This window comes from Geobacter sp., from assembly GCF_027327745.1.
GTDB lineage: Bacteria > Desulfobacterota > Desulfuromonadia > Geobacterales > Geobacteraceae > Geobacter.
The window spans coordinates 1-48,045 of record NZ_DAHVYG010000080.1 but is presented as its reverse complement, the minus strand read 5'-3'; the positions used below and the strand labels follow the sequence as shown (position 1 = coordinate 48,045).

At 57.9% G+C, this 48,045-nt stretch carries 39 protein-coding genes and 4 riboswitches; of the genes, 10 read left to right on the top strand and 29 right to left on the bottom strand.

Annotation, left to right across the window (positions count from 1 at the left end; all coding sequences use genetic code 11):
• The first annotated feature begins 850 nt into the window (after positions 1 to 850).
• Entirely contained in the window at positions 851 to 1,369 is a 519-nt protein-coding gene (locus M6689_RS15145; protein ID WP_298273311.1) for a terminase small subunit, read from the top strand.
• 454 nt (positions 1,370 to 1,823) lie between these two features.
• Here M6689_RS15145 and M6689_RS15140 read toward each other — a convergent pair whose 3' ends face one another.
• The 11 genes from M6689_RS15140 to M6689_RS15090 all read right to left on the bottom strand — a co-directional run bounded on the left by M6689_RS15140 (position 1,824) and on the right by M6689_RS15090 (position 15,021).
• The gene (locus M6689_RS15140) at positions 1,824 to 2,333 is read right to left on the bottom strand and encodes a hypothetical protein (protein ID WP_298273310.1); all 510 of its coding nucleotides are present in this window, start codon (positions 2,331 to 2,333) and stop codon (positions 1,824 to 1,826) included.
• A gap of 526 nt (positions 2,334 to 2,859) precedes the next feature.
• Positions 2,860 to 3,606: a 23S rRNA (guanosine(2251)-2'-O)-methyltransferase RlmB gene (gene rlmB, locus M6689_RS15135; protein ID WP_298273309.1), complete on the bottom strand. Its 747-nt coding sequence runs from the start codon at positions 3,604 to 3,606 to the stop codon at positions 2,860 to 2,862.
• A gap of 19 nt (positions 3,607 to 3,625) precedes the next feature.
• Positions 3,626 to 4,345: an orotidine-5'-phosphate decarboxylase gene (gene pyrF / locus M6689_RS15130; protein WP_298273314.1), complete on the bottom strand. Its 720-nt coding sequence runs from the start codon at positions 4,343 to 4,345 to the stop codon at positions 3,626 to 3,628.
• A 24-nt stretch (positions 4,346 to 4,369) separates the two neighbouring features.
• Positions 4,370 to 6,082 carry a proline--tRNA ligase gene (locus M6689_RS15125; protein WP_298273308.1) on the bottom strand — a complete coding sequence of 571 codons (1,713 nt, stop codon included), beginning with the start codon at positions 6,080 to 6,082 and terminating at the stop codon, positions 4,370 to 4,372.
• Between the two features lie 76 nt (positions 6,083 to 6,158).
• A complete protein-coding gene (gene ispG, locus M6689_RS15120; RefSeq protein WP_298273307.1) occupies positions 6,159 to 7,220 on the bottom strand; it encodes a flavodoxin-dependent (E)-4-hydroxy-3-methylbut-2-enyl-diphosphate synthase in 1,062 nt (353 codons plus the stop codon).
• Positions 7,221 to 7,317: 97 nt separating this feature from the next.
• Positions 7,318 to 8,904 carry a lipopolysaccharide assembly protein LapB gene (locus M6689_RS15115; protein ID WP_298273306.1) on the bottom strand — a complete coding sequence of 529 codons (1,587 nt, stop codon included), beginning with the start codon at positions 8,902 to 8,904 and terminating at the stop codon, positions 7,318 to 7,320.
• Positions 8,901 to 9,668, bottom strand: coding sequence for a polysaccharide deacetylase family protein (locus M6689_RS15110; protein WP_298273305.1), 768 nt, complete (start codon positions 9,666 to 9,668; stop codon positions 8,901 to 8,903). Before M6689_RS15110 ends, M6689_RS15115 begins: the two co-directional genes overlap by 4 nt.
• 3 nt (positions 9,669 to 9,671) lie before the next feature.
• The gene (locus tag M6689_RS15105) at positions 9,672 to 12,101 is read right to left on the bottom strand and encodes a tetratricopeptide repeat protein (protein WP_298273304.1); all 2,430 of its coding nucleotides are present in this window, start codon (positions 12,099 to 12,101) and stop codon (positions 9,672 to 9,674) included.
• Complete coding sequence (locus M6689_RS15100) at positions 12,098 to 12,298, bottom strand: hypothetical protein (RefSeq protein WP_298273303.1); 201 nt, start codon at positions 12,296 to 12,298, stop codon at positions 12,098 to 12,100. Before M6689_RS15100 ends, M6689_RS15105 begins: the two co-directional genes overlap by 4 nt.
• Positions 12,273 to 13,691: a glycosyltransferase gene (locus M6689_RS15095; RefSeq protein ID WP_298273302.1), complete on the bottom strand. Its 1,419-nt coding sequence runs from the start codon at positions 13,689 to 13,691 to the stop codon at positions 12,273 to 12,275. The genes M6689_RS15100 and M6689_RS15095 overlap by 26 nt, the downstream gene beginning before the upstream one ends.
• Positions 13,681 to 15,021: a HEAT repeat domain-containing protein gene (locus tag M6689_RS15090; protein ID WP_298273301.1), complete on the bottom strand. Its 1,341-nt coding sequence runs from the start codon at positions 15,019 to 15,021 to the stop codon at positions 13,681 to 13,683. Before M6689_RS15090 ends, M6689_RS15095 begins: the two co-directional genes overlap by 11 nt.
• Between M6689_RS15090 and rlmD the strand changes: the two genes are divergently transcribed.
• On the top strand, positions 14,942 to 16,435 hold the full coding sequence (rlmD, locus tag M6689_RS15085; protein ID WP_366949753.1) for a 23S rRNA (uracil(1939)-C(5))-methyltransferase RlmD: 1,494 nt from the start codon (positions 14,942 to 14,944) through the stop codon (positions 16,433 to 16,435). The two genes, M6689_RS15090 and rlmD, sit on opposite strands and share 80 nt — an antisense overlap.
• A gap of 36 nt (positions 16,436 to 16,471) precedes the next feature.
• Here the strand turns inward: rlmD and M6689_RS15080 are convergent, their stop codons facing one another.
• From M6689_RS15080 to M6689_RS15070, 3 genes are all read right to left on the bottom strand, one after another.
• Positions 16,472 to 17,338: an NAD(P)-dependent oxidoreductase gene (locus tag M6689_RS15080; RefSeq protein ID WP_298273300.1), complete on the bottom strand. Its 867-nt coding sequence runs from the start codon at positions 17,336 to 17,338 to the stop codon at positions 16,472 to 16,474.
• A gap of 101 nt (positions 17,339 to 17,439) precedes the next feature.
• Positions 17,440 to 18,096 carry an endonuclease III gene (gene nth, locus M6689_RS15075; RefSeq protein WP_298273299.1) on the bottom strand — a complete coding sequence of 219 codons (657 nt, stop codon included), beginning with the start codon at positions 18,094 to 18,096 and terminating at the stop codon, positions 17,440 to 17,442.
• Positions 18,096 to 18,323, bottom strand: coding sequence for a hypothetical protein (locus M6689_RS15070; RefSeq protein WP_298273298.1), 228 nt, complete (start codon positions 18,321 to 18,323; stop codon positions 18,096 to 18,098). Before M6689_RS15070 ends, nth begins: the two co-directional genes overlap by 1 nt.
• A 193-nt stretch (positions 18,324 to 18,516) precedes the next feature.
• On the opposite strand from M6689_RS15070, the gene M6689_RS15065 reads away from it, so the two are divergent.
• Together M6689_RS15065 and M6689_RS15060 are read left to right on the top strand one after the other, a co-directional pair.
• Positions 18,517 to 19,398: a PHP domain-containing protein gene (locus tag M6689_RS15065; RefSeq protein WP_298273297.1), complete on the top strand. Its 882-nt coding sequence runs from the start codon at positions 18,517 to 18,519 to the stop codon at positions 19,396 to 19,398.
• Between the two features lie 10 nt (positions 19,399 to 19,408).
• Positions 19,409 to 19,633 (top strand): hypothetical protein, encoded by a 225-nt coding sequence (locus M6689_RS15060; RefSeq protein ID WP_298273295.1) that lies wholly within the window; start codon positions 19,409 to 19,411, stop codon positions 19,631 to 19,633.
• Positions 19,634 to 19,700: 67 nt separating this feature from the next.
• On the opposite strand, the gene M6689_RS15055 is transcribed toward M6689_RS15060, so the two are convergent.
• Positions 19,701 to 20,522 carry a cytidylate kinase family protein gene (locus M6689_RS15055; RefSeq protein ID WP_298273293.1) on the bottom strand — a complete coding sequence of 274 codons (822 nt, stop codon included), beginning with the start codon at positions 20,520 to 20,522 and terminating at the stop codon, positions 19,701 to 19,703.
• A 108-nt stretch (positions 20,523 to 20,630) separates the two neighbouring features.
• Between M6689_RS15055 and M6689_RS15050 the strand changes: the two genes are divergently transcribed.
• Positions 20,631 to 21,227 carry an isoprenylcysteine carboxylmethyltransferase family protein gene (locus tag M6689_RS15050; protein WP_298273292.1) on the top strand — a complete coding sequence of 199 codons (597 nt, stop codon included), beginning with the start codon at positions 20,631 to 20,633 and terminating at the stop codon, positions 21,225 to 21,227.
• 49 nt (positions 21,228 to 21,276) lie between these two features.
• On the opposite strand, the gene M6689_RS15045 is transcribed toward M6689_RS15050, so the two are convergent.
• From M6689_RS15045 to nadC, 8 genes are all read right to left on the bottom strand, one after another.
• On the bottom strand, positions 21,277 to 21,954 hold the full coding sequence (locus M6689_RS15045; protein WP_298273313.1) for an MgtC/SapB family protein: 678 nt from the start codon (positions 21,952 to 21,954) through the stop codon (positions 21,277 to 21,279).
• 40 nt (positions 21,955 to 21,994) lie between these two features.
• Entirely contained in the window at positions 21,995 to 22,831 is an 837-nt protein-coding gene (locus M6689_RS15040) for an ADP-ribosylation factor-like protein (RefSeq protein ID WP_298273291.1), read from the bottom strand.
• An 11-nt stretch (positions 22,832 to 22,842) separates the two neighbouring features.
• A complete protein-coding gene (locus tag M6689_RS15035; protein WP_298273312.1) occupies positions 22,843 to 23,652 on the bottom strand; it encodes a hypothetical protein in 810 nt (269 codons plus the stop codon).
• Between the two features lie 90 nt (positions 23,653 to 23,742).
• Entirely contained in the window at positions 23,743 to 24,849 is a 1,107-nt protein-coding gene (locus M6689_RS15030) for an SPOR domain-containing protein (RefSeq protein WP_298273290.1), read from the bottom strand.
• Between the two features lie 62 nt (positions 24,850 to 24,911).
• Entirely contained in the window at positions 24,912 to 27,008 is a 2,097-nt protein-coding gene (gene fusA / locus M6689_RS15025; RefSeq protein WP_298273289.1) for an elongation factor G, read from the bottom strand.
• Between the two features lie 52 nt (positions 27,009 to 27,060).
• On the bottom strand, positions 27,061 to 27,831 hold the full coding sequence (locus M6689_RS15020; protein ID WP_298273287.1) for a type III pantothenate kinase: 771 nt from the start codon (positions 27,829 to 27,831) through the stop codon (positions 27,061 to 27,063).
• 8 nt (positions 27,832 to 27,839) lie between these two features.
• The gene (locus M6689_RS15015; protein WP_298273285.1) at positions 27,840 to 28,856 is read right to left on the bottom strand and encodes a biotin--[acetyl-CoA-carboxylase] ligase; all 1,017 of its coding nucleotides are present in this window, start codon (positions 28,854 to 28,856) and stop codon (positions 27,840 to 27,842) included.
• Positions 28,853 to 29,683: a carboxylating nicotinate-nucleotide diphosphorylase gene (gene nadC, locus M6689_RS15010; RefSeq protein ID WP_298273283.1), complete on the bottom strand. Its 831-nt coding sequence runs from the start codon at positions 29,681 to 29,683 to the stop codon at positions 28,853 to 28,855. The genes M6689_RS15015 and nadC overlap by 4 nt, the downstream gene beginning before the upstream one ends.
• A gap of 207 nt (positions 29,684 to 29,890) precedes the next feature.
• Between nadC and M6689_RS15005 the strand changes: the two genes are divergently transcribed.
• From M6689_RS15005 to M6689_RS14995, 3 genes are all read left to right on the top strand, one after another.
• Entirely contained in the window at positions 29,891 to 31,159 is a 1,269-nt protein-coding gene (locus M6689_RS15005; RefSeq protein ID WP_298273281.1) for a diguanylate cyclase, read from the top strand.
• Positions 31,156 to 31,686: a tetratricopeptide repeat protein gene (locus tag M6689_RS15000; protein WP_298273279.1), complete on the top strand. Its 531-nt coding sequence runs from the start codon at positions 31,156 to 31,158 to the stop codon at positions 31,684 to 31,686. The genes M6689_RS15005 and M6689_RS15000 overlap by 4 nt, the downstream gene beginning before the upstream one ends.
• Before the next feature lie 264 nt (positions 31,687 to 31,950).
• Positions 31,951 to 34,248, top strand: a complete 2,298-nt coding sequence (locus M6689_RS14995) for an HD domain-containing phosphohydrolase (RefSeq protein ID WP_298273277.1) — start codon at positions 31,951 to 31,953, stop codon at positions 34,246 to 34,248.
• Here the strand turns inward: M6689_RS14995 and prsR are convergent.
• From prsR to M6689_RS14970, 5 genes are all read right to left on the bottom strand, one after another.
• The gene (prsR, locus tag M6689_RS14990) at positions 34,196 to 35,566 is read right to left on the bottom strand and encodes a PEP-CTERM-box response regulator transcription factor (RefSeq protein WP_298273275.1); all 1,371 of its coding nucleotides are present in this window, start codon (positions 35,564 to 35,566) and stop codon (positions 34,196 to 34,198) included. The genes M6689_RS14995 and prsR overlap by 53 nt on opposite strands.
• An 18-nt stretch (positions 35,567 to 35,584) precedes the next feature.
• A complete protein-coding gene (gene prsK / locus M6689_RS14985) occupies positions 35,585 to 37,642 on the bottom strand; it encodes an XrtA/PEP-CTERM system histidine kinase PrsK (protein ID WP_298273274.1) in 2,058 nt (685 codons plus the stop codon).
• 28 nt (positions 37,643 to 37,670) lie between these two features.
• The gene (locus M6689_RS14980; RefSeq protein ID WP_298273272.1) at positions 37,671 to 38,957 is read right to left on the bottom strand and encodes a nucleotide sugar dehydrogenase; all 1,287 of its coding nucleotides are present in this window, start codon (positions 38,955 to 38,957) and stop codon (positions 37,671 to 37,673) included.
• Positions 38,958 to 39,146: 189 nt separating this feature from the next.
• Positions 39,147 to 40,262 (bottom strand): Ig-like domain-containing protein, encoded by a 1,116-nt coding sequence (locus M6689_RS14975; protein WP_298273270.1) that lies wholly within the window; start codon positions 40,260 to 40,262, stop codon positions 39,147 to 39,149.
• Between the two features lie 125 nt (positions 40,263 to 40,387).
• A riboswitch (cyclic di-GMP riboswitch) is annotated at positions 40,388 to 40,473 on the bottom strand.
• A gap of 127 nt (positions 40,474 to 40,600) precedes the next feature.
• A riboswitch (cyclic di-GMP riboswitch) is annotated at positions 40,601 to 40,677 on the bottom strand.
• Between the two features lie 95 nt (positions 40,678 to 40,772).
• A complete protein-coding gene (locus M6689_RS14970) occupies positions 40,773 to 43,934 on the bottom strand; it encodes an Ig-like domain-containing protein (RefSeq protein ID WP_298273268.1) in 3,162 nt (1,053 codons plus the stop codon).
• Positions 43,935 to 44,057: 123 nt separating this feature from the next.
• Positions 44,058 to 44,144, bottom strand: a riboswitch (cyclic di-GMP riboswitch).
• A 132-nt stretch (positions 44,145 to 44,276) separates the two neighbouring features.
• Positions 44,277 to 44,353, bottom strand: a riboswitch (cyclic di-GMP riboswitch).
• A gap of 271 nt (positions 44,354 to 44,624) precedes the next feature.
• Here M6689_RS14970 and M6689_RS14965 point away from each other — a divergent pair.
• Together M6689_RS14965 and M6689_RS14960 are read left to right on the top strand one after the other, a co-directional pair.
• Complete coding sequence (locus M6689_RS14965; RefSeq protein ID WP_298273267.1) at positions 44,625 to 45,776, top strand: glycosyltransferase; 1,152 nt, start codon at positions 44,625 to 44,627, stop codon at positions 45,774 to 45,776.
• Positions 45,777 to 45,789: 13 nt separating this feature from the next.
• The gene (locus tag M6689_RS14960) at positions 45,790 to 46,920 is read left to right on the top strand and encodes a glycosyltransferase family 2 protein (RefSeq protein WP_298273265.1); all 1,131 of its coding nucleotides are present in this window, start codon (positions 45,790 to 45,792) and stop codon (positions 46,918 to 46,920) included.
• A gap of 57 nt (positions 46,921 to 46,977) precedes the next feature.
• On the opposite strand, the gene M6689_RS14955 is transcribed toward M6689_RS14960, so the two are convergent.
• The gene (locus M6689_RS14955; RefSeq protein WP_298273264.1) at positions 46,978 to 47,574 is read right to left on the bottom strand and encodes a PEP-CTERM sorting domain-containing protein; all 597 of its coding nucleotides are present in this window, start codon (positions 47,572 to 47,574) and stop codon (positions 46,978 to 46,980) included.
• Positions 47,575 to 48,045 lie beyond the last annotated feature (471 nt).

Below are 48,045 nucleotides of genomic sequence, written 5' to 3'. Positions count from 1 at the left end.
ATGGGTCTCCTTGCCATAGGACCTCCTGGGAATCAAGATCCCGGCAGGATACGCTATGACGGTTGTGGCCCACCAAAGACAACAGCAGGGGGTGCTCAATTACGTTGGTTCCGCCCCTGCCCAAACTGCTCAATTCCGATGATTCCGGTGCTCAATTCCGTTGGTATCGCACCATCGGTAACTGCTCAATTACCATGGTTCTCGACAAAGTACCCGGCAGGGCGAAAGCTGGGGGAAAGGACGACCGTATGGTTAGAGTCTGACATCAAGCGGCTGATTAAACAAGTCGCGGCAGGAGGTGCCCTATGACCAGAAACACAAAACCCCCCCGGGGGCAACGGCGGGGCTTTGTGGGAGGAAAGGACGGAAAATTTGTCAACTGTCTACTCAAGGCATGCAAGGACCACGTACCGGCCGCCACTTCAGGGCAGCGGACTGCGTATCACGTGCTGTCAGCACAGCCTAACTTCCCGGAATCATTGCGTGCGGGCAATGAGTGAAATCACCATTCACAGCAGATTGCCCGCACCGCCACTGCGGGCATGCGGGCAATGCCGCAGGGGGGTTAGCTCCATCTACCATCTATCGCCACTTGCGGGAGCTCCGAAAAAGGGGACAGGTTGAGCTGCGGACAGTAAAGGCTGCCGACCGTGTAACAGACATGCCGAAAATGTCGCGCAAACGGCACCCCTGGCGCGATTCCCGAACGCGACACAAGGGCAACTATCAACCCGGCCCATCGACCGCTCACAGGGCAAATTTGGAGGCGGAAAGTTAACCACCTTGAACAGGGGTCGCGGTAAATGGCCGTAGACACCCCCCGCACGACTCTACGGAAAGGAGGCAGACATTGAAGAAAGATCGACGACGCTGTGTTGTTGGAAATGATCGAGCAAGGCACCCGCAGAAGGCTGCCGCGGCTCATTTCGGCGTGTCCGAAGCGGCCATATCGAAGCGGCTGCGACGGCTGCGCCAGATTGCAGCACGGCCTGCCGTCCTGGACCGGTTGACGGAGAAAGAACAGAAATTCGTTGTCGCCATTGTCGAGGGCCGAACGCAGACCGATGCGGCTGAAGCCGCTTTTGACGTGACCACCCGGGACAGTGCCAAGGCGATAGGCAACAGGCTGATGAAAGATGCGGACATCAAGGAGGCGATCACCGCCGTCATGGAGTCAGAAGGGCTCAGCCGCCGGCATCTCGTAAAGAAGCTGAAGGTGCACGTTGACGGGGCAGATCCACAAGTTTCACTGAAAGCCGTAGATATGGGACTGAAGCTTCACGACGCTTACCCGGCGGCAAAGACCATGAACCTGAATGTCAACCTGGACGTGTGCCCGGTCGACCTCTCGCGATACGCGAGACATTAAAGGCGGAAGCCTGGAAAGGAGGAAGGATTATGGGACTGATGAGGTTTTTGATGATGCGAGACATGGGGAATGCGAGGGACGATATGGCGGACTTTGCCAAAACCCTGAGTGACCCTGAGTTTCAGACGCCTAAAGCTCAAACACACCTGGCGGAAAGGGCGAGCGGTTGGGCATCTGACCCATTTAACCCGTTCGCCAAAATCGGCTTGAACAACATGGCACAAGGGGCACTGAACGGAGAATTTATAGCAGGGCCTCCCGCGCCTTCCGGACTGACGGGACCGGAACCAGGAACGCGAAAACCCTGGACATGTACACCCGGATGCCGGACTTCATGAAGCGGCTTTCTTCGTGGAATACCTTTCCCTGGGGCGGCTCAAACGGCTTCTAGGCCCTCGCCGAACCAAACAGTAAGGCCGACACCCGTCTGGAGGATGCCGGCCTTTTCTTTGCCCTACGCCCTCAGAAAGACGCAATTCCTTAACTCTTCCCCGGTGACGACATGATCCTCTGCGTTCCAGATCGTCGGCTCAACCTTGGTGAGATCGTTTCCTTCGACCAGGACGACCATGTCCCCGTGCTCGGTCAAAATAGAGGACAGCCGCGTGGTGAGTCCCGACAGCATAGCAGGATTAGCGGGTTTTCCTTCCTGGATGACCGGAATCCACGGGGGGCACACCAAGGATGAGTTTCCCCGAAGGGCAGAATCAAGCCCAGTAACCTTGATGCTAACCGTGTCGACGATTTCCTGAATGTCGACCATCAGCCACGCCAAGAAGTTGAAATCCTCTTTCGTGAATCCCCGGTACCCGTCGACAAACATATCACCGCCAGCATGGGGATATTTTTTGTGTAACGTCTCCGTCCCCGCACCCACCATCTCCTCAACCCGCTCCACATAACTCTTAAGTTTGTCCATCTGTAGGGCCAGATCGTCCAGTAAATCCAGATAGTCCTTGCTCATGTGTAACCCTCCTCATTGAATTTGATGAAGGGGTTATCGCATGGGGAAAATTTAAACACTAGCTTCTAAGAATTTTTTCACTTACTATAATCCACGCAATACAAATAGGTTAATCAGTCAAACTGATTGATTACTCAGTCAGTCTGATTGATTGTTCTCCGCTCTTGACCTGCTTTTCCTCAAGCATCTGCAGGACAACAGAAAACGCCCCTTCTTCGAGGTCGAGAAGAGGAGACGGCGCGGGAGATGGCCGACAAGTTGACTACGTCCGTAAATATGTCGCGGCCCAGAGAGGGGGTAGCGGCGTCTCTGGCCTTGCCGTCTCATGCCACCCCCCCTTCAGTTCCTGACCTTTCCTTCCTCCCTTTGGAAGAAGTAGCGTCGATATTCTGGGGGTAGATTTGGGGGTATGCGTGAAACCACCTGAACATATACCCTTGCAATGCCGGACTGTTACATGAACCGTTTGACACCGACCCTCTCAAAACAAGGGGCTTTCCTCATAACCGGCGGAAAGCCCCTTTGCTTATTTACGCGATGCCAGGCGTTGCCGTACCGCTTCGAACAGGACAACCCCCCCCGCTACCGATGCGTTGAGGGAACTTACCCCTCCCCGCAGGGGTATGGAGATCAGAAAATCGCATTTCTTGGCGGTCAAGTGTCGAATCCCCTCCCCTTCCCCGCCGATTACGATCGCGACATTGCCGCACAGATCCTGGTCATACAGTGAAGAAGCGGCACGGTCCGATGTCCCGTAGATCCAAAATCCCGCATCCTTCAGCTCATCGAGCGTCTGGGCCAGATTCGTGACCTGGGCGACGGGGATGGTTTCGGCCGCTCCTGCAGCACTCTTCTCGACGGTGGAGTTGACCCTTGCGGCACGGTCCCTGGTAATAATGACGCCATGGGCGCCGGCGCATGCGGCACTTCGTATCAGGGCTCCCAGATTGTGCGGATCCTGCACCCCATCGAGCACCACGAGGAGCCCCATCTCCCCCGAAGAGCGCCAGACCGCCAGCAGGTCCGAGAGTTCCGCATACGGGAAACCTTCCAACCGTAGTGCGACCCCCTGATGATGGTCGGTGCCACAGAGACGGGAGATATCCCGCTTGTCGCGATTACGCACCGGCACCTCCCGTTCCGCAGCGAGCGAGAGCAGTTTCTCTAACCGGCGGTCTTGAACGTCTCGGGAGACAAAAAGCTCGAAGGCCCTCCGCTTGCCGCGCAGGGCCTCCATCACGGGATTGATCCCGTAGAGTAGTTCTTCTTTCACGAAAAATAGCCTCCCTCGTTCAACCGGCAATGATTTCGTCGAGAATCATCTCCGCCGCGGCTGCCGGGTCCTTGGCATCGCCGATGGGCCTGCCGATGACAAGGTAGTCACCTCCTGCCTTCACCGCCTCGGACGGGGTCATCACCCGCTTCTGGTCATTGAGGGCGGCAAAACTCGGCCTGACGCCGGGGGTGACAATGAGAAAATCCTTGCCACATGCCTCCCTGATCAGGGGAATCTCCCGGGGGGATGCCACGACACCGTCAATACCCGCCTTTTGGGCAAGCGTTGCGAGTCTGACGACCATTTCCGGAACCGGATGCTCGATTCCCACCTGGCGCAGCGTCTCCTCGGTGGAAGAGGTGAGAATCGTAACCGCCAGCACCTTAGCCCTCTCCCCACCGTGGAACTCCCTGTCAAGGGCTTCAACCGTGCGGGCCATCATCTCGTAACCGCCGAGGGCGTGCAGATTGAACAGCTTGACCCCGAGACGCGCCGCTTCCAGAGAAGCCATCGCCACGGTATTCGGAATATCGTGAAATTTCAGGTCCAGGAAGACATCGCCGCCAAACTTCTGGATCATCCGTACCGTTGCGGGCCCGCAAGCGGTAAACATCTGCTTCCCCACCTTGAACATCCCGACGCGTCCGGCGAGGGTCTCAGCCCAGTACTGGACGTGGGAAAACTCCCCCGTATCGAGGGCAAAGATGATCTTGCTCCGAGCTTCTTCCCTGGTCATCATCTCTGGTACTCCTTGAAGGGGTTACTGGTTGAGCGCTGCTGCGACAAGAGATTTCACCTGCTCCACCGCCTCGTCCAGAGGCAGGAGAGACACTTCGCCACTCTTCCGTATCTTGAGCTCCACCTTCCCTTCAGCAAGGTTCTTGCTGCCGACCACGAGTCGAAGCGGAATGCCGATGAGGTCGGCATCCTTGAACTTGCTCCCGGGGCGCTCGTCGCGGTCGTCGAAGAGAACTTCCACCCCGGCATCCGTCAGGGTGCGGTACAGCCCTTCGGCGGCCGTCATCACCGAGGCATCCTTGGCGTTGACGGCGGAAACGATGCAGTGGAACGGCGCAATCGGAATCGGAAAGACGATGCCGTCGGCATCATGGTTCTGCTCGATGCAGGCGGCAACGGTTCTTCCGATGCCGATGCCGTAGCATCCCATGAAGATGGTCTGTTCCTTCCCCTCGGCATCCAGATATGTGGCACGCAGTGCCTCCGAGTATTTGGTGCCGAGCTTGAAGACATGCCCCACTTCGATGCCGCGCCAGAGCTCCAGATGTCCCGCCGGACAGCGGGGACACGGATCGCCATGCACGACGTTGCGGATGTCGGCAAACCTCTCCGGAGCGAAGTCACGATCGAAGTTGACGTTCTTGTAATGGAGATCCCGGGCATTGGCGCCGGTGACGAAATTCCGCATTCCCTGGGTCGCCAGGTCGGCGACGATGCGGACCTTCAGCCCCACCGGCCCCGCGAATCCCACCGGAGCCCCGGTGACCTTTTCGACAATCTCCTCGCTCGCCATCTCGAGCGCTTCGCAGCCGAGAACCTTTGCCAGCTTGATTTCGTTGAGGTCGTGATCCCCTCTGACGAGTACCGCCAGCGGTTCGCCATCGGCCACCACGAGAAGCGTCTTGATGAGCGATGAGGCCGGAATGCCGAGAAACGCCGTCACCTCTTCCACGCTCCGCTTCTGGGGAGTCTCGACCCGCTCCAGAGAACGGGGTTCGGCGTGCTCGGGGGCCACCGGACGGGCCTCGGCCTTTTCGACGTTGGCAGCGTACTCGCAGGTGGAACAGGAAACGATGGCGTCCTCGCCCGAGTCGGCAAGGACCATGAACTCGTGGGAAAACGCCCCGCCGATGCTCCCGGTGTCGGCCTCCACGGCCCGGAAATTGAGCCCGCACCGCTGGAAGATGCGGCGGTAGGCCTGGTACATCCTGTCATAGGACGAATCGGCGGCAGAGCTGTCCACGTCGAAGGAGTAAGCGTCCTTCATGATGAACTCGCGACCGCGCATGAGGCCGAAGCGGGGGCGGATCTCGTCGCGGAACTTGGTCTGGATCTGGTAGAGGTTCAGCGGCATCTGCCGGTAGCTCTTCACCTCGCGGCGGACGATGTCAGTCACCACCTCCTCATGGGTAGGACCGAGACAGAACTCGGCATCCTTGCGGTCCTTGAAGCGGAGCAGTTCCTTCCCGTACTTCTCCCACCGCTTCGACTCCTGCCAGAGCTCCGCCGGCTGGACGCTCGGCATCAGGATCTCGATGGCCCCTGCCCGGTTCATCTCTTCGCGGACAATCGCCTCGACCTTCCGGATGGAACGAAGCCCGAGGGGGAGGTAGTTGTAGATGCCGGCTGCGAGCTTACGGATCATCCCGGCGCGGAGCATGAGCTGGTGGGAAATCACCTCGGCATCGGAAGGGGTTTCTTTGACGGTTGGGACAAAATACTGGGAATAACGCATTGACGGTCCTCTATGGATATAATGCAGGGGCAAACCTCGTGTTTTCCCTGGCACGGGCGATCACAAGGGATCGCCCCTACGATTTCTCCTTCGCCATCTTTTCCACCTCCGCCACCAGGGCGTCGGCCATCTCGCTCTCGGGGACCTTCCGAACGATCTCCCCGTGACGGAAGAGAAGACCCTCTCCCCGGCCGCCGGCAATCCCGACATCGGCCTCGCGGGCCTCGCCCGGGCCGTTCACGACACATCCCATGACGGCAACCGTCAAGGGGGTGTCTATGACCGCAAGCCGTTTTTCCACTTCCTGCGCAACGCCGATCAGGTCGATCTGGCACCGGCCGCAGGTGGGACAGGAGACGAAATTAATCCCTTTCCGGCGAAGACCCAGGGCCTTCAGAATCTCCCAGCCCACCCGGATCTCATCCACCGGATCGCCGGTCAGCGACACCCGCATCGTGTCGCCGATCCCCTCCGAGAGCAGGATGCCGAGTCCCACGGAAGACTTGATGGTGCCGGAAAAGATGGTGCCGGCCTCGGTGATCCCGATGTGGAGCGGGTAGTCGACTCTGGTGGCGAGAAGCCGGTAGGCATCGACCGTTTTCGGAACGTCGGATGCCTTGAGGGATATCTTGATCTGGTCGTAGCCGAGTTCCTCGAGAATCCGGACGTGGCCGAGGGCGGACTCCACCATCGCCTCGGCGGTGGGATGCCCGTATTTTTCCAGAAGCTCCTTCTCGAGCGAACCGGCGTTGACGCCGATCCTGATCGGGACAAGACGTTCGCGGGCGGCCCTTACGACCTCTTCCACCTTCCACCGTTCGCCGATATTGCCCGGATTGAGGCGAAGACCGTCGATCCCGCCGTCCAGAACCTTCAGCGCCAGCCGATAGTCGAAGTGGATATCGGCGATGACCGGTATCGGGCTAAGCCGCTTTATGTCTGCGAGGGCCACGGCCGCCGCCATATCGGGGACAGCGCAGCGCACGATCTCGCATCCCGCCGTGGCGAGGGACCGGATCTGGTCAATGGTTGCCGCAACGTTGCGGGTGTCGGTGTTGCACATGGATTGGACCGAGCAGGGAGCCCCGCCGCCAACCGGTACGTTTCCTACGCGAATCTGCCTGGTTTGCCGTTTCATAAGCGGGCATAGTAGCCGCAACGGCCGGGAAAAGTCAAGAAAGGAAGAGCCCGCCGAAGCGGGCTCCTGGAGGGTTTGGCAGAAGGGAGGGATGGTGTCAGAAAGAATACCCCAGCCGGGTCCCCACGAGGAAGTATTCGAAACCGGTGGCGGTGCCGGCCCCCAGGGCGTAGTTGCCGAATTCACCGTTCACCTCGGCGGTGAAGTGATTGGTCAGCCGGTACGAAACCGTGCCGGTGATGCCACCGAAGAGATCGTCGGTGTGGTCGCCGTAGCGGTCGAACGACTGGAATCCGCCGTAGGGTTCGAGATAAACCGCCAGCCGCTCTCTCTTCCAGTCGAGAGAAAGGAAGATCTGGTGGGCCATGAAGTTGTTCGGATCGAAATATCCCCCCCTGCTCTGCCGTTCGAAATCAAGATAGCGGAAGCGGTACCCGGTCCGCAGGAACGGATTCCCCGTGAGCAGCGTATATGATGGTGCTATCACCGCATCATGGGCGTGGTTGGAGTCGGAATAGTCGCGATAGCTGTAGGAACCGTAGAGGAAAATCCGATCGGTGAGCCGCTGTGAGGCGGAAAGGCTGGTCGCCAGGACGCGGATCCGCTTCTCCACGAGTTCAGCGGTGTCGGTGAGGGCCTCCTTGCGGACGCCGAACCCGATGGAGCCACGGCCGACCTCGGCGTCGGCATTGAGCCGCCAGGTAAGGATGGTGTTCGTGGTTGAGTCGTCAACGATATGGATCCCTCCACCGCCGCCGATGCCGAGCCATGACAGGAGCCGGTAATACCCTCCGGCGGCAAGAGTGTGGGCGTTGTTATGGCGCGACGGGTCGTGGGAATCCGCATGGGCGTACTGGGCTGAAGCGCTCCACCCCGGCTCCTGATAGGTGTAGGAAACACCGTAGCGATTCTGCCGGTTGTCGTCGGTATCGCTGTAATAGCCGTAGCGGGCATCGACGGTGTGGTTCACGGTCCGGTCGATCTCCTCAAGAAGCCCCTTCAACTCACGCTCCTGATAGGGGTAGGACGGCTTGAGCTGACGGGCATTGGCAACGGCACCCTTTTTGTCTCCTGTGTCGATAAGCGCATGGGCAAGCCCGATCCGGGTATCAAAGTCGTCGCCGCCGGCAAGTATATGATTGTAAATGGCAATCGCTTCCCGGCCGTTCCCTTTCCATCGGAGCGCGTTCGCCTTCACCAGGAGGGCGTCGCGGTTTTCGGGCCCGGACGAAAGGACCGTGTCAGCCTGGCCGATGGCCTGCTCCTGTTTCCCCTGCCACGACAGAACCCGTGCAAGGTGTATCCGCGCGGCGGCATCAGCCGGTTCATCGGCCAGAATCGCCTCAAGCTCCCTCACGGAGTCGTCGAGGCGGTCGGCCCAGGAAATGGCCACCGCCATCCGCAGCCGTTCGCTGGCCGGAAACGACCGTGTAAGGGAAAGTGCCGCCACGTACTGGCTCGCCGCGTCGGTGTAGTTGTCCTTTCCGGTAAAGAGATCCCCCAGCTCCTTATGGAGTTCCGCCTTCTCCTGCGGCGCGGCTGCGGCGTCGATCCGGCTGCGGTAGGCGGCCACCGCCCCGGTCACGTCTCCGGAGCGGAACATTTCGGCGGGGGTGGCGGCAAAGGCGGCACCGGCACCGAGAACCAATGTGCACGCGACGAGAAGAGGCCATATCATCTTCATTTTCCTCCCAGATACTGATTGAAAGACACTAGATCAAGACGGTTGTCGATATTGAGCCGTGGTATCTCATCGGGATTGCTCACCGGGCCCCAATATCCCTCGTTCGAGGTGAGGATCTCGGTGAAACCCGCCCTTCGCGCGGCATTAATCCGATCGCGGTCGTAGATACCGTACGGCCAGGCAAGAACGCGGGCCCGCTTTCCGAGCTCCTTCTCCACGGTTTGTTGAAAGCGCATGAGATCGGACTCCACCTCTGCAGTGGTCGCAATTTTCGCACGATTGAACGCATGGAGATCGTAGGTATGACATGCAACCTCCACGAGGTCGTCGGCGACGAGATAGCGGTACTCATCCCAGCTCAGTACCGGCCGCCTCCCGTCCCGTTCGATGAAGCTCCCCGCATGGGAGCCGATGACGGCGATGGTGGAATGGAAACCGTATTGACGGAACAGGGGATAGGCATAATCGATGAACGTGGCATAGCCGTCGTCAAAGGTGATGACCACCGTTTTTTCACCACGGGCCTTGAGCGTTGCCGCATCGCACACCGGCACGGCACGGTAGCCGTTTGCGTAAAGCCATTCCATCTGCGCGGCGAAAAGTGCCGGCGAGATCGTGAACGGGTCCCCGTACTGATTGGAGATGTCATGGTAGAGCAGGACCGGCACGCGCCACGTTTCCGCTGCCACACCGCCGAGGGGAAGGGCAAGGGAAGTGAGGGCGGCACCGGTCAACACCATGAATTCACGCCGCGTAATCTCCATGGGTTACTCCGGAATCCGGGCAAGGTAGTCGCGATAGATGCTGAAGCTCTCTTTGAGAGCCGTATGGTAGAGGGGATGGTCCCATCCCTCCCAGGTATATTGTCTGACACCCGGGGAGGAAAAACCTGCAGGAAGGGCGTCGGTCAAATTTGACGGCCGGCCGGTCTCCGCCGCCAGCAGCCCCATCCCCGATGGCATGTAGCTGCAGGCAATGATGCCGATTCCCTCCGTCGGGCGGGTCTTCTTCCCCCCTTCCATCCAGAGAATCTGCCGCGAGCTCGGGTCCGTAACGTTGATGAGTCCCCACGGGATCCGCAATTCAATCATGCTGCCGGTGACACGGACATCGGACAGGGAGTTGAAGTCGGGGGCCCGGCGATCGAGGGAGCCGAAGCGAAGCCCGCTCATGGAGAAGACGCGGGAGGGGTAGAACCGGCTCCGGTCCTTGCTGATGCGCCGGTGGTTGGTGATGTTCTGCATCGGAACCCATTCTCCCAGGTCCGAGGGGCGGGGTCTGACGGTTTTCTTACCTTCGTTCAGGTACTTGTCGTAGTGCCGCGTGACAAGGATCCTGCTCTTCCCCTCCCCTGCCAGATGAATCACGAACGAAAGTCCCATCGGGCTCTCGCCCCGGCAGTCAAACGGCAGTGTCAGCTCACCCTTCCCCGACCCACTGGGATCGAGCCCGATGAGGTAGTGGGCACGGGAAAAGTCCACCGGGGCGGCCGTCTCGAGGCAGAGATAGAAAAAACCTTCATCGTGCTGGGCGGAAAGCCTCGCCAGGGTCCGCGAACCGTCGCATCCGTCGCCGAATCGGTGGAAGGGGCCCCCATCCTTCTCGTAGAGAATCGCCGCCTCCCGCCACTCTTCCCGCCTCCCGCCGAGCGTGGCCCGCAGGGCGGGATAACCGGGATATGCCGCAAGGAGCCCGTAGTTCTGCTCGGCATCCTGGAGATTGAACCAGAACGGATTTCGCTCCGCAGGGAGCTCATAGGGGAGAAACACCCAGTTGCGCTTGAACCATTCGTCGAACCAACTGAAGACCATCCCCCCCGCCATGCCGGAATCCCGGATAGCGTCCATCATGAGGCCGTTAATCCGTCCCTGGGCCTTCTCGTCGTGACCGCCGTGATGCCAGCCGTCCTGCTGCCAGTGGGTAATTTCCCGGCTCGAAGGGACCCCGAACTCGGCAATGACCACCGGCTGGGAACCGTGATGGCGCTTGAGTTCCTTGAGATAGTCGAGGTAGGGGCTCTGACGGTTCAGGTAATCGTTATTTAGGAAATCGGGGTAATAGGGGTAGACGTGGTAAGAGGCGAAGAACCCGGCCCCACGCCCGGCGCTGATTTTTGCCGGATCGAAGGTCTCCACGTCCTCGTCCTCGTTGCAGGCATCCATCGCAACCTGGTAACCCTGCCAGCGCAACCCTTCACCGTAGGTCGATTCGGAGGGGTGAACGAGTGGGTCGAGCGTAGGCCAGTTGGTGATGGTCACCGGGTGAGTGACCCCGTACCGCTCGTCCTCATAGCTCTGCAGGAAGTCGCAGGTCTCGGCGGCCCACGCCTCGAAGGGAGGCCCTTCCTCCATCCGGAGAAACCGGCCGGCATACCGTTGCGAAGCCCTGCCGCGGGAATCGTTGAAGGCCCGAACGGCGCAGCTCTCCCACTCCCGTCCCACCACAAAGCCGGCCAGCCACGGGGTCACGTCACTGCGGTAGGCACCATGGGGCAGCCCCGGCCGTTCGGGGAACTCGGCGCTGCCACAGACCGCATCGACCGCTTCGCGGATCTGGCGCCGGACATAATCGGTGTACTTCGTGCCGCGAAAATCGTTATCGTCCGGGAGCTCCAGCCAGACCCCCTGAAACAGGAAGAGCCGCCCTCCCCGGCCGTTGAACTCGGCAAGGGCGTCGTAGAAACCGGGGGGGTGAATCGTGTAGATCCGGAGCGAATTGACCCCGAGCTCCCCCATCTGGCGAAACCACGAGAGATAGGTCCCTTTGCAGATCGGGTACTCTCCGGGGAAATATCCAGGGAGACCCAGCCCGAGATTGATCGCCTTGATGAAAAAGCGTCGCCATGTCCCGTTTTCATCTATTTCCAGAAAATCTCTGTGGGCACGGAAACGGGAAATGCGATGCGCCGTCGATGCGGGGGCAATGCCAGGCCGCCCGATCCGTTCCGCCCACACATTGGCATCGCGGTCGGCGGGGTCGATCTCCAGGGCCTGGTAGAAGGCCCAGCGGGCGGTGGGGAGATCACCGAGAGCCTGAAAGGCGAGACCGAGGCCGACAAAACTCCGGGCACTTCGCCCCTTCTCCTGGGCCCGCCGGAAGATGTTCAGCGCCTCCTGGTGATCCCCGCGCTCCAACGCCGAAAAACCAAGCGACAGGTGGTCGGCAGCAGGTATCGAAACCCGCTTGGCTCCCGTCACTTCGGCACCCCGCTCCCCATCGACTTCGCAAATGAAGCCAAACGGAGGAACAGTCCATGGACTGCCTGCTCAAAGGGTTTGAACCAGTCACAGGAGGAAAAGAACATGAACGAAACATAGCCGACGAATAACGAGAGCAGAAGCACCCTCGGCATCACATAGAGCAGCCGCTCAGGCAGTCGAACCAGATATTTCACCGTGAATCTCCCGTCGTTTGGGCTTTCCCCACCCCTTTTTCCAGAAGAAGAAGGTGGCGAGCAGACGTTCCACAACGATAACCTGCCGATAGCCGAAAAACTCCAGCAGGCCGAAAAAACAAAGTTTCATGACATCGCCGAGCTTGCCGTACCTCTTGTAGATCAGGTTGTCCAGCAGGATGGAGGCGAGGTTGATCCACGTTCCCCAGAGGACGGCAAGCAGAAAGAAGAGGATGGCAAATTCACGGCTCACGTGGCCGAGGATGAAGAGGATGAGAAAACCGACATAGCCGAGAAACTCCACGGCCGGTCCGAACATCTCCACGAAGAAGAAATAGGGGAATCCGAAGATCCCCACCATCCCGTACCGCGGGTTGAGGAACATCCGCTTGCCGTGCCAAAGGCTGTCGATCAGGCCGCGGTGCCAGCGGTTGCGCTGTTTGAGCAGAGAGACGAGGTCCGACGGCACCTGGGTCCAGCATACCGGATCGGGGACAAAGACCACCTTGTACCGAATCTTCTTTTCACGGCAGTGGCGATGGAGCCTCACCACCAGGTCCATGTCTTCCCCGACGCTCTTGCGATATCCGTTGACCGCAACCACCATGTCCTTGCGGAAGATGCCAAAGGCCCCCGAGATGATGAGCAGGCTCCGAAAGTAGTTCCAGGAGGTCCGACCGGACAGGAACCCCTTGGTGTATTCCACCGACTGGAAACTCTCGAGGAGGCCCCGCGGCGCCTTTACCTTCCTGACGACACCGTCCTCCACCTCGCACCCGTTCAGCACCCGGACGATCCCACCGGTGGCTATCACCTCCCGATCCTCGACGAAGAGCCGCGTGGCCCGGATAAGGGCATCGTTTTCCAGGACCGAATCGGCATCAATCGAACAGAAAAGGGGAAACCGCGAGGCGTTGATCCCGGCATTCAGCGCATCGGCCTTGCCGCCGTTCTCCTTGTCGAGCACAAACAGATGGGGATGATCGATCGAAACGTACTTGGCAATCAGCGGCTCGTGGGGAACCACGAGGCTGATCGGCCGGTCGATCCGGACGAGACGGAACTCTTCGATGAGCCGATTCAGTGTACCGTCCGTCGAACCGTCATTGACGACGATCACCTCGTATTCGGGGTAACGGAGCGCCAGAAGGGACTTGATCGAGGCAACAATGGTCTTCTCCTCGTTGTAGGCAGGCACGAGAATCGAAAGGGGACGGTAAAACATCCCGTTAAGAGTATTGTCGATGCTATGACTGGTGATTGTGGTGAGATAATTTCGGATGTCGCGCAGGGAAATGATCGTAAACAGGGTATAAAATCCGTTAAGCACGATGAAGTAGATGAAGACGACCGGCTGGAGAAACAGCAGGATTTCGACAACCTTATGAAGCATAAATGAGCCTTTTCAGAACGTACTGGGAAACATCGCGGACAAAACGGTCTTCGCTCTGCGTTTCCTCCACCAGGACGTCAAGCCCTGCTTCCCCCATCTTCGCCAGCGCATGTGCCGAGTTTATCCTCACATGATAGCTCTCGTCGTGAAGCAGATTCCGCAGCGGTGAGATAATGTCCGGTGAATAGAGATGGGCGTTCTTGGCAGCCACGCCTCGAATACGCCAGTCGGGGTCCCGGAGACACTCGGTCAGCAACCACTCCTCGTCCACTGCGGAAAACCGTTCGAGCGTACGGATACAGGCGATCCGCATCTCGGCCACATCGCGAAAACGCGTAAAGCACGACAACACCATTTTCTGGGCCGAAAAGAACATTTCCGCACCGCAGGCCTGGATGATGTCCCGTTTGAGAAGCACCGGCAGCTCCGGGTCCGCCATGAGTTCATCCAGAACCTCCACAAGCAGGGCATCCTGCTCGTGCTCCCGGAACGACCGGATGATGTTGGTATAGATGTACTCGTTGAATTTGCCGGACATGAAAAGGGGATCCCTGAGGATCCGGTTGATGGTCGGCAGGTCGGTACGCTGCGCGATAAGACTGAGCGCCCATACCGCCTTTGGTATGATCCGGCTGTCCTTTTCCCCGGCAAGGACAGATTCGAAAACCGGTTTCAACTCGGGGAAACGGAAGTAACCAAGCTTTTCTACCGCTATGAAACGCCTGACCCAGCGACGGGACCCGAGCATTTCCCGGTAATGCACGTCGACGCCGAGCTCCCGGACGCACCGGCGAATATTTTCAGCCATTTCGCCGCTTACGTTTACTAGCATGGTGGCGACCACATTGCCGAGCGCCTCGTACTCGAGGAAAGTCTGGGGGGGATGGACGGGATGGGAAGGATCGTAGAACCGGTGCGCCAGATCGGCAAGGTAGGTTTCGCGCAACTGCTCAAGCTTTTTCGCCCGGCGCTCAACGTGCAGCTTGTGGAAAAGAAGGACCAGGAACAGAAGGAACGTGACCGCAAAAAGAAGCACGTTGATGGTGATAATGATGTCGCGGAGCGTTTCAGACCCCATTAAGGTTTGAACAAATTCCGTTATCAGTTGACACTCCCTTCCGCCCGAACCCATTATTTTTGGAGCGACAAGTCTAGACGCTACCCGGTCATTTGGCAACTCAAAATTACGTGAAAAACCCGGGGAATCAATAGAATTGACAATCCGTTCTCTTTCCTGTTTATTGGAAGGCATGAAAAAGACGGTCCACCGGAAAGAAGTCAAATCAGCCAAATCCAAACCAGCCACACAGCCAAAGAAAGGGGACATCATCGATGTCTCCGTGTTCGACCTGAACGAAGAAGGTTTTGCGACTGCCGTTTACGAAGGGATTCGGCTCTTCGTCTCAGGGGCCTTGCCAGGCGAGGATGTCCGCGTCCGGATCACCCATGCCGGTCGAAGGGAACTCACCGGGGAAGTCATCAGGGTGCTTCGCCCGAGCACGGACAGGCTCCCCGATCCACCCTGTCAAAGGGCGGGTTTCTGTGATGGCTGTCCGCTGATTTCAATGCGGTATCCAGGCCAACTGGCATGGAAGCGCTCGTACGTGGAAAAGTCCGTTCACGCCCGCCGGAGCCTGAGGGACGTCCCAGTCCAGAGCGTCCTCCCCTCACCGCGCCCCCTCAACTACCGGAACTCGGCCAAGCTCGTGGTGGCAGGGACGTTCCGCTCCCCCGTCATAGGCATTTATCGCCGCAACAGTCACGATGTCCTGGATATCAGCGATTGTCCCCTCCACCATCCGCTCATCAACCGGATAGCTGCAACCGTCAAGGATGGGATAAGGAAGGGAAAGGTGCCGGTTTACAGCCCGCGAACCGGAAGCGGAATTCTGCGATATCTCGTGATACGGGTCTCTGAACGGCACGAACGGGCTATGGTCGTCTTCGTCACTTCACGACGAAGCTTCAACGAAATTCATCATCTGGCAAAATATGTGCGCCAGGCAATACCTGAAGTCGACGTGGTGGTCCAGAACGTAAATGCCTCGGAAGGAAACGTCATCCTCGGCCAGCACGATCACTACGTCAGCAAGGACCACGCAATTATCGAGGAAGTGGGGGATATCCGCTTTTCAATCTCGCCCCGCTCCTTCTTTCAGGTCAACAGTGGCGGCGCCCGTCTTATCTATGACAAAGTCCGGGAGTGGAGCTCCCTTACGGGATCCGAGTCGGTAGTCGATCTCTATTGCGGGATTGGCGGCATTTCTCTCTATCTCGCCGGGCAGGCGCGAGAGGTGCATGGCATCGAGTTCGTCGAAACGGCCGTGGCCGATGCCGAAAAGAATGCCCGCCTGAACCATATCGACAATTGCACCTTCGAGTCGGGGGATGCGTCGGAACTGCTGGAGGCTCTGCACGAGGAAGGAAAACCCGTTGATCTGATCGTCCTCAACCCTCCGCGGAAAGGGTGCGACCGCCGTGTTCTGGAGACCGCCGCAGCCATCGCCACACCCAGGATCATCTACGTCTCGTGTTCCCCCCTCACGCTTGCCCGGGATCTGGAAATCCTCGCGGAGCTCGGGTACAGGACCAGGGAGATCCAGCCTGTCGACATGTTCCCCCAAACTCCCCACATCGAAAACGTGGCCCTTGTCGTCAGGGACGCGGCTCCCGAGAGCGGGGCACGCATCCCCCGCAAACCTGCTGCTTCTGATAAGATCAAAAAGAAGAGGGGGACTGCCTGAGCCCCCCTCTTCATACCACGATCCGGATTCCTCTCTCTATTTACGCAGCACCTTGACTACGGCCGAAAAATCCTCTTCGCCCCGACCGTCCCTGTCCCCCTGCTCGTACACCGAGCAAGCAACCCGGGCTCCCGGCAACTCAAGCCCGAGACTGTCCGCCTTCTCCAGCACAAGCTCAAGCTGTTGGTGAACATACTTGAGGGCCAGGTTCCTCGTGAAATCACCGCGGGCGATACTGCGCCCTTTCGAGTGGAACAGGGGCGACGCCACACCGCCGGAATCGAGCACCTCAAGAATCTTGTCGACACCGAAGCCGAGTTTCTCGCCGAAAACTATTGACTCGGCCAGGGCCTCCATCATCTCTGCCTGAACAAGGTTTACGACAAACTTCATCAGGGTCGCTTCCCCGACCCCCCCCACCTGGATGATATTCAGCCCGAAGTAGGAGAAGAGCTCGCGACAGCGGCCCACCAGGGAGGGATCTCCGCCGGCGAGGATGGTGAGGAGCCCGTTGGCGGCATGTTCCTTGGTCCCCCAGACCGGGGCATCGAGGAACATTACCCGGTGCTTGGCCGCTTCGTCCGCCATTTCCATGGTGCTTTCGAGGGAGTGGGTCCCCATGTCGACCAGAATCGTTCCGGGATCAATACCGGCAAAAATTCCGTCCGGGCCGTAGACGTCGGGCCGGAGCCGCTCCTTCTCGGGCCGGATGTAGATCACGAGGTCTTTACCTTTGGCGGCCTCCCGTGGAGTTGCCGCACTGGCAGCCCCTTTTGCAACAAGCTCGGCTACGACCGAAGCCTCTGAATCATATACGGTGAGATCGTAGTTTCCCTTCATGAGATTGGCAGCCATATGCCTGCCAACCGTTCCCAACCCGAGAAAACCTATTTTTTTCAACATGGCGCGCCTCCTGGATTACGGATTAAAGATCATGTCACGGATGAATAATACTACAACCGCTTCAAGTCCTGCACAATAGGGGAAAAACAAAAAAACGACATTCAGCGGTGCCTTGTCACTCCGACACGGTCGCAGAACCTGGCCAGAACGCAGGTTGAGCACCGCGGGGACAACGGAGTGCAATGATTCTGACCAAAGGTCACGAGATAATCATTGATCACTCCCCAATATTCCGCGGGCAATTTTGCGCGCAGGGCGAACTCAGTCTGCTCCGGAGTCCTGGTATCGACATATCCCCAACGATTGGTTATCCGGTGCACGTGGGTGTCGACGCATATCCCGGGCTTGCCGAAACCGAGTGTCACCACCAGATTCGCCGTCTTTCGCCCCACCCCCCTGAAGGTCAGGAGCTCGTTAATATTGTCCGGAACCTGACAGTCGTATCGCTCGACGAGAGTACGGCAAATCTCCAGAATTTGGGCAGCCTTGTTCCGGTAGAAACCGACGGGGTAAATTGCTTCCTCCACCTGCTCCCGCGACAGAGCCAGCATCGCTTCGGGAGTATCGGCCAGCGCAAAGAGTCGCTCCGAGGCGGGACCGGTAGTTCGGTCCTGGGTCCTGAGAGAGAGGATGCAGGAGACCAGAACCTTGAACGGATTCCCCTCGCGCTGCGAAACGATCGTAACCGCAGGGCTCGGCCACTGCCTGACCGCCTCCGCCAGAAGCGCCATCGCCTCGTGAATGTCGTCGTCCCTCACTAAAGACCCCGGTTCCTGAAGATGCGCATGAAAAGGACCCCCATGATCGAAAGCGAGAGTCCAACGCAGAGGAAAAGATAGCCTATGCTTCTGCCGTCTCCCCATCCCCAGAGATCCTGCCCGTTCATGAAACCGATGAGATACAGTCCCGAAAACGTGAGAACTCCTCCTATCACATACAGCACCATCGCTAAAATGCCGAGGCCGAGCCCCCGCGCCTGCACCATGTCCGTTCTCCTCGTCTGCCGTTGGGTCCCGGCCCCACATCCATCGTCGCCGGATGAGGGCGCATTCTACCGAAAGAGGGGCGCCATGACAACCGCAAAGTCCCGGCATCTCCGACATATTGACGCGTCAGGCAACTCTTTGCTTGCAATGGGTACCGCAGACATGTTTTATTAGGAAGCTGAAAGGTTTCCCATGAAGGAATTGATCGATTTGCATATTCACTCTTGTCATTCCGACGGGGTCCATCCCCCGGCGGAGCTGGTCCGGATGGCGGCCGAACGGGGTCTGGCGGCCATCGCCGTAGCGGACCACGATGCAGTGGAGGGAATCGATGAAGCCGTTTCTGCGGGCGCTCAGTGGGGAGTCGAGGTGATTCCCGCGCTGGAACTCTCCGTCGAGCACGGCCGCTACCGCGACATGCACATCCTCGGATACTGGATAAACCACAGGGATGATGCGCTGCGGGAAAGACTGGCCGAATTCAGACGGATCCGCGACGATCGTGGCCGGGCAATCGTAGAGAGGATCAACCGTAAGCTAGTGGCGGCCCGCAAGGCCCCCCTCTCCTATGAGCAGGTCCGCTCGCTCGCCGACGGAGCGGTTGGCCGCCCGCACATTGCCCGGGTGCTTATGGATGCAGGATACGCCCGGGACATGGGCGACGCATTCAAGCGGTATCTCATTCCGTTCAACGTCCCCAAGCGCTATATTCCGGCGGCCGATGCCATCGCCGAGATAAGGCGGATTGGTGGGGTGGCAGTGCTTGCCCACCCGACCACTGTCAGCGACAACCGGCGAGAACTCCGGCGGATCATCGAAGAGCTCATGCAGCTCGGCCTTGACGGAATCGAAGTGTTCAACAACATGTGCCAGAAAGACGAAATGATTTTCCTTCAAAGCCTGGCCGACGAGTTCGGCCTCATCGTTACGGGTGGTTCTGACTATCACGGGATCGAGGACGATGTCGAGATCGGAATCGGGCGGGGAGGTCTCGCCATCTCACGCCACCTTGCGGTCGAACTGAAGAAGAGGGCTGAATCGCGGGCAGCGACTCGGGGAATGCCCGTCGAATAGAGGTGCGCCAATGGCTGACGCGCGGGAAGTGCTGGAGATGATGCGGGAAGTCGTCAGGATCAGGATCTCCATGCTGCGCGACGGGGTGACATTTTACGAAGACTCCCGCAGAAGCTACTACCTTCAGGAATACGAGGACAAACTTCGCCAGCTTGATCGGCTGATCCGCAAGGCAAGCATCAGGATAATCACAGGAAAAGGTGACATCTTCCCCGAAGACGATGCTCCGGAATAGAAAAAGGACCCGGATATGTGCGGGTCCTTTTTTCTAATCATGATGTTTCGGATGAGATGCGAAAACGTCATTCCTTATACGATTTATAGCTGACGATCTTAAGGTCGTCTTCAAGCTTCACAACCCCCTCCACACCAGCGGCGATACGCAGCGTCTCCCTTTTCTCGTCTTCGGAATGCACGTGCCCTGAGAGCTTCACGACGTTCTGCCCGACCGAAATCCTGAAATGAATGTTTCCGATGGCATTCGAGCGGAGGAGCTCCGTTTCGATCTTTTTGCAAAGGATGACCTCGTCGATCAGCCTGGAGGTCTCTTCATCTCCCTCCTTGAGCCGCGGGTCCTTCGCAGCGGCAACGATACTCTCGATGATCGCGCTTTGAGACATCCGCGCGGTGTTAAACACCAGATCGTAACCGAGGGGATCATTCCAATCGCGATCGAAGTAAAAATGGATGAAGCCGCCGCGCTGGTGATCGCTTTTGCGGATCAGTTCGCGAGCCAGGTCGGGATCGATCCACTCGCGCTCCGACAAACTCTCCACACGGTCCTCAAAGGGGGCTATGAAACGGATTTTCAGGACATTCCGGGTACGGGCAAGAAGGTCCTGGGTACCACGCCCATAGAGGATGACGTTTCCCTTTTTTGCACATTCGAGAAGAATGATCTCGATGGTATTGAGGTGGGCCGCATGCGCCCTGTCCTCCGCAGTGATGTAGACTGGCGGCTTTTCGTCCACCCGCTTCAGTATTTCACGATCCAGACCGTATTGCGGAGCAAGCTCGGCTATCTTGCTGCCGTCGACAAGAGTATGCTTAAGTCGCTTGGCAACTTCTTTGGCGACATGGTATGCTCCTGTTCCCATTTCTCTGGATATCGTGATAATTGCCATTCTTCCTCCCGGATTTCTGAAAAAAGTGCTAAATACTAGCATGACCGAAGATGCGTATACAAGGGGATATTTGGGGCGCAGGCCGGTCATCATTGTACAGGATACGACATGAACGCTGCCACGAATTTCACGCTACGCTTTGTCCTGTTCGCCCTGATCCATTCGGCCCTTGCGACGAAGCGACTGAAAGAGGCCGTCCTTCGCCGGTCACCGAAGGTGGCACGGTTCCACCGCATCGGTTACAACATCGTAGCGCTCGTGACATTCGCGTGGCTGATGTCGGCATGGCCGCTGCCGCCGGTTCTCTATGTCGTGCCGGGGGCCGGCAGCCTTGTTTTTTACGCTCTTCAGGCGGGAATACTGTTTGCCCTCGTCCGTTGCCTCGTGGAGACAGGGGTGTCGGATTTCATCGGCACACGATCGTTTCGGGAGCATCAGCCGTCCAGCAATCTCGTAACTTCCGGCTGTTATGGACGAGTGAGGCACCCCCTCTATTCTCTCGCCCTTCTCCTGATGGCGTTCAATCCCGTGATGACGCTGAAATGGCTCCTGCTGACCGTATATTCGGGGATCTATTTCGTGATTGGAGCAAAGATGGAAGAACGGAGGCTGGAAGACGAGTTCGGGGACGTTTATCGGGAATACCGAAACAACGTGCCAATGTTCATTCCAGCACCCCACCGGCACACCAAAAACAAGCTATAGCAGGACAAGGCACCATCGGCAGCACATTCCAGCCGAAACCGGTACCAAGCTAATCGAGGCGTATTTTCTGCACCCCGGGCACCGACGCGACATCATCCACGACCCTGCATTCAAGATTGCCGGTGCTGAACCTCACCTCGAACTCGAAGTACATCTTGGACGTCTCGACATCCTTCTCCACGCTGACATCGACCAGCTCAAGCCGGCACGTCTCCAGAATATTCCTGATCCGCTCCAACTGCCCTTCCAGATCATCGCTCCAGACCTTGATCGTGCTGTACTTGTCCCGCTTGAGAACACCCTCCACCTTCTTGAGAAGCAACAGCGTAGCGAGGGAGATCGAGGTTACCACCACAGAGACTGCGTAGAGTCCCGCGCCACAGGCGAGCCCTATCGCAGCGGCGATCCAGAGGCAGGCCGCCGTGGTCAGGCCACGAATCGAAGCCCCTTCCCTGATGATGGCACCGGCGCCGAGAAAACCGATGCCGGGCACGACCTGTGCGGCAATCCGGGACGGATCGACTCCGACGGGACCACTGCCGCTGAAGTTGCCGTACACGCGGTAAAACTCGATGGAAGAAGCGGCGAAGAGACACGCACCAAGCGATACGAGCAGGTGGGTTCTGAAGCCGGCTGGGCGGCCGTGGATCTCCCGTTCGAGTCCGATGAGGGCGCCGAGCAAAGATGCCAGGACCAGCCTGATAATTATTTCGACGTTGAAATCCATAACGCAGACAGTTACCCAGGCGATCACACCGCCGGGAATCCTATTCTTGCACCTCGAAGAGGAGGAGCGAAAGGTGGTAGTTCTTGCGATGGGGACCGTATTTCACCATGAGAGGGATCCGGAAAAAGCCGTCGGCAGACCGTTCCGGGGGGCCCGAAATCTCCAGTGACGGCTCCGATGACGGCTCCGGAAATTCCGTCGTCGCCGGACTGGCGGCGGCTTCAGCAGGCACCGCGGGCTCTTCGGCGACACTCCCGGCCATGCATGCCTCCGCCGCCGCTTCATCGTCAAAGCGTTGTTCCCTCAGCCGTGAGAGGATCTGCTTCACCACAGCGGAGAGTGCCTGAATCACCCCTTCTCCGGTTGTTGCAACCACCGGCAACACCGTTGTCCCCGTCAGTGAGAGCGCCTGAAGCATCTCGGCGGGGCCTGCCGCTTCGGGCAAATCCCCCTTGGTACACTGGACTACGCAGGGGGTCATGGCAAATGTCCGCTCAAAACCCGCCATGTATTCCCGCAACTTTTCAAGGTAGTCCCGGCTTGCCGTCACCCCCTGCGTGGAGGAGTCGGCAACGAATACGATCCCGTCAGCACCTTTCAGCACCGTCTTCCAGCTCGAAGGGCTCGCGACCTCCCCCTGAACCGTGTAAACGTGGAATCGAACCCGGCAGCCGTTGAAGTCGCCAAGTTCGGGAGGCATGAAGTCGAAGAAGAGCATCCTGTCCCGTTGCCCACCCATTGTCTTCAGCGGGCTCCGGTGCTCAGGCTTCAGCTTCCGGTGAACGAACTTCAGGCTTGTCGATTTGCCCGCATACGGAGGGCCGAAGTAGACAATCTTGGCGTTGATTTCCCGTTTCGATTTGTTGAACAGGGCCATGGAAAATTCTCCTATCTGTCTTTCTTTTTGGCCATAACAAGTTTCTTCGCCTGAGTCGAGAGGACGGATGAGATGTTCTTGCTTTTCGCCATCTGGGCGAGGTCCTTTTCCCCAAGAGTCGCAAGCAGACGAAGCGATGTCGGCAGAGGCGTCTTGTTATTCTCAACCAGGGCCTTGCGTATCTGGTAATTCTTGACCCACTCCTTGTTGGCACAGATTACGCGAATGATCTCGTCGTTCTGAATTGCCGACTTGGAAATGGCAAGCACCTCTGACTCGGTAATCCGGGGATTCCTGATAACCGTTCCCGACACGAGCTTGTTGGAATCCTTGATGAGGATCATCCGCCACTCTTTATCCCCGGTCTGGGCGATCTTGATTTTCTCCGCGACCCCCATCGTCTGGGCAAGCTGATACTTGCTTTTGAACGCCTCACTCTCTTCATCGACGGGCTCGTCGGTTTCCTCGAACACCTCTTCTGTCGACTCCACCTCCTCGGCATCCGGAGACAATGCGTGTTCGTCGGCCGGCGGCACTACGACCCCCTTTCCCTCAAGGAAGATACGGGTTTCGATATCGCAGTTCGGGTGAGCCGCCAGCAGTTCCGCCAGATGACGAAAACGGTAAAAAAGACGTGCCACGGCATTCAGTACGCTGGGATGGAGATCGGGTGATGACACGGCCCGGCAGAGATCATTTTCCGCAATATTGGCGAAGGCCTTGCGAGCACCCTCTCGCACCTCGCGGTCCGGATCGTTGGCCAGGAAATAGAGTACCGTCACATGATCGGCGGGGGGGGGGCTCACTCCCCCCGAGACCATCTTCAATTTTTCGTCGCGCGGGGCGCCCGGACGCAGGAGAGCGGCCGCCGGCGCAGATAGCTTCAGCGTGAAGGACAGAACAACGCTCCCTTATGGTTTCTTGCGCTCGACAACGATGGGACGAAGCCCTTTTTGCTTGAGCTTCGCGGCAGTTTTGACCGCGTCTTCACGTTTCGTGAATTTCCCGGCGGTCAACACGAGCGTCGGGACTGAAACCGAGGTCTTCCTGAGGGACGGCTTGATCCCCAGAGCCGCAAGCCGCTGCTGTTCTTTCACTGCCCGCCCATGCAGGAAGTAGGACCCGGCGTATACCACGAACTTCCCGCCTTCTTTCAGAACAAACCCGTCCACCGTGGCATCCTTCAGCTTGGCAAGCTCACGCCCGGCACTTTCCCGGTCAGCGAATTCCCCCAGGTAGAGTCGAATCATCGGTTCCATTTTCTTCGCCCCCTGCTTTACTACCGGCGTGAGCCCGGAGTCCTGAACCTTCTCCTTGTCACGCTCCATCGCATCAGCCACTACATATTCACCGATGCGCAAGGTAAACTCGCCCGTTTCCCCGCCTTCAGACTTCTTGGCAGAGGCAGCCGATGCGCCCGCACTCTTCTTCCCGGCAGCCCGGGCAACCTTTACACCTTTCTCTTTGGAAGCGGCCTTCTTCTTTGCCGAAGTGGCCCCCTCCTTTCTGAGATCCTTGCCGGAAGCGGCCGGCGTGCCGCTCCCCGCAGAAGAGGCGCCGCTAGTTTTCGGCTCTCCCTTGGGAACAACCTTTGCTACTACGACAGGTTTTGCCACTTCCTTCTTTTGCGGAGCGGTCTCCGTCCTGGCGGGCTTGGCAGACTCGTTCTTCGCCGGCTTCGGAGCAACGGCTTTACCCTTGTCGGCAGAAGGCTTGACAGGCTCCCCCTTTTTCTCTTCCGGCTTCGCGGCAGTGGCAGGGGAAGCCGGAGGTGCTTCCTTCGTTGCGGTACCGGCCGCCGGCTGCGCCGTGGCCTGAGTCCCGGCCGGTTTTTCCTCCGGCCGCGGAGGGATGGGCTGCTTCACCTGGGCACTCTGCACCGGTTCGGGCGCCTTGGCCTCCTCACGCGGCTTGATCAGTCCGGTGAAGTAGTAAAGATAGCCAAACACCGCCACTAGAAGAAGGAGCACCAGGAGGAGAACGCGGGTATTCCCCCCTCCCCTCTTCGGCTCATTCAAACCGGGCTCAATCTCAAAATCATCTTTCATTGACCAATCCCTCCCATGCGTATCCCCCCACATCAGTGGTGGTTATTCTTGACCTCGCCCCTCGCCGCCTCGGCGATCACTTTCTGCGCGAGGTGGGTCGGCACTTCTTCATAGTGGGAAAACTCCATGGTGAACAGCCCCCGGTCGCTGGTCATGGATTTCAGGTCGTTGGCGTAGCTGAGCACTTCGGCCATCGGCACCACCGACCGGATGATCTGGGAGTTCGCTTTGGGCTCGACGCCGACCACCTTCCCGCGCCGCGAGTTGAGATCGCCGATCACGTCCCCCATGGTTTCTTCGGGAACCGTCACCTTCAGATTCATCATCGGTTCGAGAAGCACAACCTTGGCACTCTCCATCGCCTTCTTGAACGCTAGGGACCCTGCAACCTTGAACGCCATCTCGGAAGAATCGACGGTATGGAACGACCCGTCGTAAACGGCTGCCTTGAAGTCGACCACCGGATAGCCGGCCAGAAACCCTTCCTGGGCCGCCTCGAAGATCCCCTTCTCCACGGCGGGGATGTACTGGCGCGGGATAACCCCACCAACAATCCTGTCCTCAAAGGAAAACCCATCACCCCGGGAGAGGGGGGAGAACTCCACCCAGCAGTCGCCGTACTGCCCCCGGCCGCCGGACTGCTTCTTGTACTTCCCCTGGGCCTTGACAGTCGCCTTGAAGGTCTCAAAGTACGGCACCTTCGGGGTTTTCATCTCCACATCGACGTTGAACTTCCGCTTGAGCTTCTCAATGGTCACTTCAAGGTGCACCTGCCCCATGCCGGAGAGGATCAGCTCGCGGGTCTTCTCGTCACGGCGGACCTGAATGGTCTGGTCCTCCTCCATGAGGCGCTGGAGGGCACCGTGAATCTTGTCTTCGTCGTTCTTGGTCCTGGGCTGGATAGCGTAGGAGATGACCGGTTGCAGCGGCTTGGCCGGCTCGTAGACGATCGGCTTCTCCTTGTCGCAGAGCGTGTCGCCGGTGAGGGTTTCCTTGAGCTTGGCTACCGCCACGATATCGCCGGCCGCTGCCTGCTTGACGGCTTTTTGCTTTTTCCCCTCCAGCTCGTAGATCTGGCCAATACGCTCCTCGCAGTCACGGCAGGGGTTGTAAACGGTCGAATCGGCATTGAGGGTGCCCGAATAGACCCGGAATATGGACATCTTGCCGGTGTAAGGGTCGGAAGTCGTCTTGAAGACCAGCGCCGAAAAGGGGGCAGACTCGTCCGGAGCCCGTTCCTCCAGATCGCCGGTCTTCGGATGTGTCCCCACCACCGCTCCCCGGTCGAGGGGTGACGGCAGGCAGTGACAGATGTAATCGAGGAGATGTGCTACCCCGACATTGAGGGTGGCCGAGCCGCAGAATACCGGGGTGAAGGTGTATCGAAGCGTCCCCACCCGCAGGCCGTCCAGGATCTCCTCCTCGGTCAGTTCGCCGGTCTCGAGGTATTTCTCGGTCAACTTGTCGTAGGCCTCGGCGGCCGTCTCGACCATGATATCTCTCAGACGCCGGGCCTCCGCCAGATCCGCCGCGGGTATATCCTCCTCGGTGAACTTTCCGGAACCGTCGGTGACATAGCGGTAGGCCTTCATCCTGACGAGATCGATAACCCCTTCGAAGGTCTCGGCAGCGCCCAGGGGCATCTGGACCGCCACCCCCCGAGCCTTGAGGGTCTTTTCCATGTCGTCGAGGGCCCGCAGAAAATTCGCGTACTCGCGGTCCATCTTGTTGACGAAGGCGATGCGGGGAAGTTCGAATTCGTTTGCCCATTCCCAGACTTCCTCGGTCTGGACCTTCACGCCGGAAATGGCCGAAAGGATCACGACGCACCCGCCCAGGGCACGCAGGCAGGCCCGGGTGTCGGCAATGAAGTTCCCGTAGCCCGGGGTGTCGACGATATGCAGCGAGTAGCCGTTCCATTCGCAATGATCGAGGGAGGATGAGATCGTAATCTTCCGCTTGATCTCCTCGGGCTCGAAATCCATGGTGGAGGTTCCGTCGTCGACCCGTCCCAGCCGGTCGATCATCCCCGCGGTGTAGAGGATCGCTTCGGTCAGAGAGGTCTTGCCTGCGCCGCCATGGGCGACAATTCCGAGGTTTCTCAGCTTTGCGGTATCATACTTGCCCATACATCCTCCCGTGAAGAAAAGGTCGGTCAGCTCTGACCGTGATTCCCGCTGCTCAATGTTCGGTGTTGCGCTGATGCAGTATCCTCAGTCCCTCCAGAGTCAGATATTCCTCGACCGCCTCGATGCATTTCGACTCCGCTGCGATAAGTGCCGCCAGCCCCCCGGTGGCAATCACCTTCGGAGTATCCCTGCTTTCCGTCTTGATCCGGGTCACGATCTCGTCGACGAGACCGATGTAGCCGTAATAGATGCCTGCCTGCATGGAATTGACCGTATTCTTGGCGATGATGGAGGGCGGCTTCACGATGTCGACCCGCGGCAGCTTGCTCGCCTTCTGGAACAGCGCCTCCGTCGAGATCATGAGGCCGGGAGCAATGGCGCCGCCGCAGTATTCACCCTTGCGATTAACGTAATCGAAGGTCGTGGCGGTGCCGAAATCGACGATGATGAGCGAAGTCCGGTATTTCTCGTATCCGGCAACGGCATTGACGATACGGTCGGCCCCCACTTCCTTCGGGTTGTCGTACTGGATCGGCATGCCGGTCCTGATGCCGGGCCCCACCACTAGGGGCCGGAAACCGAAGTAGGAGATGGAGAGCCGTTCGAGCACGCCGGTCAGGGTCGGAACCACCGATGAGATGATGATGTCGGTAATATCCTTGAAACCGAGCCCCGCCAACCGGAAGAGCTCGTGCAGCAGAATGCCGTACTCGTCGGTCGTCTTCGCCTTGTCGGTCGAAACGCGCCAGTCGCGCAGCAGCCGCTCCCGGTCGTATATTCCGAGCACTATGTTGCTGTTTCCCACATCGATAACGAGAAGCACGCCCCCTCCTAATCTTCTACAACGACATCGCCGGCAAGGATCCGTTCCTCCCGACCCTCGACGGTCCGAAGCAGCAAGGCGCCGATCTCGTCAATCCCGGTGACGACCCCTCGCACCATGCAATCGCCGACCGCCACCCTCACCTGCCGCCCCATGACGATGCTTCTGGAGAGCCAGGCCTCACGCAGGGGGCCGTATCCGGAGGAAAGATAACCGGTGTAGAGGCGATCGAGGGCTTCAAGAAACGACCGGATGAACCGGACCCGCTGGATCTCGTGGCCGGATTCGATGGCCAGCGAGCTGGCCGGGTAACGAAGATCGGCCGGAAACTGCTCGCGACGCATGTTGATGTTGACCCCAATGCCGAGAATGATGAAATCGACCCGCTCGGTTTCGGCGCTCATCTCGTTGAGGGTCCCGGCCACCTTGAAACCGTTGACCAGAACATCGTTGGGCCACTTGATGGCCGGGGTGAGCGCTGTTGTCAGCTCGATCGCCTCCGCCACCGCCACGGCTGACAGGAATGTCAGCTGCGAAGCATGGTGCGGCGGTATCGCGGGACGAAGAATGACGGAACCGTACAGATTCACTCCGTTTGGCGATTCCCAGGTACGGCCGAGACGCCCCTTGCCGCGGCTCTGGGAGTCGGCAATGACAACGGTCCCTTCCGCGGCCCCCTCATCGGCAAGCCGGAAGGCAACGGCATTGGTGGATTCCGTTTCGCGGAGGCAGACAAGGTGTGAGCCGATCCTCTCGACACGGAGTCCGGCGGAGATTTCAGCGGGGGTAAGAATATCCGGGGAGCCGACGAGGCGGTAACCCCGGGAAGGGACCGCTTCTATTTGATACCCGAGATTCCTGAGAGACCTGATATGCTTCCAGACTGCGGTGCGGGAGACGTTGAGGGCCTTGCTCAGGGTTTCACCGGAAACGATCCCGTCGTGAACCTGGCGAAAGATTTCGAGAATCCTTCGGTCTGACTCCCGGTTGCCATCCCCGGCAGAACGAATCGTTTCGCCGGTCACGCAACCTCCAGCAGCATCGATATATCCATGGCCCGGGCCGAGTGGGTAAGGGCGCCGACGCTGATGATGTCCACTTCCGTCCCGGCAATGTCGCGCACCGTCTCCAGATTCACCCCGCCGGACGCCTCCACGAGAGCGCGGCCGTCGATCAGTGCCACGGCCTCGCTCATGGTCTCCAGGTCCATGTTGTCGAGCATGATGATTTCCGCTCCGGCCGCCAGAGCCTCCTTCACCTCGGCGAGCGTCTCGGTCTCCACCTCGATCTTCATCGTGTGGGGAATGTAGGCTCGGGCGCGGCAGACCGCCTCGGTGATCCCGCCGGCGGCAGCAATATGGTTTTCCTTGATCAGGACCCCATCGTAAAGGCCGGTACGGTGATTGATCCCTCCCCCCACGCGCACCGCATACTTCTCCAGCACCCGGAGTCCGGGGGTCGTCTTGCGGGTGTCGACGATGCGTGCCTTGGTGCCGCGGACAGCCTCCACGAACCTCGCCGTCAGCGTGGCGGTGCCGCACATGCGCTGAACCAGGTTGAGGGCAACCCGTTCTCCCTGGAGCAGGAGAGAAGCATCGCCTTCGAGTTCCGCGATCAGGTCACCGGCCGAAAGGCGGGCCCCATCCTCGAACCGGGGGGTGAAGGAAATTGAGGGATCGAGGACGTGAAAAACGCGGGCCGCAACCTCGATACCCGCCAGGACCATCGGCTCCTTGGCCACGAGTCGGGCCCGGCCTGGGCGGCGCCCAGCAACGACCGCCAGGGTGGTTATGTCGCCGGTGTGTATATCCTCGCGGAGGGCCTCTTCGATGAGTTTATCAAGACCGATCATGGGGAGCTCCATATGCAGACAAATTCAGCCTTATATAGCACAGGTAGCGGTTCCCCGCAACCGCAAAGGGAGAGAGTTTACGCGACCTTTTGTTGACTTGCCCTCCCCTCTGGAATAAGATTGAGCGATTCTGAAGCGAAGGCTACGAAAGCAGAGCGCGTGAAAGACAAACCGAAAAACAAACGTTTCACCATAGTCCAGAAACTGATGGCAAGTTACGCTGCGATGCTTTTCTTCGTCACGGCATCCCTCGTCTACTCCATGATCGGCCTTTATTCCCTCAACCGAACGGCCAAGGATATCGCACGTTCCGACCTCTTCGCTATCAATACGGCCGGCAAACTCCGGGAACTGATGCTTGCCCAGGAGCGATTCGCCGGGAAATACGTCATCCTCAAGAGCGACGAATTCCTGGATCTGTACGGCAAGCGGCAGGGAGAGTTCCTCACCCTTCTCGGCGAAGTCGGCAGGCGGGACAACAACGGCAATTTCCGCGCCATCGTCCAGGCATACGAGCGTTACCGCAAGGAGATCGAGCGTGTCTTCCGCGCCGGCGGCAAGGACGAACTTCCCGCCAAGAGCGAGGCGGATGCAGTCATGAGTGCCATCGACGAGTTCTCCTCCTCACGCAGAAAACTCCTTGCGGACAAGCTTGCCGATGCAGACCAGCGCGAAGCGGATACCGTCAGATTCAGCCTCATCCTCTCGTTCTCGGGCATCATCCTCGCCCTCACGGTGGCCATGTTGACCGTCCATACCATCTCCACCGCCCTCAGGAAGCTGAAAAAGGGGATGCATCGTATCGCAGAGGGGGATTTCGGTTACGATCCGCAGATTCCACGGGGGGACGAAATCGGATCGCTTTCCGAAGATTTCATCCGGATGGGAAGAAAACTTCGTGAATTGGAGCAGATCAGCCTCGACGCAAGCCCCCTCACCCGACTTCCGGGCAACATTGCCATCGAGCGCGTGTTGAACAAGCGGCTTCAGACCAACGAGCCATTTGCCGTCTGTTACGCCGACCTCGACAATTTCAAGGCTTTTAATGACCGCTACGGCTACATAAAAGCCAGCGAAGTGATAAAATTGACTGCAGAACTGATTCACGAAACTGTCAAGGAGGTGGCGGGAGGAAACGCCTTCGTCGGCCACGTCGGCGGGGATGATTTCGTGATGGTTGTAGCCTCCGACATGGCAACCCCGGTCTGCGAAGAGGTCATTGCCCGATTCGACACCTTCATTCGTAAACATTACAGCAAGGAAGATCTTGCAAAAGGGGCGATCGAAGGGGTTGACCGATACGGCATCTCTCGAACCTTTCCCATCATGACCATATCGATCGCTGTTGTCGTCTCTGGGGGAGGAGACTACCGTTCCGCCGTCGACGTCGCCAAAACGGCGGCCGACATCAAGGATCTCCTGAAAAAATCGCCGGGCAGCACCTACCTGATCAATCGGAGGCAAACTCCCCGATGAAGACAGCTCGTCTCCTTCTTATCGCTGCCATGCTTGGCACCATGACCGCGTGCACCACCCTTCAGAAAACCATCGAACTGCAGCGGCAGCGCTCCCTCCAGGAAGAACGCCTCGAAACGGCCCGGACCTTGCTGCTGAAAGGCGACACCGACGGCGCTGTCAGACAGCTCAGGGCAGTGGTCGCGGCAAAAAAGATCAAGGGAGTAACCGACGAGGCCCTTTTCCGCCTTGCGCTCCTGACAATACCGGAAGATTTCGACCGTGAAGAGTTCACTCAGGCGGCGAATCTCCTGGAGCGTCTCCGCAAGGAATTCCCCTCCAGCATCTGGACCGCCCAGGCGGCCCCCCTTGCCAGCTTTCTGACGGAGTTCCCCAGCCGTCTCCAGGCATCAACCGAACTTCGCCGCCAGATCAAGTCACTCAAGGACGTGAACCTCTCCCTGACCCGTGAGAACAAGGAACTGCGCCTGAACATCGAGAAGCTAAAGATCCTCGACGTCGAGTTGGAGAAAAAGACCAAGCCGTAACGGACCGAGCCTCGACTGTCAACTTTTCCGACACTACCCCCCCTCTCTTTCGGCAATATTTTCCACTTTCTCCTGTCAGTCGTTCTCCCCCTGCTCTAAGCGCCAGTTTTTACTCGCACAATCCCCACACAAACTATGGCACGTTAATTGCTGCCAACACAAACCAATCACCGTATCGCCGTACATTTCCGGATAGATCAGGCGGACAGGGACCCAATGATCCAGCTAGCCAACAACCTTCGTCTTTTCGAAAAGAAATTTTCCATGCTCCAGGAGATTTCCACCGCCCTGGTGGTTACCGACAACATCAACGCGATAGCCAACCTGATGCTTGACCTTGCAGTGAATTACACCGAAGCGGAAAAGGGCTCGCTGATGCTCCTCAACGAGCGCGATGAGCTCACCATCCTGGCAGGCCGCGGAGTGGATCCGCTTTTTCAGAAGAGCTATCGTGCAAAGATAGGAGAAGGGATTGCGGGAGTGGTGGCGCTAAACCGGACCGCCGTTCTTGTGGAAGACATCGCAAATGAAGCCCAGTTCCACGGCATGACCCATGATCGTTATAAAACCAGGTCATTCATCTCCTGCCCCATCGTCAGCAAGAACAAACTGCTCGGCGTCCTCAACATCAACGACAAGCTCGACGGTTCTCCGTTCACCGAGGACGAATTTTCCCTGGTCAAGATCATCGCCAATCAGTCGGCCATCGCACTGGAAAATGCCATGCTGGTCAACCAGCTCCGTTACAAGGCGGCGGAGCTTGAGGGAATCAATCGGAAACTGATCGAGAGCGACATGGTCAAGACGGAGTTCATAACCAGGGTATCGCACGAACTGCGGACCCCCCTCAATTCCATCAAAGGTTCCGTCTATTACCTGCAGCAGTCGGAACGGCTCAGCCATCACGAACAGCTGGACTTCTACGACATCATTAGCGGCGAGACGGACAAACTGACTGCCATCGTCGAGAACCAGCTCGATTTCCTGCGTTTCGAAGACGAGACGATGATCATGAACAAGACCGTCGTGAGCCTCAGGGATCTCCTCAAAGAGGTAGTTGCGTCAAAGAGCCTTCAAATCCTTCTGTCACGCAAGGGTATAGCGGTAGAGGTGACGAGCGCAGATGACGTGCCGGACATTGTCGGGGACAGGATACGCGTCGTCCAGTTTTTCATGAACATGATCGAGGGACTCAGCCACTTCCTCGAACGGGGTGACACGATCACGGTCTCCGTCAGCGAGAACGATCAAGTCGACGTGGCAATCCGTCTACCCCGGAGACTTCCCGACAACATCCTCCCCTTCCTGTTCAGCTCGAATCATCTGTTCCAAAGCGATTATCCCGATGAAAAGCTGAAACTTTACCTCGCTCGTAAGGTTGTCGACCTCCACCGGTGGGACCTGACCACCGACAACGCGCCGTCCGGGATGACGGTCTCCCTTGCGATACCCAAGAGTGCACGCCAGAAAGCGAAAGCGGTCCTCACCACTACCATCGACATGTTTCTTGAGTTCATCGCCGAGGTTCTTGACCTGAATACCTGCTCGATAATGCTTTGCGACGAAATTTCCGGCGATCTCGTCATCAAGAGCGCCCGGGGCCTCGACGATTTTCTGATCAAACAGACACGGGTGAGGCCCGGAGAACGGATTGCCGGCTGGGTAGCGCTTGAAGGTAAACCCCTCTTCATCGACGATATCGAGACAGACCCACGCTTCGGCCGCAGAAGCATTCCCCAGTACACCACGAAATCTCTGATCTCCCTGCCGCTCAAGGCAGACGACAGGGTGATCGGGGTCTTGAACCTGAACAACAAACGATCTTCCGCCCCTTTTACCTCCCACGACTTCGACATCGCGTCGCGTCTGGGAGACCGACTCTCGTACTTCATCGAAAGGCTTCAGGCCGACGAACAACGCGAAGACGACTATCGGCACCTGGTGACCTCCCTCGACAGCCTCATTACGGCGGAGAAACGCTATCACAAGAAAGACCCGTTCCTTCCGGAGCTGACGGCCGAGATCGTCAGACGCCTCGGGATGAGCGAAGATGTGCGGAGGGACGCACTTTACGCCTCGATGATCTATGATCTGGGACTTGTGCTGCTGGGAGATGGGACGCTGAACAAGAAGGAGGCGCTCCTCCCTGCGGAGCGGAGCACCCTGAGAGTTCACCCCTTCACCACTTTGGGGCTCCTCGATTCGTTCGAATTCTCGGAAGAGGTAAAGCGCGGGATTCTGCACCACCACGAGCGATTCGACGGCAAGGGTTACCCGGACGGGCTCGCGGGAGAGGATATCCCGCTTGTTTCACGCGTACTTGCCGTCGTCGACTCCTACTGTGCCCTCACAAGCAACAGACCCTACCGTTCCGGGGTCCGCTCCGGGGAAGCCATAAAGCAACTGGAGAAAGGGGCCGGGACCTTCTACGATCCCCGCATCGTTGCCGTTCTCGCGACGATTATCAACGGACCTCGTAAGGAGGAAAAGGCCCCCGCACCCGTCAAGATCAAACGCTTACGCCGTGTTTCTTCAATAAGTCATAGAGGGTCGGCCTGCTGATTCCCAACTCCTCGGCCGCCTTTGCGATATTCCCCTTGTTGTTCGTGATCGCCCCCTGGATCATGTCCCGCTCTACCCGGTCCCGCGCCTCCCGCAGGGTCGTCGCTTCGGAATATGTCCCCCCCTTCACTGCCGCAGGCCGCCCGGCGAACCCGAGATCATCGGGCTCGATGACCGGCGAAGATGCCATCAATACCGCCCGCTGCACCTTGTTCTCCAACTCGCGCACGTTCCCCGGCCATGAATAGGCCGTCATGAATTCCCGCGCTGCCGGGCTGAACACCTTGATTCTCTTTTTATAATCATTCGCAAAGCGCTTGAGGAACAGGTTCGCGAGCAGCATCAGGTCATCGCCCCGTTTCCGCAGCGGAGGAAGCGTGATGGTCACGACCCCGATGCGGTAATAGAGGTCTTCGCGGAATGTCCCCTCTTCCATGGCCCGCGAGATGTCGATATTGGTAGCGGCAACAATCCGTGCGTCGACCGGGATGTTCTCCCTCCCCCCTAGCCGCTGGATCACTTTTTCCTGCAGGAACCGGAGCAGCTTCACCTGCAGACTCGGGGGAAGCTCACCGATCTCGTCGAGGAAAAGGGTCCCCCTGTGGGCATATTCCACCTTCCCCTGGATGCGGGTATGGGCCCCGGTGAAAGCACCCTTTTCATGTCCGAAGAGCTCCGACTCCAGGAGGTTCTCCGGAATGGCCCCGCAGTTTATCGGTATGAACGGACCGTTGCAGCGAAGGCTCACGGCGTGAATCGCCCGGGCCACCAGCTCCTTGCCGGTGCCGCTCTCGCCGAACACGAGGACCGAGATGTCCGAAGCCGCCACCTTCCGGATGGTGGAGAAGACAAGCTGCATCTCCGGACAATGGCCGATAATCCCCTTAATATCGCTTTCGCTCCCCTCCAGGGCATCCTGAAGCCGGCGATTCTCGTCTTCCAGCGTCTGGAGGTGAAATGCCCGCTTGACGATCACCTTCAGTTCGTTCAGGTCGATCGGTTTTTGATAGAAGTCGTAGGCCCCCATCTGAACCGCCCTGACGGCGTTCTCTTTCTCGTCGCTCCCCGTGATGACGATGACCTTCACTTCGGGGGCGATCTGGAGCATCTCCTCCAGACAGCGAAATCCCTCCTCAGAGCTCTCTTCCTGGGGAGGAAGACCGAGGTCGAGGGTTACGACCCGGGGGTTCTGTCTGCGAAAAACTTCAAGCGCCTCCCGGGCATCGGCCGCCATGATGAGGGAATATTCCTTCCCTATCCCCCATTTGAGCTGCTTGCGGATGTCTTCGTTGTCATCGACGATAAGCAATTTATCCATGGATATCCCCGCTCGTTATTAATCAGGTTGAAACTGCAGCCACACGGTGAAGGTCGTCCCCTCCCCGAGGAGACTCTCCACCTCGATCCGCCCGCCATGGGCTTCTACAATCTGCCTGCACTGATACAGGCCGATCCCGAGCCCTTTCTTCTTCGTGGTTCTGAACGGAGCAAAGAGATCCTTGCGCAGGAAATCCTCGGCAATACCGCATCCTTGGTCCGCGACCCGGATGAAGGGGCCGCTCCCCTCTCCCACCATCACCGTGACCGGACCGTTCCCCCCCGTCGCCTCCAGTGCATTGACGATCAGGTTTAGCACGACCTTCTGAATCTCTTCCCTGTCAACCGGGACTGATACGTGGTCGCCTGCAACGGCAACCTCCCCTCCTCCGGCAATCAGGTTCTTTACCTCGGCGACCAGCAGCAGCAGATCGACCGGCTCAGGTTTCAGGGAGAGCTTGTCCGGCAGGTTGCTCAGCTTTGAAATAAGAAGTTTCATCCGGCCGACCGTATTGGAGAGGGTGGCAAGCATATCGTCCTGGAACTCGGGATCCCCGATATGTTCCTCGGCATTGTCCACGGTGAGCGACAGGGTATAGACCAGATTCTTGAGATCATGGAGGATGAACGCCGAGATCTTCCCCATCACCTCCAATTCCTTGACCTGCAGAAGCTCATCAGCCAGCCGCAGGTTCTGCAGGGCTGAAGCGGCCTGGCGCCCCATGGTCTTCATAAGGTCGAAATCCTCGTAGAGGTATCTCTCCTCGGGATCGACGGGACGCCCCAGGGCGACAATCCCTTCGAGGGGACCGGTGCCGAGCAGCGGAATCAGGAAGATTACGCCCTCCCCGGTCAGCCCGGTCTCGATGGCGGGATCATTGAACCGCTTCTCTTCATCCCTGAGGTCCGCGACCCACGAACGCTCCTCCAGGGGACCGAGGACCGGCTCGTGGGCCCCAAGGAAGAGCTCGGGCCGGGACATCCCCACCCCGCTGGCCCAGCGAAAACCTCCCCCTTCCCCGGCCCGCACGAAGAGCGCACCGCATCCCATGGCGAAGATCTCGCAGTAGCCGAGGAGGACCGCCTCCATAAGCTCGCCGCCGGTCTTGGCAGCGGTCAGGCGATCGGTGAACTGAAGCCACTGGGTACGATAATCGTACTTGCTCTGGTAGAAGTTCTTGTGAAGAAAAACCTTGATCTTGCGCTTCGCCGTTTCAGACAGAAACAGCACCAGCAGGCCGATCCCGGCGACAAATGCCAGCGCCACCGCCAAGGCCCGCTGCCCCGACTCCCCGAAGTACTTGAGCCCCTCGCCGAGGAGCCCGAGCGCAATCAGGTAAACCCCCACCGCCACCAGGACCACCGACTTGTACGCCATGCTCCGCGAAACGGCAATTCTCACCCCCCCTCCCCGGACGAGGAGCGAGTAGAACATCATGGCAAGCGCCAGAGCGAACATGGCCGAACGAACAGGCATCAGATTCATGTTGATGGTTCGATAGAGCAGCGCCTGACTGTAATAGAAGACCAGCACCGACAGATAACTGACCGCACCGATGAAATCGAACTTGATCCGCCACCGGGACGCCAGCGACGCTCCGCGGTACGTTGCTTCGAGATTCACGAGGGCAATCACGAAGTAGATGAGCAGTCCCACGTAAAAGGAGAAACCGGCATTGGAAAGAAAAAGGACCCGCTCGGCGGAAAAATCGGGGGAATAGAAGAACGAAGCGGTCGGAAGCGCCGCGACAGCGGTGGGGAACGTCAGAGTGAACACAAGGAAGAGCCGCTGGGAAAGGGGGGCGAAACGCCTCCCCAGTTCCCGGGCGTGGGTGAGGCTGAAAAAGAGCCAGACCGCGGGCAGAAACGATTCAGCCACCAGGACGTAGCGCTTCCAGATGAAAGCCTCCGATGGAAAGAGAATCACCAGGAGATCGCACGCCTCCAGGGCAGCGGAACCAAGAACGGCGGCCAGGGCCGAATAGGTGGCAAACGACCGGCCGCTTCGCCAGACGGCGCAAACGCACCAGACCAACGCCAGAAAAATCGCGATCGTTGAGATAATAACCTGCACCATGGCCGGTTCCTGCCTTTACGCGGTCGGTTCAGAGCCTCCAGAACCTGATTCCCGTCGAGCAAACCGCGGCGGGATCGTAGATTCCCTTGACATCGACGAGTACGGGCGCCTCACCCATGAGCCTTTTCAGGTCGGCAACCTCCAGGGAGCGGAACTGCCGGTGCGCCACCGCGACAACCACTCCGGCGGCAGGCCTGAGCTCTTCAAACGGTACAGGCTTCACTCCGTACTCGTGCAGTGCCTCGTCGGGGTCGGCGAGGGGATCGTGGACCTGCACGTTGATTCCGTAATCCTGCAATTCGCGGATGATGTCGATCACCCGGGAGTTGCGCAGATCGGGGCAGTCCTCCTTGAAGGTGAGGCCTAGCACCGTCACCGTGCTACCGAGGATACAATGTCCCGCATGGACCATCTCCTTCACCGCCCGCTGGGCTACGAACTTCCCCATCCCGTCATTGATACGCCTGCCGGCGAGAATCACCTGGGGGATGTAACCGATCTTCTCCGCCTTGTGGGTGAGATAATAGGGATCGACTCCGATGCAGTGCCCTCCCACGAGCCCGGGCCTGAACTTGAGAAAATTCCATTTGGTTCCCGCCGCCTCGAGCACATCGTTCGTGTCGATGCCGAGCCGGTCGAAGATGAGCGCAAGTTCGTTCATGAGGGCGATGTTCAGGTCGCGCTGGGTGTTTTCGATCACCTTCGCCGCCTCCGCAACCTTGATGCTCGTGGCACGGAACACGCCGGCAGTCACCACCGACTCGTAGACCCGGGCCACCACGTCGAGAGTTTCCGCATCCTGGCCCGACACCACCTTCCTGATCTTCGTGAAGGTGTGCTCCCTGTCCCCCGGGTTGATCCGCTCGGGGCTGTAACCTACCGTGAAATCCCTGCCGCACTTGAGTCCCGAAACCCTCTCCAGGATGGGAACGCACTCCTCCTCGGTGACGCCGGGATACACCGTCGACTCGTACACCACGATATCGCCGGGCTTCAGCGCCCTGCCGACGGTCTCGGACGCCTTGAACATGAGGGTCAGGTCGGGCTGGTTCGCCTCGCTCACCGGCGTCGGCACCGCCACGATGTGGAAATCGGCCCCCCGCAAATCGTCGATGGAAGCGGTGTAGAGAATGTCCGCTTCTTTGAGATCCGCCGCTGACACCTCGCCGGTGCGGTCATTCCCTTCTCTGAGCTCCGCAATCCGGGTCGGATTGATGTCGAAGCCTATCGCCCTGCCGACCTTGCCGAAGGCCACGGCAACGGGAAGACCGACATAACCGAGACCGACGACCGCAACCATACGATCCAACGCCATAAAAATCCCCTTTAATTGAAATAGATGGAACACATTTGTCGATATATTTTACAACTCCTGCGGAAGATAGCAACAAAATGATCCGGCTCCACCAATCCGTCCGAGCATATGGACAAAAAAAGCCGTGCTCTCTTGTTGCACTGGAGCACGGCTCGGATATGAACGGCAGAACCTGTTAAAAAAGAAATTTTACCACGACAACGAACCTATTGACCGCTTCAAAATTGTCAGGATGTCATTGATATCAACAACACCATTGCCGGAGGGCTTTGCGTTAACGTCTAGCGGGTATACATCCGCATTGGTATTGCTGTTTGGATTGGCAGACATCATTTGTTTAAGAGCAATAATGGCATCAGCGACTGTAATTATGCCATCTCCGTTCATGTCTCCTTTAACGGTTCCGACACTTCCTATTTTGGGAGCCAGAGTAACCTGAACCTGGGCACTGGATACATTGCCAGATGCATCGTATGCCTTCGCTGTCAGGGTATAGGAGCCGTTCGCATATTTTGTCGTATCCCAGCTGATATCGAAGGGGGCTGATCCATATGTCGCGAACAGAGTTCCGTTCAAATACAGCTCCACCTTGGAAACGCCGATATTATCTGTCGCCGCTATACTGACCGTCGTCATGCCGCTGACAGCGGAACCGTTCGCAGGAGATGTTATGGTAGTTACAGGAGGCGTGGTGTCATTGGCAACGGTCACGGAAACGATGGATGATTGCCCCACGTTGCCGGCGGCATCGTATGCCTTGGCCAAGAGGGTGTGGGTGCCCACCGCAAGGGTTGATGTGTTTAGGCTCACACTATACGGAGTGGCGGTATCGGTCCCCGCAAGATTGCCGTCGACATACAGCTCGACTTTCGTAACGCCCACGTTGTCATTGGCGTTTATCGCGACTGACGTCGTGCCGGAAATGGTGGAATTTGCTCCGGGAGAAGTAATGGTGACGGTGGGTGGAACTGCCTCCGCAACGCTCACAACGTTGGAATAAGAGCTTTCCACGCCCGATGCGTTATAGGCAGTAACCGCAAAATAATACGATCGGCTGGGGTCGAGTCCGGTCAGGGTGGCAGATGTCACATTCCTGGTATCTACCGGTGATGTTCCCTGGACAGCTCCGGCTCCATTGAAGGGAGTGCCCGACGAGTCGACATTGTAGTAAACTTTGTACCCCGTTACGGAACCGTCCGATACCGGATTCCATTGAAGCGTCACATCTCTGGCAAAGCTGGCCGTAACGGTGAGGATGCATGCAATAATGGTAAACAGAAAAATATCGTAATTTCGTTTCTTCATAATCTGGCTCCTTTACATCTCGTCAATCAGGTCTTTTCTCTTGATCGCTTACGACAACGCCTTGCAAGCAAAAAAAAAGAAACAGCCCTCCCGCAGTCACTATGGACAAATGGAGGGACCTGTTTCTCGTCGACCCGGCTATCCTGATTTCCCAGCATCAGGACCCGCAGCTTTGTGCCCCCAGGTTACCCTGGGTTTACCTCTTCGGAAACAGCAATACTGTCACTTATGATGCATTTATCGTTGAACAAGCTCCTTTGGTGTGTGATTCATGTCACATAAATCAGATTATTAGCCGGCAATAAAAAAAGCCGGGGCCTCAATACCTTTTGTGGCATTTCGGCAACCCGGCTGTCTCAGTGAGACCCTGTAGGCTTTCCGCCCCACCCTCGCGGATGGTTGAGTATTATCGTCTACCGCTGCTTATTTCATTCTTGTGAAAAAACTAGCGGCATTTTCTACTTGATAACATCCACGATGTCAACTCAAAATTCAATACACTCACTATTATCAAGGTTTAAAGACCACATCTACCCAGTAATTGGAGCTGTTCCAGCCCTGGTTGGGGAAGTTGCTGGTGTTGCCATAGGCGTACACGCCATTGACACCGGAAACCCCGTCGGCCAGGGCGTGGAGCGGCGCATTGTCCCTACCTTTACCAGAGAAGTAATACTGATCGTCACTGTAGTGGCCCGCGTTGGTGTGGTAGGAAGCCACGTAGACCGTGTTGGCGCTAATGGCCACCGGAGTTGAGAAGTTTACCTGCTGCCACCCGGAGGCAGTCTCGTTGGTGAAGGTAGCAGTGGCCAGCTTGGTGCCGGTGCTCGTCCAGAGGTTGGCCACATGGGTACCGGTGTTGGTGCTCGCCTTGTAGAAGCGGATGCCGGTAATATAGCCGCTTACGTCGGAGCGGAATTTGACCCCCAGCTCCACGGGGCTGTCAGGCCCACTGTCCACTACCCCAGGAACCACGGAGCTGGACCAGAGGGAAACAGTCGAGGGAATGGTAGCGTTGCTTACCGTGACCGATACTGCTGACGACTGCCCCACATTGTTAGCGGCGTCATAGGCCTTGGCGGTGAGGGTGTAGGCGCCGTCGGCAACCGCGGTCGTGTTCCAGCTGAAGGTATAGGGAGCGGCGGCGTCGGTTCCCTGCAGTGCCCCGTTCACGTAGAACTCCACCTTGGCTACCCCGACGTTGTCGCTGGCGCTCACGGTGACCGATGCGGTCCCGCTGACCTTGGCGTTGCTGGCCGGAGCGGTCACAGAGACGGTCGGTTTCGTGGTATCTGCCGCAACATTGTTCACCGTCACCGAAACATTTGTCGACTGCCCTACGTTCCCTGCTGCGTCATAGGCCTTGGCAGTGAGGGTGTAGGCACCATTTGCCACTGCCGTCGTATTCCAGTTGAAAGTGTAGGGTAAGGCGGTGCTAGTGGCCTGCAGTGTTCCGTTTACGTAGAACTCCACCTTGGCTACCCCGATATTATCGCTGGCGTAAGCGGAGACAGCAGAGGTGCCGCTGACCGTGGTGCTGGCCACCGGCGAGGTGATTAAGACGACAGGTAGCGTGGTGTCATTATTAACCGTGACGGAGACTATTGAGGATTGCCCCACATTGCCCGCCGCGTCGTACGCCTTGGCGGTGAGGGTGTAGGCGCCGTTTGCCACGCTGGTCGTGTTCCAGCTGAAGGTATAGGGAGCGGCGGTGTCGGTGGCTTTCAGTGCCCCGTTCACGTAGAACTCCACCTTGGCTACCCCGACGTTGTCGGTGGCAGATGCGGTAATGGTCTGGGATCCGCTTACCGTTGCACTGTTGGCCGGAGCGGTGATCGCAACCGTGGGTGCCGTGGTGTCAGAGGCCGGCGCCAGGGTATAGGTCACCACGAGTTTCGGCCTCTGGTTGGTGTCGGCGGCCTCGCTGGAGGCGAAGGTACGGTAGCTGTCCGCCGTGGCCTTGTTCGAGGAGTCCAGCAGCAGACCCCGGTTGTTCCCCGGGTTCGCCACCCAGCCCTTGACGATGTTCGTCACGTTCCAGCTCTTGTACCCGAGGGTCGCGTCGACAAGCGGGGTATCGACGGCGGCGGCGATGTCGGACTGTGCCAGGGGGATGCCACCGTAGGGGATGCTGCTCGCCGTCCAGGCGTTGGTCCCATCGTAGGTATAGCCGGTGGTTTTAGAGATGACCGGGGTCTTGTTGATCACCTCGGACACCGGCATCGCGTACGAGCTGTCGCCGCCGCTCCCCGTCTGGTAGAGGTAGAGGGTGGCGCTCTGGATCTGGGCGCTGGCCGGCAGGGCCGAGAGGTCCCACTTCATCAGGATCGCGTTGGCCGGGGTGTTCGCCGGCCAGGTGTAGGTGTTGAGGGCCGTATTTGCCGCGTTGATGTCGCTGTTGATGTTGATGAAGGTATCTTCGATCGTGTTGGGGTTGGTTGCGCCGAAGCTGTTGCCGAAAATGGCAGTGGTGCTCCCCGACGGTGGCGGCGTTGTCGCATTGTTGACGGTGACGCTTGCATTGGCCGACTGACCGACGTTGCCGGCTGCATCGTAGGCCTTGGCGCTCAGGGTATAGCTGCCGTTGGCAACCGCTGTCGTGTTCCAACTGAAAGTGTAGGGGGATGCGGTATCAGTGGCTTGCAATGCGCCGTTTACGTAGAGCTCGACCTTGGTCACCCCGACGTTGTCGCTGGCGCTGGCGGAAATTGACGCGGTCCCGCTGACGGTGGCGTTGTTGGCCGGAGCGGTCACGGAAACGGTCGGTTTGGTGGTATCCGCCACGATATTGTTGACCGTCACCGGTATACTTGCGGATTGCCCCACGTTGCCGGCGTTGTCGTACGCCTTCGCAGTCAGAGTGTAAGCACCGTTTGTTAGCGCAGTCGTATTCCAGCTGTAGCTGTACGGGGCAACGTTTGTCGCGCTCAATAGCGCTCCGTTTACGTAAAACTCGACCTTGGTCACCCCGACGTTGTCGCTGGCGCTGGCGGTCAAGGTCGTCGTTCCGCCCACCGTGGCGCCGCTGCCGGGTGCCGTCAGGGATACCGTGGGTGCGGTTTTGTCATTCACGACCGTTACGGATACGTTGCTCGACTGCCCAACGTTGCCGGCCGCATCGTACGCCTTGGTCATCAGTGTATATGCCCCGGATGTGAGCGTAGTGGTGTTCCACGAATATACGTACGGCGTCGACGTGTCGGTGGCGGCGAGGGCACCGTTCACATAGAACTCTACTTTCGTCACCCCGACATTGTCGGTGGCGCTGGCGGTGACCGAAACCGTTCCACTTGCCGAGGTACTTGAGGCGGGAGATGTGATCGAAACCGTGGGCGCGACCGCTTCAAGGACGTTGGCGACGTTGGAATAAGAGCTCTCCGTTCCCGAGGCGTTGTAGGCGGTAACCGCAAAATAGTAGGACCGGTTGGGGTCAAGTCCGTTCAAGGTGGCACTTGTCACCTTCTTGGCATCTACCGGTGCCGGACCTTGGACCGCTCCTGTCCCCTTGAAAGGTGTGACTGCAGAGTCGGCATTGTAATAGACTTTGTAACCTGCCACGGAGGGGTCCGTACTGGCATTCCACTGCAAGGTCACGTCTCTTGCATGGCTGACAGAAACACTAGCAATACCGAGTAACCAAGTAAATAGTAGTGTTTTGAAAATTCGGGGTTTCATAAACTGGCTCCTTTGGATGTTTGGTTGTGATTGCCTTTTTCTTTGATCGCTTCGACACGCTTCGCGAGCAAAAAAAAAGAAACAGCCCTCCGTCGTACAACAGACCAATGGAGGAACCTGTTTCTCGCCAACCCGGCTATCCCAATTTCCCAGGCATCAGGACCCGTAGCTTTGTGCCCCCAGGTTACCCTGGGTTTACCCCTTCGGAAACAGCACTGCTTTCTCTTTTGATGTACCTATCGCTTAAAACGCTCCTTTAGTCTGTGATTCATATCACTAGAACCTTGTTTCATATCCCGGAATAAAGAAAGCCGGGGCCTCAACACCTGGTAATCAGGGCATTTCGGCAACCCGGCTGTCTCAGTGAGACCCTGTAGGCTTTCCGCCCCATCCTCACGGATGGTTGAGTATTATCGTATACCAATTGTTTTTATTGCTGAATTTGCTCAGAGCAAAAACACGCGCTACCTTCTACCCGACATCATTACTTAAGTCAATAAAAAAATGTATGCTGTATACCGAACGACACCATACTTCTGTCTGAATTCCAGACAGATCAACCCTTCACACACAATCGGTAACAGCCGCGTGTCACTCCAGATACACCATGTAGGAAGAGTCCCTTTTCTTTGAAAGCTCATATGTTATATTTTTAAAATTACAAATGAATTCCAAAGTGAGCAAACACCTGTGAAGAGCTCTATTCATTCAAGACTCAAGGTTATCCACTTTATCTCCGGAGATCTCTGGGCCGGCGCCGAAACCATGGCGTGCAACCTGCTCAGACGTCTGAAGGAGTATGACGACCTGGATCTTTCCGTCGTTCTCCTCAACGAAGGAAGGCTCGCGGGGGAATTGCGGGCCGGCGGCCTGGCCGTCCACGTTATTGATGAAAGTCTGCATTCCTTTCGGGAGATACTTCGAGAAACGCGAAGGCTCATCGGCAGCAATACCCCGGATATCATCCACTCCCACCGCTACAAGGAAAACCTCCTCGCACTCCTGATCTCCGGATGCTCTCGCGGCATAAGGCTGGTTTCCACCCAGCACGGGCTCCCCGAATTCCACGAAAAGAAGCCGGGCATCACCCAGCGGCTCATAACCCGGACAAACTTCCTGGCGCTTTCCCGTTTTTTCACCACGGTGGCCGTCTCGCAGGACATGCGCAACGCCCTGATCGGCCGCTTCGGATTCCGGAACGATAAGGTCGAGGTCATACACAACGGCATAGAGTTACCCCCCTACCCCTCTGCTTCCGGGGGAAAAGCCGGGCCATTCGTGATCGGCTCATCGGGCCGCCTCTTCCCGGTCAAGGATTACCCGCTCATGGTCGAGATCGCGCGAACTGTCGCCGCCGGCGGCCCAGAGGACATCCGGTTCGAACTGGCGGGGAATGGCCCCGGCATGCCCGCCCTCCAGACCCTCGTCCAGAGCCATGGGCTCAGCGCAGGCTTTATCCTCAAAGGACACCAGGACGATATGGGCAGTTTCTATCGTGGGCTTGACCTCTACCTTAACACCTCCGTCCACGAAGGTATTCCCATGACCATTCTCGAAGCTTTGGCCCACGGGCTTCCCGTGATCGCTCCCGCGGTTGGGGGGATAGTCGAGATCATCGACGACAGGGCGGAGGGCTTCCTGATCGGCAGCCGCGAGCCAAGTGATTTTGCCGAAAAATGCCTGTATTTGAGGAACAACCCTGAAAAACGGATGGGGATGGCGCGGGCCGCCAGAGAGAAGGCTGAACGGTGCTTTTCCGCGGAGAAGATGGCTGAGGGGTATTACCGGCTTTACCTGCGGGAAACCCGGAAAATGGTTTCGAATCAAGTCCTTAGTGGATAAGACAGGAGCTTTTATGGAATATATTTTCGCCGCATCCCTTTTTCTGGTCTTCCACGCCTACTTCGGTTATCCGTTGACCCTCCGCCTCCTTCGCTACTTCAGGAGGAAAACGGTGACAAAGGCCCCCTTCGAACCGCCCGCAACCCTGATCATAACCGCCTGCAACGAAGAACGCAGGATCAGGGACAAGCTCGAGAACACTATCGTCCTAGACTACCCCCGGGAAAGACTGCAGGTGCTGGTTGCCTCCGACGGCTCCACCGACAACACCAACGACGTTGTTCGGAGTTATGCCCACCACGGCATCGAGCTTCTCGCCTTTCCGGAACGCCGGGGCAAGGAGAGTGCGCAAAAAGACGCGGTGCTCCACGCCACCGGCGAAGTGATCGTGTTCTCCGACGTGGCCACCTTCATCGAGCCCCATGGGCTCAAAGAGATCATCGCCAACTTCGCCGATCCATCGGTGGGGTGCGTGAGCAGCGTCGACCGGGTCATCGGCCGCGACGGGAAGCCCTGCGGCGAGGGGTTTTACGTCAGGTACGAAATGTGGCTGCGGGATCTGGAGTCGCAGGTGAACTCGCTGGTTGGCCTCAGTGGGTCTTTTTTTGCCGCGCGCAGGGAGGTATGTCGCGATTTCTCCGGGGAGATGCAGAGTGACTTCAGGACGGTCTTGAACAGCATGAGGCTGGGACTGCGGGGTGTAAGCGATTCCGACACCATCGGCTATTACCAAGACATCTCCGACAGCAAACGCGAATTTGATCGCAAAGTACGTACCGTCCTCAGGGGGTTGACGGTCTTTTTCCGCAACCTCGAATTTCTTAATCCTTTACGGTACGGCCTTTTTTCCTACCAGTATTTCTGCCACAAGCTGCTCCGGTGGCTGGTGCCCCTCTTCCTGCTTGCCGCCTTGGCGGCTAATGCGGCGTTAAGCCTGGATTCCGTCGGGTACTCGGTGCTCCTGCTTTTGCACCTTGCCTTTTACGGTACCGCCGTCGGTGGGTGGTTGGCAAAGTCGCCCCCATCCCATGCCGTGTTGAAGATTCCCCTGTATTTCGTTACGGTCAACGCAGCCATTCTTGTTGCGTGGTGGCGCTACATCGGGGGCAAGAGGATGGTTATGTGGGCACCGTCGGAGAGATGAAAAAAGGCAGGGCCGATTATCGCCCTGCCTCCCTTGTCGATGACAAACTGAAACAACCTACGTTTTCCTCCTGAAAATGCGCATCCCTGCCATCCCCGCAATGCCGGTTCCCAGCAGCAGCAAAGTGGCAGGCTCAGGGACCGGTGCCGAGGCCGTGACCCAGGCACCATACGTCGAAAGCGAAGTGCTGTCAGAGATGAACAGCGAATCTAGCCTCTCCACATTGACACCATTGTAGCCGGGAAACGGGACGTAATAAACACCACCATAATGCATTCCGGGATTTAAGGCCAAATCATACCGACCACTCCAAACTGGAACTGGGGTATCCTGCTGCTTGGTGGGATTGAACAGGTTTAGATAAGCCTGATTCGGCCCGGCCAACAGGCCCACCATTTCTGCGAAACTGGCCAGGTGCCAGTTGGTAATGCCGAAATAGGCCGAGTCGTCGTAATCGGTTTGAATCGTGGCCAATTGTTGCTGATAGGTCTGGTTCGAAAATGCCGTCAGGTCCCAGGCCCAGTACTGGTTATTTACGTCATCGTAAATGACATGGCCGCTCGAATTGTTGATGTCGATCAGTATTGCCCTGGCAATGCCTGTGGTCAACAAAAGCAATGCAGCAGTGGCGATCAGGGTCGTTGGCTTTTTCATAAATGGACTCCTCTGCATGCTGGTTCAAAAAGTCGTTATTGCCAATTTCCCAATACATATCATATGCCAGAAATCAACCATTTATTTTAGCGTGCGTTTTAACTCGCCGTGCTGTCAAACCATCGAAGTTCGCGTAAAATATTCCGACAAAAATATCGGATTAGTTGACAGGGTAAACGTCTTACAAACGTTAGAGAACTGTTACAAAATATGTGTTCATAATCATATCAGCGTCTTGCAAACTTTCAAGCACGTTGTATAGCTTTCAACGGGCCTCGCGAATAGTTGCCCTCTCGAAGCCTGAACTGCCTTCATGCTGCCGCCGGACGGTCATCAGTGTCACGCACCGAACTGCTTTCCCTGCGAAATCTAACGAGAACATTGACTTTATTATTTTATTGGGGTATAAGCGGATAAGTTCTTTGCTGGAAATAGCTGGTACACGATAATACTAAACCATTCGCGAGAATG

Coding starts and splice junctions, on each gene's coding strand:
- M6689_RS15140 (WP_298273310.1), bottom strand. CDS start 2,333: ATGAGCAAGGACTATCTGGATTTACTGGACGATCTGGCCCTACAGATG.
- pyrF (WP_298273314.1), bottom strand. CDS start 4,345: ATGACCAGGGAAGAAGCTCGGAGCAAGATCATCTTTGCCCTCGATACG.
- M6689_RS15125 (WP_298273308.1), bottom strand. CDS start 6,082: ATGCGTTATTCCCAGTATTTTGTCCCAACCGTCAAAGAAACCCCTTCC.
- ispG (WP_298273307.1), bottom strand. CDS start 7,220: ATGAAACGGCAAACCAGGCAGATTCGCGTAGGAAACGTACCGGTTGGC.
- M6689_RS15115 (WP_298273306.1), bottom strand. CDS start 8,904: ATGAAGATGATATGGCCTCTTCTCGTCGCGTGCACATTGGTTCTCGGT.
- M6689_RS15110 (WP_298273305.1), bottom strand. CDS start 9,668: ATGGAGATTACGCGGCGTGAATTCATGGTGTTGACCGGTGCCGCCCTC.
- M6689_RS15095 (WP_298273302.1), bottom strand. CDS start 13,691: ATGCTTCATAAGGTTGTCGAAATCCTGCTGTTTCTCCAGCCGGTCGTC.
- rlmD (WP_366949753.1), top strand. CDS start 14,942: ATGAAAAAGACGGTCCACCGGAAAGAAGTCAAATCAGCCAAATCCAAA.
- M6689_RS15090 (WP_298273301.1), bottom strand. CDS start 15,021: ATGATGTCCCCTTTCTTTGGCTGTGTGGCTGGTTTGGATTTGGCTGAT.
- M6689_RS15080 (WP_298273300.1), bottom strand. CDS start 17,338: ATGTTGAAAAAAATAGGTTTTCTCGGGTTGGGAACGGTTGGCAGGCAT.
- M6689_RS15070 (WP_298273298.1), bottom strand. CDS start 18,323: ATGGTGCAGGCGCGGGGGCTCGGCCTCGGCATTTTAGCGATGGTGCTG.
- M6689_RS15065 (WP_298273297.1), top strand. CDS start 18,517: ATGAAGGAATTGATCGATTTGCATATTCACTCTTGTCATTCCGACGGG.
- M6689_RS15060 (WP_298273295.1), top strand. CDS start 19,409: ATGGCTGACGCGCGGGAAGTGCTGGAGATGATGCGGGAAGTCGTCAGG.
- M6689_RS15055 (WP_298273293.1), bottom strand. CDS start 20,522: ATGGCAATTATCACGATATCCAGAGAAATGGGAACAGGAGCATACCAT.
- M6689_RS15050 (WP_298273292.1), top strand. CDS start 20,631: ATGAACGCTGCCACGAATTTCACGCTACGCTTTGTCCTGTTCGCCCTG.
- M6689_RS15045 (WP_298273313.1), bottom strand. CDS start 21,954: ATGGATTTCAACGTCGAAATAATTATCAGGCTGGTCCTGGCATCTTTG.
- M6689_RS15040 (WP_298273291.1), bottom strand. CDS start 22,831: ATGGCCCTGTTCAACAAATCGAAACGGGAAATCAACGCCAAGATTGTC.
- M6689_RS15035 (WP_298273312.1), bottom strand. CDS start 23,652: ATGGTCTCGGGGGGAGTGAGCCCCCCCCCCGCCGATCATGTGACGGTA.
- fusA (WP_298273289.1), bottom strand. CDS start 27,008: ATGGGCAAGTATGATACCGCAAAGCTGAGAAACCTCGGAATTGTCGCC.
- nadC (WP_298273283.1), bottom strand. CDS start 29,683: ATGATCGGTCTTGATAAACTCATCGAAGAGGCCCTCCGCGAGGATATA.
- M6689_RS15005 (WP_298273281.1), top strand. CDS start 29,891: ATGGCAAGTTACGCTGCGATGCTTTTCTTCGTCACGGCATCCCTCGTC.
- M6689_RS15000 (WP_298273279.1), top strand. CDS start 31,156: ATGAAGACAGCTCGTCTCCTTCTTATCGCTGCCATGCTTGGCACCATG.
- M6689_RS14995 (WP_298273277.1), top strand. CDS start 31,951: ATGCTCCAGGAGATTTCCACCGCCCTGGTGGTTACCGACAACATCAAC.
- prsR (WP_298273275.1), bottom strand. CDS start 35,566: ATGGATAAATTGCTTATCGTCGATGACAACGAAGACATCCGCAAGCAG.
- prsK (WP_298273274.1), bottom strand. CDS start 37,642: ATGGTGCAGGTTATTATCTCAACGATCGCGATTTTTCTGGCGTTGGTC.
- M6689_RS14980 (WP_298273272.1), bottom strand. CDS start 38,957: ATGGCGTTGGATCGTATGGTTGCGGTCGTCGGTCTCGGTTATGTCGGT.
- M6689_RS14975 (WP_298273270.1), bottom strand. CDS start 40,262: ATGAAGAAACGAAATTACGATATTTTTCTGTTTACCATTATTGCATGC.
- M6689_RS14970 (WP_298273268.1), bottom strand. CDS start 43,934: ATGAAACCCCGAATTTTCAAAACACTACTATTTACTTGGTTACTCGGT.
- M6689_RS14960 (WP_298273265.1), top strand. CDS start 45,790: ATGGAATATATTTTCGCCGCATCCCTTTTTCTGGTCTTCCACGCCTAC.
- M6689_RS14955 (WP_298273264.1), bottom strand. CDS start 47,574: ATGAAAAAGCCAACGACCCTGATCGCCACTGCTGCATTGCTTTTGTTG.